General features: G+C 45.6%; 45 protein-coding genes and 2 tRNA genes (2 of these 47 running past the window's edge). 22 read left to right on the plus strand and 25 right to left on the minus strand.

Translation table 11 applies throughout. The features are described from left to right. On the minus strand, positions 1–199 hold the beginning of the coding sequence (locus NAF29_RS12525) for a putative bifunctional diguanylate cyclase/phosphodiesterase (protein ID WP_251261928.1). The gene continues 1,787 nt to the left of window position 1, outside the view; 199 of the gene's 1,986 nt are visible here — the first part of the coding sequence; its start codon is at positions 197–199; the stop codon falls past the left edge of the window. Positions 200–348: 149 nt separating this feature from the next. On the opposite strand from NAF29_RS12525, the gene NAF29_RS12530 reads away from it, so the two are divergent. From NAF29_RS12530 to NAF29_RS12540, 3 genes are read left to right on the plus strand one after another with little or no spacing between them, the layout of a single operon-like run. After that, positions 349–1,428, plus strand: coding sequence for a 3-deoxy-7-phosphoheptulonate synthase (locus tag NAF29_RS12530; protein WP_251262100.1), 1,080 nt, complete (start codon positions 349–351; stop codon positions 1,426–1,428). 20 nt (positions 1,429–1,448) lie between these two features. Then, the gene (gene tyrA, locus NAF29_RS12535; RefSeq protein ID WP_251261929.1) at positions 1,449–2,585 is read left to right on the plus strand and encodes a bifunctional chorismate mutase/prephenate dehydrogenase; all 1,137 of its coding nucleotides are present in this window, start codon (positions 1,449–1,451) and stop codon (positions 2,583–2,585) included. Continuing rightward, positions 2,575–2,880, plus strand: coding sequence for an Rdx family protein (locus tag NAF29_RS12540; RefSeq protein WP_251261931.1), 306 nt, complete (start codon positions 2,575–2,577; stop codon positions 2,878–2,880). The genes tyrA and NAF29_RS12540 overlap by 11 nt, the downstream gene beginning before the upstream one ends. A gap of 73 nt (positions 2,881–2,953) precedes the next feature. Here NAF29_RS12540 and NAF29_RS12545 read toward each other — a convergent pair whose 3' ends face one another. Further along, on the minus strand, positions 2,954–4,579 hold the full coding sequence (locus tag NAF29_RS12545) for a glycoside hydrolase family 43 protein (RefSeq protein ID WP_251261932.1): 1,626 nt from the start codon (positions 4,577–4,579) through the stop codon (positions 2,954–2,956). A 101-nt stretch (positions 4,580–4,680) separates the two neighbouring features. On the opposite strand from NAF29_RS12545, the gene NAF29_RS12550 reads away from it, so the two are divergent. After that, positions 4,681–5,553, plus strand: coding sequence for a helix-turn-helix transcriptional regulator (locus tag NAF29_RS12550; protein WP_251261933.1), 873 nt, complete (start codon positions 4,681–4,683; stop codon positions 5,551–5,553). Here the strand turns inward: NAF29_RS12550 and NAF29_RS12555 are convergent. Continuing rightward, entirely contained in the window at positions 5,550–7,268 is a 1,719-nt protein-coding gene (locus tag NAF29_RS12555) for a mechanosensitive ion channel family protein (RefSeq protein ID WP_251261934.1), read from the minus strand. The genes NAF29_RS12550 and NAF29_RS12555 overlap by 4 nt on opposite strands. A 166-nt stretch (positions 7,269–7,434) precedes the next feature. Here NAF29_RS12555 and NAF29_RS12560 point away from each other — a divergent pair, with 166 nt between their 5' ends. After that, on the plus strand, positions 7,435–7,953 hold the full coding sequence (locus NAF29_RS12560) for a pilus assembly FimT family protein (protein ID WP_251261935.1): 519 nt from the start codon (positions 7,435–7,437) through the stop codon (positions 7,951–7,953). A 566-nt stretch (positions 7,954–8,519) separates the two neighbouring features. Here NAF29_RS12560 and NAF29_RS12565 read toward each other — a convergent pair. The 4 genes from NAF29_RS12565 to NAF29_RS12580 form a co-directional block, all read right to left on the minus strand. Then, positions 8,520–8,595: transfer RNA gene (locus tag NAF29_RS12565), tRNA-Phe, on the minus strand. 7 nt (positions 8,596–8,602) lie between these two features. Beyond that, positions 8,603–8,678: transfer RNA gene (locus NAF29_RS12570), tRNA-Thr, on the minus strand. Positions 8,679–9,014: 336 nt separating this feature from the next. Further along, positions 9,015–10,718 carry a CRTAC1 family protein gene (locus NAF29_RS12575; RefSeq protein WP_251261936.1) on the minus strand — a complete coding sequence of 568 codons (1,704 nt, stop codon included), beginning with the start codon at positions 10,716–10,718 and terminating at the stop codon, positions 9,015–9,017. Between the two features lie 61 nt (positions 10,719–10,779). Continuing rightward, positions 10,780–13,332 (minus strand): TonB-dependent receptor, encoded by a 2,553-nt coding sequence (locus NAF29_RS12580; RefSeq protein WP_251261937.1) that lies wholly within the window; start codon positions 13,330–13,332, stop codon positions 10,780–10,782. Positions 13,333–13,832: 500 nt separating this feature from the next. Here NAF29_RS12580 and NAF29_RS12585 point away from each other — a divergent pair, with 500 nt between their 5' ends. Genes NAF29_RS12585 through NAF29_RS12595 form a run of 3 tightly spaced genes read left to right on the plus strand, consistent with a single transcriptional unit; the run spans position 13,833 to position 19,227 of the window. Further along, a complete protein-coding gene (locus NAF29_RS12585) occupies positions 13,833–14,936 on the plus strand; it encodes an AGE family epimerase/isomerase (RefSeq protein ID WP_251261938.1) in 1,104 nt (367 codons plus the stop codon). Further along, positions 14,927–16,780: a sodium:solute symporter family protein gene (locus NAF29_RS12590; RefSeq protein WP_251261939.1), complete on the plus strand. Its 1,854-nt coding sequence runs from the start codon at positions 14,927–14,929 to the stop codon at positions 16,778–16,780. Before NAF29_RS12585 ends, NAF29_RS12590 begins: the two co-directional genes overlap by 10 nt. 2 nt (positions 16,781–16,782) lie before the next feature. Continuing rightward, positions 16,783–19,227: a glycoside hydrolase family 94 protein gene (locus NAF29_RS12595; RefSeq protein ID WP_251261940.1), complete on the plus strand. Its 2,445-nt coding sequence runs from the start codon at positions 16,783–16,785 to the stop codon at positions 19,225–19,227. Positions 19,228–19,303: 76 nt separating this feature from the next. On the opposite strand, the gene NAF29_RS12600 is transcribed toward NAF29_RS12595, so the two are convergent. Beyond that, complete coding sequence (locus NAF29_RS12600) at positions 19,304–20,320, minus strand: LacI family DNA-binding transcriptional regulator (protein WP_251261941.1); 1,017 nt, start codon at positions 20,318–20,320, stop codon at positions 19,304–19,306. A gap of 222 nt (positions 20,321–20,542) precedes the next feature. Here NAF29_RS12600 and NAF29_RS12605 point away from each other — a divergent pair, with 222 nt between their 5' ends. Then, a complete protein-coding gene (locus tag NAF29_RS12605) occupies positions 20,543–22,036 on the plus strand; it encodes a cytochrome-c peroxidase (RefSeq protein WP_251261942.1) in 1,494 nt (497 codons plus the stop codon). A gap of 43 nt (positions 22,037–22,079) precedes the next feature. Here NAF29_RS12605 and NAF29_RS12610 read toward each other — a convergent pair whose 3' ends face one another. Then, complete coding sequence (locus NAF29_RS12610; protein ID WP_251261943.1) at positions 22,080–23,078, minus strand: LacI family DNA-binding transcriptional regulator; 999 nt, start codon at positions 23,076–23,078, stop codon at positions 22,080–22,082. Positions 23,079–23,125: 47 nt separating this feature from the next. Then, positions 23,126–24,055, minus strand: a complete 930-nt coding sequence (locus tag NAF29_RS12615) for a LysR family transcriptional regulator (protein ID WP_251261945.1) — start codon at positions 24,053–24,055, stop codon at positions 23,126–23,128. A gap of 134 nt (positions 24,056–24,189) precedes the next feature. Between NAF29_RS12615 and metE the strand changes: the two genes are divergently transcribed. Next, the gene (metE, locus tag NAF29_RS12620; RefSeq protein WP_251261947.1) at positions 24,190–26,529 is read left to right on the plus strand and encodes a 5-methyltetrahydropteroyltriglutamate--homocysteine S-methyltransferase; all 2,340 of its coding nucleotides are present in this window, start codon (positions 24,190–24,192) and stop codon (positions 26,527–26,529) included. Between the two features lie 61 nt (positions 26,530–26,590). Here the strand turns inward: metE and NAF29_RS12625 are convergent, their stop codons facing one another. The 6 genes from NAF29_RS12625 to NAF29_RS12650 all read right to left on the minus strand — a co-directional run bounded on the left by NAF29_RS12625 (position 26,591) and on the right by NAF29_RS12650 (position 31,739). Then, positions 26,591–27,682, minus strand: a complete 1,092-nt coding sequence (locus NAF29_RS12625; protein WP_251261948.1) for a ketoacyl-ACP synthase III — start codon at positions 27,680–27,682, stop codon at positions 26,591–26,593. Positions 27,683–27,769: 87 nt separating this feature from the next. Beyond that, on the minus strand, positions 27,770–28,483 hold the full coding sequence (locus NAF29_RS12630) for an LrgB family protein (protein WP_251261949.1): 714 nt from the start codon (positions 28,481–28,483) through the stop codon (positions 27,770–27,772). Continuing rightward, positions 28,473–28,838 carry a CidA/LrgA family protein gene (locus NAF29_RS12635; RefSeq protein ID WP_251261950.1) on the minus strand — a complete coding sequence of 122 codons (366 nt, stop codon included), beginning with the start codon at positions 28,836–28,838 and terminating at the stop codon, positions 28,473–28,475. Before NAF29_RS12635 ends, NAF29_RS12630 begins: the two co-directional genes overlap by 11 nt. 2 nt (positions 28,839–28,840) lie before the next feature. Then, positions 28,841–29,425: a DNA endonuclease SmrA gene (smrA, locus tag NAF29_RS12640; RefSeq protein ID WP_251261951.1), complete on the minus strand. Its 585-nt coding sequence runs from the start codon at positions 29,423–29,425 to the stop codon at positions 28,841–28,843. A gap of 9 nt (positions 29,426–29,434) precedes the next feature. Further along, a complete protein-coding gene (locus tag NAF29_RS12645; protein WP_251261952.1) occupies positions 29,435–30,346 on the minus strand; it encodes a TraB/GumN family protein in 912 nt (303 codons plus the stop codon). Positions 30,347–30,425: 79 nt separating this feature from the next. Further along, the gene (locus tag NAF29_RS12650) at positions 30,426–31,739 is read right to left on the minus strand and encodes a GGDEF domain-containing protein (protein WP_251261953.1); all 1,314 of its coding nucleotides are present in this window, start codon (positions 31,737–31,739) and stop codon (positions 30,426–30,428) included. Between the two features lie 462 nt (positions 31,740–32,201). Between NAF29_RS12650 and prfC the strand changes: the two genes are divergently transcribed. Further along, positions 32,202–33,782, plus strand: coding sequence for a peptide chain release factor 3 (prfC, locus tag NAF29_RS12655; protein WP_251261954.1), 1,581 nt, complete (start codon positions 32,202–32,204; stop codon positions 33,780–33,782). A 79-nt stretch (positions 33,783–33,861) separates the two neighbouring features. Here prfC and NAF29_RS12660 read toward each other — a convergent pair whose 3' ends face one another. Then, positions 33,862–34,311: a GNAT family N-acetyltransferase gene (locus NAF29_RS12660; protein WP_251261957.1), complete on the minus strand. Its 450-nt coding sequence runs from the start codon at positions 34,309–34,311 to the stop codon at positions 33,862–33,864. Between the two features lie 152 nt (positions 34,312–34,463). Between NAF29_RS12660 and NAF29_RS12665 the strand changes: the two genes are divergently transcribed. After that, positions 34,464–35,231: a TatD family hydrolase gene (locus NAF29_RS12665; RefSeq protein ID WP_251261959.1), complete on the plus strand. Its 768-nt coding sequence runs from the start codon at positions 34,464–34,466 to the stop codon at positions 35,229–35,231. Positions 35,232–35,310: 79 nt separating this feature from the next. Further along, on the plus strand, positions 35,311–36,231 hold the full coding sequence (locus NAF29_RS12670) for a histone deacetylase family protein (protein ID WP_251261960.1): 921 nt from the start codon (positions 35,311–35,313) through the stop codon (positions 36,229–36,231). A gap of 58 nt (positions 36,232–36,289) precedes the next feature. Here NAF29_RS12670 and NAF29_RS12675 read toward each other — a convergent pair whose 3' ends face one another. Next, positions 36,290–37,090 (minus strand): transporter substrate-binding domain-containing protein, encoded by an 801-nt coding sequence (locus NAF29_RS12675; protein WP_251261961.1) that lies wholly within the window; start codon positions 37,088–37,090, stop codon positions 36,290–36,292. 213 nt (positions 37,091–37,303) lie between these two features. Here NAF29_RS12675 and NAF29_RS12680 point away from each other — a divergent pair, with 213 nt between their 5' ends. Both NAF29_RS12680 and NAF29_RS12685 read left to right on the plus strand, forming a co-directional pair. After that, entirely contained in the window at positions 37,304–38,857 is a 1,554-nt protein-coding gene (locus NAF29_RS12680; protein ID WP_251261962.1) for a hypothetical protein, read from the plus strand. Between the two features lie 147 nt (positions 38,858–39,004). Further along, a complete protein-coding gene (locus tag NAF29_RS12685) occupies positions 39,005–41,365 on the plus strand; it encodes a DNA polymerase II (RefSeq protein ID WP_251261963.1) in 2,361 nt (786 codons plus the stop codon). 87 nt (positions 41,366–41,452) lie between these two features. Here NAF29_RS12685 and NAF29_RS12690 read toward each other — a convergent pair whose 3' ends face one another. Continuing rightward, positions 41,453–42,340, minus strand: a complete 888-nt coding sequence (locus NAF29_RS12690; RefSeq protein ID WP_251261964.1) for a LysR family transcriptional regulator — start codon at positions 42,338–42,340, stop codon at positions 41,453–41,455. Between the two features lie 195 nt (positions 42,341–42,535). Here NAF29_RS12690 and NAF29_RS12695 point away from each other — a divergent pair, with 195 nt between their 5' ends. Continuing rightward, positions 42,536–43,039 carry a lactoylglutathione lyase family protein gene (locus tag NAF29_RS12695; protein ID WP_251261965.1) on the plus strand — a complete coding sequence of 168 codons (504 nt, stop codon included), beginning with the start codon at positions 42,536–42,538 and terminating at the stop codon, positions 43,037–43,039. 140 nt (positions 43,040–43,179) lie between these two features. Continuing rightward, positions 43,180–44,811, plus strand: a complete 1,632-nt coding sequence (locus tag NAF29_RS12700; RefSeq protein ID WP_251261966.1) for a SufS family cysteine desulfurase — start codon at positions 43,180–43,182, stop codon at positions 44,809–44,811. Here the strand turns inward: NAF29_RS12700 and tcdA are convergent. Next, on the minus strand, positions 44,785–45,603 hold the full coding sequence (gene tcdA / locus NAF29_RS12705) for a tRNA cyclic N6-threonylcarbamoyladenosine(37) synthase TcdA (protein WP_251261967.1): 819 nt from the start codon (positions 45,601–45,603) through the stop codon (positions 44,785–44,787). The genes NAF29_RS12700 and tcdA overlap by 27 nt on opposite strands. Before the next feature lie 1,139 nt (positions 45,604–46,742). Here tcdA and NAF29_RS12710 point away from each other — a divergent pair. Both NAF29_RS12710 and NAF29_RS12715 read left to right on the plus strand, forming a co-directional pair. After that, complete coding sequence (locus tag NAF29_RS12710; RefSeq protein WP_251261968.1) at positions 46,743–47,519, plus strand: hypothetical protein; 777 nt, start codon at positions 46,743–46,745, stop codon at positions 47,517–47,519. Between the two features lie 172 nt (positions 47,520–47,691). Continuing rightward, a complete protein-coding gene (locus NAF29_RS12715; RefSeq protein ID WP_251261969.1) occupies positions 47,692–48,159 on the plus strand; it encodes a hypothetical protein in 468 nt (155 codons plus the stop codon). A gap of 649 nt (positions 48,160–48,808) precedes the next feature. On the opposite strand, the gene NAF29_RS12720 is transcribed toward NAF29_RS12715, so the two are convergent. Together NAF29_RS12720 and NAF29_RS12725 are read right to left on the minus strand one after the other, a co-directional pair. After that, a complete protein-coding gene (locus NAF29_RS12720) occupies positions 48,809–48,979 on the minus strand; it encodes a hypothetical protein (RefSeq protein ID WP_251261971.1) in 171 nt (56 codons plus the stop codon). A 921-nt stretch (positions 48,980–49,900) separates the two neighbouring features. Next, positions 49,901–51,118, minus strand: coding sequence for a putative glycoside hydrolase family 15 protein (locus NAF29_RS12725; protein ID WP_251261972.1), 1,218 nt, complete (start codon positions 51,116–51,118; stop codon positions 49,901–49,903). Between the two features lie 236 nt (positions 51,119–51,354). Here NAF29_RS12725 and NAF29_RS12730 point away from each other — a divergent pair, with 236 nt between their 5' ends. Further along, positions 51,355–51,849 (plus strand): GNAT family N-acetyltransferase, encoded by a 495-nt coding sequence (locus NAF29_RS12730; RefSeq protein WP_251261974.1) that lies wholly within the window; start codon positions 51,355–51,357, stop codon positions 51,847–51,849. Between the two features lies 1 nt (position 51,850). Here the strand turns inward: NAF29_RS12730 and NAF29_RS12735 are convergent, their stop codons facing one another. Next, a complete protein-coding gene (locus NAF29_RS12735) occupies positions 51,851–52,501 on the minus strand; it encodes an AhpA/YtjB family protein (RefSeq protein WP_251261975.1) in 651 nt (216 codons plus the stop codon). Between the two features lie 86 nt (positions 52,502–52,587). On the opposite strand from NAF29_RS12735, the gene serB reads away from it, so the two are divergent. Beyond that, positions 52,588–53,640 carry a phosphoserine phosphatase SerB gene (gene serB, locus NAF29_RS12740; protein ID WP_251261976.1) on the plus strand — a complete coding sequence of 351 codons (1,053 nt, stop codon included), beginning with the start codon at positions 52,588–52,590 and terminating at the stop codon, positions 53,638–53,640. Between the two features lie 5 nt (positions 53,641–53,645). Here serB and NAF29_RS12745 read toward each other — a convergent pair whose 3' ends face one another. Then, entirely contained in the window at positions 53,646–56,105 is a 2,460-nt protein-coding gene (locus tag NAF29_RS12745) for a PilZ domain-containing protein (RefSeq protein ID WP_251261977.1), read from the minus strand. Between the two features lie 97 nt (positions 56,106–56,202). On the opposite strand from NAF29_RS12745, the gene radA reads away from it, so the two are divergent. After that, positions 56,203–57,570 carry a DNA repair protein RadA gene (radA, locus tag NAF29_RS12750; RefSeq protein ID WP_251261978.1) on the plus strand — a complete coding sequence of 456 codons (1,368 nt, stop codon included), beginning with the start codon at positions 56,203–56,205 and terminating at the stop codon, positions 57,568–57,570. A 53-nt stretch (positions 57,571–57,623) separates the two neighbouring features. On the opposite strand, the gene NAF29_RS12755 is transcribed toward radA, so the two are convergent. Then, on the minus strand, positions 57,624–57,671 hold the 3' portion of the coding sequence (locus tag NAF29_RS12755; RefSeq protein WP_349665578.1) for a PilZ domain-containing protein. 315 nt of this gene lie beyond the right edge of the window; the window shows 48 of its 363 coding nt (coding positions 316–363); its start codon lies off the right edge, out of view; the stop codon is at positions 57,624–57,626.

Genomic DNA, 57,671 nt, shown 5'->3' on the forward strand with positions numbered 1-57,671 from the left:
TCTGACTGGTGGTTTTGAGACGTTGGTGGACTTGGTAGCCATCTAATATGAGTAATGTTAGCGGCACAATAAATGCAGTGGCAAATAGAACTTTGAAACGGTTTGGATGTTCTGAATTAGACACCAAAAAACGATAAACTCTTGCTTTTACAGCGAGTTTCAATCGTTTGAAGCGGTTATGCACAGGAGCTAGGGTCATATTTCTGCTTTTGTGTTAACTCTGTAAATAATTATGTACGCGTGTATTTTATTGTGTACACGCTTGATTTTTTGCATCAACTAAAAGACACTGTAGAGCATTGGTTATAGACATTTAGACTAATTTAGTCATTTAGTACAAGGGTGTAAATTTTGAAGGACACTGTAAACGACATTCATATTCAATCTGAACGAGTCATGATGACTCCTGCTCAGCTCAAAGCACTTTACCCTGCTTCAGATACCGTGTTGGATTCCGTTATCGCATCGCGCAAAGTTATTTCTGACATTATTCATCATCGTGATCCACGCTTATTGGTGATCTGCGGCCCTTGTTCGATTCATGATGAAAAAGCGGCCTTAGAATACGCAAAGCGCCTTCGTGATCTACAGGTAGCATACCAAGACTCGTTATACATAGTGATGCGTGTCTACTTTGAGAAGCCCCGCACAACAGTGGGCTGGAAAGGCTACGTAAATGACCCTCATATGGATGGCACTTTTGATGTAGAAACGGGGCTGAAACGCGGCCGTAGTTTACTCTTGAAGATTGCGGAAATGGGATTACCTATGGCATCAGAGGCGCTGGATCCAATTAGCCCTCAATACTTAGCCGAACTATTCTCATGGTCAGCGATTGGCGCTCGAACCACTGAATCTCAAACTCACCGAGAATTAGCCAGTGGCTTGTCGATGCCAGTAGGGTTTAAAAATGGTACAGATGGAAGCTTGTCTACCGCACTGAATGCTTTGCAAGCCGCCGCGAGTGGCCATAGTTTCATGGGGATCAACACCCTAGGTCAGGTTGCAGTGATCAAGACCGAAGGTAACCCTGACGGCCATGTAATTTTGCGTGGTGGCAAAGAGCCAAATTATTCGGACAAACATGTAGCAGAGTGCGAAGCTCTCTTGGACAAAGCAGGCGTAGTACCGAGCTTAATGATTGACTGTAGTCATGGGAATTCAAACAAAGACTACTCGCGTCAGCCAATTGTGGCTGATGATGTATTGGCGCAAATCAGTAACGGCAATCGTTCAATTATTGGAATTATGCTTGAAAGCCACATTAATGAAGGTAATCAGCCTAGCAACCAAAAACCTGAAGATATGGACTACGGTGTTTCGATCACCGATGCTTGTATCAATTGGAAGAAAACAGCAGAGTTGCTAGCAAAAGCTCACGCGCAAATGTTGAGTGCGATCCCTGACCGCCAAATAGCAGCAGTGTGAGCAAATAAAGGAAACAAGGAATGCCTGATTCTTTAAATTTGGATGAATTGCGTCAGCAAATTGATGACACTGACCAAGCGTTGCTATCTCTTCTGAAGCAGCGTCTCGCGCTAGTTCACGCTGTGGGCGAATACAAAAGCGAGCATGGCTTACCGGTCTATGTGCCTGAGCGTGAAGCTGAAATGCTAGCTAAGCGCCGTTCAGAAGCCGAGAAAATGGGGATTCCGCCAGACCTCATCGAAGATGTACTGCGCCGCGCAATGCGCGAGTCTTATAGCAGCGAGAACGATGCGGGCTTTAAAACTATTAAACCTACTGCCGGTGACATTGTTGTTGTTGGCGGACGCGGAAAACTCGGTGCGTTATTTGTAAAAATGTTCCGTTTGTCCGGCTATAAAGTGTTGGTGTTGGGGCGGGATGATTGGCATAGAGCTGAAGAGTTAGTCGGCAATGCCAGTTTGGTTGTGGTTTCGGTGCCTATTGATCGCACTGTAGAAACCATTGAGCGTTTACCTAAGTTACCGGCTGATTGCACATTGGCTGATTTAACCTCTGTGAAGCAACCTGCCATGAAGGCGATGTTAGCAAGCCACAACGGTCCTGTTGTGGGGTTGCACCCGATGTTCGGCCCCGATATTGCGAGCTTTGCAAAACAGGTCATTATCTTCTGTGAGGGTCGCAGCTCTGAACAATATAGCTGGGTGCTAGAGCAAATGAAGCTCTGGGGCAGTAACTTAGTCGAATCTAATGGCCAAGAACATGACGAAACCATGTCTTTGGTTCAAGCGCTTCGACATTTCACGAGCTTTGCTTATGGCATGCATTTGCAAAGCGAAAACGCTGATCTGAAACGTTTATTGGCGTTCAGTTCACCGATTTACCGTTTGGAGTTGGCAATGGTAGGGCGCTTGTTTGCGCAAGACCCAGAGCTCTATGTTGAAATCATTACCGCTGCGCCAGAAAACGTCAAAATGTTTAAGCGTTATTTGTCTAATTTTGGCGAAGCGCTGGAGTTACTAGAGCAGGGCGATAGTGACGCATTTGTGAAACGGTTCCGTGAAGTATCTGATTGGTTTGGCCATTTTGCGACTCAATTTCAGGCCGAAAGCCGTGACCTATTGTTAGCGGCTCACGACCGAGTGACGCATGACGACTGAGCAAAGTTGCATAGACTCGGGCCACATCGTTCGGGTTCGCTACTGTACAAAATGCCGATGGATGATGCGCGCAGGTTGGACAGCCCAAGAGTTGCTCACAACGTTTCAAGAAGAATTATGTGAGGTGGCGATTGGGCCGGGTCGTCAAGGTCAATTTGATGTGTGGTGCAATGACCAATTAATTTGGTGCCGCAAACGCGAAGGTGGCTTTCCAGAGCTCAAAGTATTAAAACAGCGCATTCGAGATGTGATTGCACCCACTAAAAACTTGGGTCACTCTGATCAAAGTGAATAGTGACGTGATTGTCGAGCACACTCAATATATGAAAAAGCCAGCGTTGTAGCTGGCTTTTTTATTTTGGTGTGTCTTAGTCCCAATCGGGGTCGGGGAGCTCTTGGTAGTCAAAGTAGTCAAAATCAGCATGTAACGCTTGGCCCGATATATCTGCCGCAAATAACCCAACGAGTGTGCCGGTAAAACGAAATACATCCGGCCCGCCTTCGTCAGACATTGGAGTGCTGTTCAGTTGAGGGCCGATTTTGTGCCATGAATCACCGTCTACTGAGTAGCTAAATTGATACCAGACTTTCTCTAAATCTACCTTCAGATACACACGACCCAAGTGCTCAATTTCAACTTCATCATATTCGTCATAGATATCATCTTGAAATTGCACAATTTGCAATATCGTAGCGCCATTGTCGTTTAAGGTTTGCTTTAAGAAGTAGTGGCTGCCTTTTGCGTAATACACCACCAAGCCTGCCATTTGCAGGGGGCTCATTGGGTTAAATTCCATGGCAGTTTCGGCAGAGGCATAAAAACTTTGAAGGCGGCGCGCAACTAAACTTTGCTCATATCGAGAATATAGATAGTGACGCCCCACCAAGCGTAAAAAACCGGGTCTCTCCGTCAAGCTCATCCAGCTGTTGTCAAAGGGCTCTCTGAGAGATTGGTAGTGCAAATTAATATTGGGCTCATCAAAATGATCCTGTGCTCGCTCGGTAGGCCATGGGCAGTCCGCAAGATCGGGTGCTTGCACCTCTTCAAAAGGCGTATTGCCGCCTTGAGCAAGCTCTGGCCAACCATCGACCCAAGACACCTGCTGAATGGCAGATTCTCGTCCGAGAATACTTCTGCCCGAGCCGTATTGGGGCGCAAATTGATAGCCTTCGGGGTTTTTTAGTGGGCGGCTGCATAAGTGAGTCATGTACCACTCACCGTTTTGAGTTTCAAAGAAGAAACCATGGCCCGCGCGTTGCAACCTCGCATTTTCTTTAAAGCGAGAGGTCAGCATCGGATTGTTGGGATGTACTTCGTATGGCCCCCACACAGACTTAGAACGGCATACTGTGACAGCATGATCAAACTCGGTGCCGCCCTCGGCTGTTACTAAATAATAATAGCCATCTTTTTTCAGAATTTGAGGGCCTTCAGTGCAGCCTAATTCGGTGCCTTTAAAAATGTTTTTTATGGGGCCGGTCAGCGTTCCGTTGTTGGCATCAAACTCTTGAAGCACGATTCCACCGAAGTAATTTGTATTTTTACGGCCATCCCAAATCATGTTGACCATGTATTTTTTGCCGTCATCGTCATGAAACATCGACGGATCAAAACCATAGTTGCCAATTGAAATCGGATCGCTCCACGGGCCTTCAATGGATTCTGCGGTAACGACAAAACAAGGCGTTGCCATCCAGCTGCCACCGCGACAGGCATGGGTATTGCTGAAACATAACCAGAAACGACCATCTGCGTAAGAAAGTGTAGGCGCATACACTCCTTCGGAGTTGTCCATGCCGCGCATATCAAGTAATTCAACAGTATCTAATGCGCGAGTCAGTAAACGCCAATTGACAAGATCTTTGGAGTGGTGGATTTGAATGCCTGGAAACCACTCGAATGTGGAAGTAACAATGTAGTAGTCGTCACCGACGCGACAAATGGATGGATCCGGGTTAAATCCGCGAATGACTGGGTTTTTAATGAGTGACATGTGATCCCCTTTGTTTTTATAATTATAAGGCTATTGCTTTTAAATCCATTTGAATGTAGAAAATTTACTATTCAGTATAAATAAATTGTGGTTTGTTGATTATGAGTGTGAGCCCGGTCAGTTTTGAGAATATTCATTTGCCGTCGGCCAGTAGTTTTGGTTTGCGTCATTACCAATTGCCACCATCGTTAGCGCTTAAAGCTCAACCGCATTTTCATATGATGTATGAATGTATGTGGTTTCGCGAGATAGAAGGTGAAGTTGAAATTAATGATGTGATCTACTCGCTCTCGCCGGGAACACTCATGTTTGTTCCGACGCTTCAAGCTCATTCAATGCGGTCATCAGCATCAGACCAAGATTTCTTTCTATTTCAGTATGAGGCTCGGCTATATCGTGAGCTTGATTTAACTCCATCTCATCAACCCATGATGGTGCCCCTTGTATCTAAACTAGATCAGGATAGCGCTCAACATCTGAATCATTTATTAAAATGGAGCACTGAGTTAGGTGAACAAGCGCTAGAGTGGGGTATGAAAGCAAGTTTACTCAAGGCTCTTTTGTTGTTCATTCATCAGCAGCAATTAAAACAACAGCTTGAACCGTTCGATGGTACTTCTCCGGCTGTTTCGCACAAAAGCATGGCTAGAATATTGCCGCTGTTGCAAACGATTGAACAAGGCGATGCGTTGAGAATGTCGCTGGATGATGCCGCTGAATTTTGTGGTATGTCTCGCTATCACTTCTCTCGAACATTTAAATCATTGTTTGGGCAGAATTTTAAGGACTATTTGTTGCGACGTAAAATCAGTGCAGCGGTGTCTTTGTTGATTCATAGCGAACAAAGCATTGCAGATATTGCGTATCAATGTGAATTTACCGACACGGCATATTTTTGTTCCAAATTTCGCCAGCAAATGGGGCAGACACCGGGAGAATTTAGGCGTCTGCTCATCAATATTAATGAATTCTAACGTGATGACTCCTTTGATCCTGATGGCGATTCAGGGTCCGTGAGTTCCAATGGTACCGATTCTGGCATATGGACGTGAACATCTCGTTGAGGGAACGGAATTGACACGCCTTCTTCGTCAAATTTCATTTTGACTTGGCGCGTGATGTCCCAATAGACATTCCAGTAATTCGCTGTTTTTACCCAAGGGCGAACCCAAAAATCAACAGAAGATTCGCCTAGGTTGGCAACTTTAACGATAGGTTCAGGGTGAGGGAGCACTAAATCGTGCGCCTCTAATACTTCGTGTATGGCTTTTTCTGCTTTGGCAATGTCATCGCTGTACCCAATACCAAAAATGAGGTCAACCCGGCGTATACGCTCAGCGGTAACATTGGTAATGATGTCGTCCCAGATTTTATTGTTGGGCACAATAATGCGTTGGTTATCGAACGTTTTGATGGTGGCATTCACTAAGCTTAATTTTTCCACTGTGCCGGTAATACCTCCGGCGACCACAACATCATCGACATCAAATGGGCGATAGATTAGGATCATCAAGCCAGATGCAAAGTTAGACAGAGTCCCTTGCAAGGCAAAACCAATCACAATACCGGCAACCCCGAAACCTGCCAGCAGTGGCGCTACTTCAATTCCAATTTGGCCCAAGGCCACCAGAAAGCCAAACAGCATCACTAATTTATGTGCGATAGAAGCGAAGAAGTCTTGTAGCAAGCGCGATAGGTTCAATTTAGATGCATTGGTGGCTTTGACGACTAAGCGCCGAACCAAGCCTGCAATAAAACGGAATGCGATGATAATGGCACCGAACAGAATCAGCTTAAACGTAAAATCTGGGCCATGTTCAAACAACCACTGCCCCATGTGTGTAAACCATCTTGAGACGAGTCGAGACATCACCGCAAAGTTGAAAATGTCCTCTGTGACAGAACCTGTGCTGGCAATCAGCGTTTCTTTGTAGCTACTTGTATTCGCGCCAATGGAGTCCATGGTGTTGATAAGCAGCTCTAGGCTAGTGTTGCAGCTGTCACGTTTGATTTGAAACGCCTTGATGGATGCGTCTAATGGCGAGACTTCGGATTCGAGTGCCGAACTTTTGGCCGTGATCAGTTCAGAAAGGCGCGAATGGCTATAGTTCAACAATAGGCTGACATTGTCGGCGCGTTCATATAGAGCCTGCTCAAATGCGCGCGTTGGCTTTTTAACGTCCGAACCAAGCCGCTCTAACCACTGAATCAAATCCAATCGAAAAACGGTGATGTGATCGACACGTTTTTGCACTTCGCTCATTTGTTCTTCTTGTGCCAATAACTTTTCACCTTCGAGCTGGTGATTTTCTGCCCGCAGGTCGTTCACTTGCTTGTTTAAAGTTTCATTGAACTGCGTGGCGAGATGTAACTGTCGAGAAAAGATTCCTTTCGCGGTTTCGACCTGTTTGGGACTCATATTGGTGACGGCATCGCCTTCTTCAATATATTCAGTCATCAATAATTTTTGTTCGTCGACCAGTCGAGAAACTCGAAGTTTTAGCAGCAATTTTTGTTCGCCTTTGAGCGGCTCGCTGATCTTCAAGTACTTTGTGAGCTGTTGATCAATTTCAACGATCTGATTGATCACTGGCTGATGAGAGTCTTCCGCTAATACGGCCCAAGCCATGCAAGTAAACACCATAGCGATGAGCTGTGTAACGAGGTTCGACCGTGGAATATGTTTCATGAATTCATTCCCTGAGCAAAATACTGGGCAAAGTGTAGCTGGCAATAAAGATCTTTGGAATCAAATAGCAATGTAATATGTGCAAGTGATGAGGGCCTTCCTACTTTATTTAAGCGTGAAATCTTGAGGGTTTGTACGATACTTAATCAACTAATGGGAGGCAAACATGCGCGAACGTGGATTTACTCTGATCGAGCTTACCGCTGTTTTGGTGATGGTGGCCATTGTCTCCAGCTTTGCAGTTCCAAGATTTACTGACACTCACAAAAGTGCGGTTGAAAGCAATTTAGAAGCTATGCGCGGCGCGTTGAGTTCAGCCGTTGATTTAGTGCACATGAAAGCTCAAATCGAAGGGAAAATCTCTGGCAGTGATAGCGTGGATGTAGGAGGAACCACCATTTCTATTTTTGACGGATATCCTATTGCGCATTGGAATCGCTCGGTTCGATATTTAGTCAGTTTAGACGATGAGTCTTTTTCCAGAGTGAATTCTGAATGTGACAGTGACTGGTGTGGGCGAGGCAATCAGCTCAGCCTTCCCGGACAGCTCTCTATTAGTATCATGGGGCGTGCAGCGAAAGTGTGGCTCAACGGCTACGAGTGGGCTGATTCATGCAGTGTTTACTATGTGAATAACCTTGATGGCAGCCCACCACTCATTGATGTTGTAACGGACGGCTGTTAATTAACTGCTGTTTCTGAACGAACATTGCGGGACAATGAACAGAGTTGTGTTGCTTAATTTATCTGAATACCAATATGACCATTCAATCATTACGTTTTAGCTCATCGAAAACGAAGCCTTAAACGTCCTCTGAAGCCTTGTTGAAGACTTATTCGGACATGTTAGGCTGATTGGCGATTGAGTTGCTCTGACGACCACACAGCTTCTTACTCAAGAGCTCGACTTCCAATACCCTTAGCTACATGTTTAAAATGATACTTTGACTGTAAAAGGTGCTGATGGGAGTGACAGGGTTCAGGGCCTCCAACATCGTTCAGCTTACCGGGAGGCAAATCGATTTGGAGAGTGGTATCCATGAGACTAGGCCTTGGCACGCCTTAGCGGCGTCCTAAAACGTTACAGGGTACCGTAGCTCTGCATCCTGCCGTGGGCTAAATAAAGCTGTTCAAGCTTGCTCCAGACGTTTGAGTCGAACCTCGCTGGGTGATTTTCAACCGCTTCTTTTTGAAATGGTATGGGATAGAAAACAAAAAAGCCCCGTTCTTTCGAACGGGGCTTCGTTGTGATGGTGCCCAGAGGCGGAATCGAACCACCGACACGGGGATTTTCAATCCCCTGCTCTACCGACTGAGCTATCTGGGCGAATAAATGGTGCCGGCTGCCGGAGTCGAACTGGCGACCTACTGATTACAAGTCAGTTGCTCTACCAACTGAGCTAAGCCGGCACACTAAAACCGTGTGCATTCACTGCAACTTTATTCGCTGTTAAGAAGCTACGCTTAAGTCTTTCCCGACTCGCTTTGCCCTCTCAACGGGGCGCTATTAAACGGATTTTGAGGTTCTAAGTCAATAGGTTTTTTTCAGTTTTTTTATTTGGCCCGTTTTTTGACCAAACTTGCGTCATATTTGTGCTATTTCACACGTTCTTTTCTGAAATTGAGCAAAAAAAGCCCAACGTAAACGTTGGGCAAAAATTACAGGAGAAGAGGCAATGACGTGCCTTTCACATACACTGAGTGTTTAGTGCGCAACACCAAACTCGTTTTTGAGGAATAAATTCCTCAGTAATCGATGACCAACCTTTGATTTGATTCGACATTCGATTGAATTTGTTCTCGGCCATCGGGCCAAATGATTTTTAATTCGCTGACCGTGTCATGTTCTCCCAAGCCAAAATGAACCTGTGCAGGATTCTGAGAAACATAGTTGTTTTCGTTTCGAACCTCTCTCATCTGCACTACGCCATCAGAAGTGGTGATGTACACCCGAGCACCCAATGCTTCAGTATTTCCATTCGCTTGGCGCAATTTAATACCAAGGTAATTTCCTAAAGTACTACTGCCTAAATTTTCAAATAAAGACAGGCCATTGGTAGATGTAATACTGTTTTGACTGGTAAGAATGTCCACATCGCCATCGCCATCAGAGTCAAAACAACTCACACCGCGACCGAGCCCAGTCTCTTCAAGCTGTGCTTGCTGCGCATATTCGGTATACGTACCGTCAGCATTGGCCATGAATAGTGTGGAAGGGTCATTGGCGTAGTCGATAGATGTATCGGTATTGTAGATGCCGACGAGCTCTTCCCAGCCATTGGTGACATAAATATCGAGCAATCCGTCGTTGTTGAAATCTGCAAAGCAAGTGCCCCACGCCCAACCCGATTGGTGCACTTCGTACTCCAGTTGATCTGCGTGTGGCGTTGTAGAAAAACTTCCTTCACCCTGATTGGTGTATAAGAAATTACCTGGACTACGAATGAGTCCTGTTGAAGGGTTTTTGTCGTAAATTGCGGTGACAAACCAATCCAGATCTCCGTCGTTGTCCGCATCGGCAATGGCTGCGCCCATGCCATTCGCATCAACAATAATGTCTCTATCTGTCACATTTTCGAAGGTGCCGTTCATCAGGTTCATAAATACCATGGAGGTACCAAAATCACCGGTGATGAGCAAATCTACGAAGCCATCATTGTTAATGTCGGCAAAATTTGGCGTGAAGGTGTAATCCAAGTCACCAAACATACCGTTGCCATTCCAGACGTAAATAGTGTCGGTTATCCCTGCACTTTTACTGATGTTCTCAAATTGGAATCCACCTTTGTTCAGCCATAAATGTTCAGACTGGCTTAACGTGGCGTCTGGCGTGTTGCCCCAATGAGTAAGAGCTAAATCTAAATCACCGTCGTTGTCGATATCGCCGAAAGCTGCGCCAATGGTGTTCAACGCAGTGATATTGAGGCCTGTGTTCGCAGTGATGTCGGTAAACGTACCATCACCATTGTTACTAAAGACGTAAATTGAATGTCCTTCAATTGCGCCGATCAATAAATCTAAATCACCATCTCCGTCAATATCGGCAAACATTGGACCGCTGCCTTTGTGATTGGCGATAGAAACGCCAGCCGTTGTAGCGACATCTTCAAATTGGTTATTTCCATTGTTCTGAAAGAGCTGGCTAGGAGTACTATCACCTGCTGCAATAAAGATGTCGACATCTCCATCTCCATCGTAGTCACCGACTGCGTGGCCTCCGGCAAACAGTTGCTCCATTGATTCTTCATCTCGATTTTGAATCGAGAACATGTGTGATAAACCTGAATCGGTGGGCGATAATGCAGAAAACGTTATGAGCGCTTCTGGTTCTGGGGCAGGTGGGGGCACTACGACGTTTGAGCCGTCACTACCACCGCCTCCACCACCACAGGCGGCAAGTACAAAGGACAACCCGATTATAAATCGTGTTTTTTGATGAACCCAAGACATACATCTCTCCGTTGGGTGGACGAAAAAGGGTGGCCCATAAAGAGCCACCCGTATTCACGTTTTATTCAAAACGATAATGCACATTTACTCCAAATGTGCGTGGAGGATTGTAGTAGGCAAATGAGCCATAAGGTGTATCTGAAATACCTCCGTCAGCTGTTTTGACTGCTTCATCAGTAAAGTTGTTAACGTAAGCTTCGATGGTGTACGGGTATTTGCCCGACTCATATCGAACGCTTGCGTCCCAAAGTTGAAAACTTTCTTGAGAGCGAAGGTTCTTCACTACATTTTCTGTCTTAGTCGCTGTGTAGTTGCCGGCTCCGTCAACATACGCAGTGTCAAGGTTGAACTCATCTAAGAAATATTCGTCAGAGATTTGAACCTTGATACGAGGTACAAGGTAGCCGTGGCCTAAATCAAACTCATGCTCATAAGCAAGCGTAAAGTCGTAATCAGGAGCGCGAACCAATTTGTTGCCACTTAAATCAAGTGTCCCTGCAGGGCCTGGCTTGTTATAGACCTGAGCGGCAGTGTTCCCCGCATTATAATATTCATCGTATTCAGCGCTTAAGAATGCACCAGACAAGTTGAAGCGACCATTTTCAAACACTAACCATTCAAGTTCGATTTCCAAACCCTCAATAGTCGCTTCGGCCGCATTAGTCGTTCCTAATGAACCTTTATTTGAGTCTAACTCACCGTCGCCATCTGTATCGATAAGCTGAGGTGCCGACACTTGCAAATCTTCATAGTCCATTTTGTATGCAGCGATATTAGCTTTGAGCAATCCGTCGAGCCAGAACGACTTCAAACCAATTTCGTAGTTCGTTAATTCTTCCGGTGCCGCTGTACCACCAGTATCTTGCAAAATACCCGACTTAAAGCCTGTGCTCACACTGGCGTATGTCATGATATCTTCAGTGGCTTTCCAGTCAGCACGAACTAACCAAGTGGTTTTGTCCCACTCATTGTTACGCTCGTTATTTGGATCATCCAAGTCAGGATTGTAGTTCGGGTTTGGGTTGTCATTGACTTGACGGACCCAGCAGTGAGTATCGGCTGGCATACCTGCATTACTGCCGTTGTTCACAGCTCCAGCTTGGATGTTGGCGTCTTCATAAGGTGTGCCAAAGTCGCCTTGCAGAGAACTCCATGCGAACGGACCGCGTAAGTTCATATCACAGTTGAGTGAGCGTCCCCCTTTATCGGTTTTCTCATCTTCCATGTAACGAGCCCCAGCGGTGAGCTTGAGTTCTTCGGTGAGCTCATAATCAACTTGTGCGAACACGGCTTTTGTTTCTAACTGGCGGTCGGGTTGGATGAATATGGCTCCACCAGCTTCGTCACCACCACCAATCCAGTTGCCACCACCAACGTTGTACAAATCGATATCGAACCGAATCGCATTTTCTTCTTTACTGGTGTAAGCACCTACAATCCAGTTGAATGGGCCGTCGTTGTTGCTTCGTGCTTGAATTTCGTGCGACCAAAACTCGTAGTCAGACCATTCCGTTCTGTTTTCTTGGAACGTTGTTGCAGATACACCTAAATCGGTATCCGTGACTTGAGAACGTTTTTGCTTGTTGTAACCGAGAACATATGAAACGTCGATCCCGTCGGTAATTGCATAGTCAATACGAGAGCTGATCCCTAAGTTGGTCATATCAACCGAACCAGGGCTGTCGACTACGGCTACGCGGTCATCATGCTTTTCGACAATGTATGGGTCAATCTGAATATAACCTGTGCCTTGATCTTCATACCATTCTGCTGTTGTTAACCACGTTAAACGGTCACCTCCATCATAAAGAGCACTAAGGCGGAACGATGTTTGGTCGGCTGAATCATAGCCTTTTTGGTTTCCGTCTTTAGAGACTGCAAACCCTGTAGCCGGTGCATCAAAGCGAGCACCACCGCCGATTGCAGAACCTTCTTTCAAATAGTAATCGTCATAGGAACTAATATTATCAACATAGCCTTCGTGCTGTTGATGATAACCGGCAAATCGTAATGCAAATGAGTCGCTTACTGGTAAGTTCACGGCTCCTTTAAACATTTGCGAACCGTAGTTACCAAATCCAATTGAAGAGTCTCCTTCAAACTCACCGATACGTGGCTTTTTGGTATATAAATTGATTGCACCTACGGTTGCGTTTCGGCCGAATAGTGTTCCCTGAGGGCCACGTAATACTTCGACGCGTTCCAAGTCGTACATGAGTACTGCGGCGCCTTGTGGGCGAGGCGAGTACACATCATTCACGTGGAATGCGACCGCTGGATCGCCAAGTTCAGTTCGGTTTGTACTACCCACACCCCTCATAGTCACGTCAAGAGCGTTCGAATCGCCATGTGTTGCAATGTTAAGTGTTGGTACCAAACTGACCAGATCTCGTACGGTTTTGACTTGGTTCTTTTCAAGCGTATCGGGTGTAAACGCTGAAATCGCAATAGGCGTTTCTTGTTCACTTGATACACGCTTTGTTGCCGTCACCTCAATGACTTCAATTCCGCGTTTTGTGTCTTCCGTAACTTCTTCTTGCGCCCAAGCTGAAGACGCGGCAATTGCCGCACCCACAGCGAGAGCTACTGTTGAGACTTTCATAGTCTTTTTCATTTTCCCCACCATTGTCTTGGTTTGTTATTGAAGACTTTTTCAACCACTAACTTTTTGATTAGTTGAGTGAAATCGTTTTCATATTAATCCGTTATGTTGCCCATTTGAGTTAATTTTTACTTCTTATTGGGTTCAGCTTTGCCTGAAAACGTTATCTTTTTCAGGAGTTCGCCCTGAACAACGATGTTAATATTTGGTTATGAAGTATGTAATTGTCAACTCGCCAACCTTTTAATTTGTGTGAGCTAGGTTCAACTTCACTCTAATTAATTTTAAATTTATTATTTATCAGTGCTTTAGTGTGGCTATGGGGAAGTGTGAGCTTTGTCATGAAATCGTTTTTATATTTTTCTTTCGAACTAATTCGTTATTGGCTTAATGCCTTTTTTTGTTGATGTAAATTGCATAATCGTTAAAAAACCGAATGATTTTCTTGAAAACGATTTCATTGTGATTTAATTTTACGGCATTCAAAAATAACAATGGTAAACAGGGCTTAAATGAACTCTTTTGAAGAGCAGATCAAAAGTGAAATCACGATGTGCATCATGCCATTTTGGATGTACAAAGCCAGTGACCAACAAAATGGTGGTTACTGGGGATCTGTGTTGGCAAATGGATTTATTGATAAAAATGCTGACAAAGGAGGCATTTTTCATGCTCGCTTATTGTGGAGTTTTAGTTCGGCATATGAATGCTTTAGAACGGAATCTTACAAAGAACATGCGATTCGTTGTTATGCATTCATAGCCTCTAAGCTTACTTCAGAAACGGGCTTGGAACTGGTTTGGAGTCAAACTTTAGGCGAGCGTTTTGCAACGCATGAAGATTACCTAGTGACACAATGTTATTACCTTTATGCCATTTCTAAATATGAACAGGTGATTTCTCCTCACTTAGGTAAGTCCAAAAAAATATTTGCTCACTTAGAAAATTTATTTACTGAATATTTACTGAAAAAAGGCAAAGCCGGTGAATTATGGCGAGGCTACTTACATATGCTGGAGGCTGTTGATGCCTACTTGCAAGTCGATCCGAATAATTTATCGGCCCAAAGCGTATTCAGTGGGTTGTTTGAACGCGCGTCTCAGCTGTTAAGAACCATTGATGACGAACAAATTTCTAGTTTGAACTGGGGCCGCATCAGTGCAACATCCTGGCTTCTATCAACTTATTACCAGGCGCACTCGACACTTCTCAGTAATATGAGTATCGAGCCTATTGCGCAAAGTCTAAGAACGAAAGTAGCGCAAGAAATGGAAATGCAACAGCAACCAGGAATTCCCTTGTGCCAATTGGATTCAACTCGCTACGGCTGGGTGCAAGCAGAAGCAATGGTAAGCCTGTGGTTCTATGCCAAAGACTCTCTCGGTCATGGGCGATCTAATACATTGCTTAAACAATGGCAGTTTATTCGAGAGCGCATTAGTGATCACCAATTTGGAGAATGGCGCATTGAAGCACTGAAGGAAGACACGCAGGGCTCAACACTTGAAAAAGCAGGCTTCTGGAAGTGTCCGTACCATAACTTACGCGCATGCTTAACTATTTATAAAGAATTGTTCGCGTCAAAAACGACTTTACGGGAAACACAATGCAAATAACCTCTCTCGACTTAGCCATCATTTTTGCCTATTTAGGGGCAACGATCGTTATTGGTCTGTTGTTAAAACGCCGCGCATCTAAGAACTTGGAGAGCTACTTTATGGGGGGGAAAACCCTCCCGTGGTATATGTTGGGGTTGTCGAATGCTTCTGGAATGTTCGACATATCAGGCACCATGTGGCTTGTGACTCTTTGTTTTATATACGGAATGAAGAGCATTTGGGTTCCTTGGTTGTGGCCAGTATTTAACCAAGTGTTCTTGATGGTCTATTTGAGCATTTGGCTACGACGGTCTAACGTTTTGACCGGTGCGGAATGGATTAGAACGCGGTTTGGTGATGATATGGGTGGCAAAATGTCACACATGGTTGTTGTCTTGTTCGCGGTCATTAGTGTGCTCGGATTTCTTGCCTATGGCTTTGTGGGTGTGGGCAAATTCATGGAAATATTTATTCCATGGGAAGTGGTACAGAACTATGTGCCTTTTGAGGTTGCACCTCAATATGTACCGCATTTATACGGCATATTCTTTACCGCTATCGCAACGTTTTACGTCATGCTCGGTGGCATGATGAGTATTGTTTTTGCTGATTTATTGCAGTTTGCCATTATGACAGTAGCAGCATTGAGTATCGGTATTATTGCGATGATTAATGTTAGCCCTGAAATGTTGCAAGCAATGACGCCAGAGGGCTGGGCCAACCCATTCTTTGGGTGGACACTAGAACTTGATTGGGCGGGCAAAGTAAATGAGATCAACGACAAAATCGCAAGTGATGGTTACTCCCTATTTGCCATTTTTGTCATGATGATGCTGTTCAAAGGTGTTTTGGTCAGCGCGGCTGGCCCTGCTCCAAACTACGACATGCAAAAAATATTGGCCACGCGTAGCCCGAAAGAAGCCGCGAAAATGAGTGGTTTTGTATCTATTGTATTGATGCCGATACGGTATTTTATGATTGCCGGATTTGCCATACTCGCGATCGTATTTTACGAGCGTTTAGACCTCTCTCGAAACGGTTCAATCGACTTCGAGAATATACTCCCAAGTGCGATTTTAGAATTTGCCCCGGTAGGTATTCTCGGGCTACTTCTTGCCGGTTTGCTTGCGGCCTTTATGTCGACGTTTGCTTCGACCGTTAATGCAGCGCCAGCCTACCTTGTAAATGATATCTACAAGCGCTATTTCAAACCGGATGCTTCCAATAAAGTCTTGATTCGCGCGAGCTATACCGTGTCCGTTGGTGTTGTGGTGATCAGCACATTCATTGGTTTGTATGTGCAAAGTATTAACAGCGTATTGCAGTGGATCGTATCGGGCTTGTGGGGCGGGTACGTCGTCTCAAATGTCTTAAAGTGGTACTGGTGGCGACTCAATGGCCAAGGGTACTTCTGGGGCATGATGTCAGGCATCATTGGCGCATTATTGTTCCCAGTAATTTTTGATGGTGTTTTCCCTGAGATTGCATCAGACATTCTTCCTTTGTATTTGTTTCCTTTGCTGCTTCTTATTTCGGGAGTGACATGCGTTGCGGCCAGCCTTTTGACTGAGCCAGAAGATCGAGAGCTATTGAAGAAGTTCTACAAAACTGTGAATCCATGGGGGTTCTGGGGGCCAATTCGTAAAGAAGTTGAAGCGGAAAATCCTGATTTTAAAGCCAATCCTCACTTCAAACGTGACATGGCAAACGTAGGTGTTGGGGTCATGCTTCAAACTTGCTTGGTCGCACTTCCTATCTACATCGTTATTCAAGAATGGCAGTCGATGTCTATCACACTCGTTGTGTTAATGGGCACCGCGTTGTTTTTGAAGAAAAACTGGTATAACAAGCTTGAAGATTAATTATGAAAAATGAAAGTTATGGCTTTTTCGACGATGCCAATAAAGAATATGTCGTTACCACACCGTTTACTCCGTTGCCTTGGATTAACTATTTAGGCAACAACGGTTTCTTTTCTCTAATTTCAAATACATCGGGTGGTTACAGCTTCTATCGAGACGCGAAATTTCGACGCCTAACGAGGTATCGCTACAATAATGTACCGATGGACTCAGGTGGTCGATACTTCTATGTGAAGGATGGCGACACCGTCTGGACTCCGGGTGGACGCCCAGTAAGAACTGAGCTTGATCACTACGAATGCCGTCACGGTATGGGCTACAGTAAATTTATTGGAGTTAAAAACAAGGTTAAAACCGAGCAAACAACATTTGTACCGCTTGATGAACTGTGTGAAGTGCATCGAGTGACCGTGACCAATGAAGGGAGCGAGCCTAAATCATTGAAGTTATTCTCTTCACTGGAGTGGTGTTTGTGGAATGCTGAGGATGATGGAGCAAACTTTCAACGCAACTTTTCCACCGGCGAAGTGGAAGTTGACGGTAGCGCCTTGTATCACAAAACTGAATATCGCGAGCGACGTAGTCATTACTCATTCTTTAATGTAAACGTTCCCATTGACGGCTTCGATACCGACAGGCAACACTTTGTAGGTAATTACAACGATTACTCTTGTCCTAAAGCCGTAATGGATGGTGCTTGCACTAATTCTATTGCGCATGGCTGGTCTCCTGTCGCGGCACATCAAGTCAACGTTGATCTTCAGCCGGGTGAAAGTAAGACGCTTGTATTTGTGCTGGGCTATATCGAAGTGCCATTTGAAGACAAATGGGAATCAAAAGGGGTGATTAACAAAACCCCGGCCCGAGCAATGATGGCTAAATATGACAATGCTGAAAAAGTCGCTGCGTCACTGCAACAACTTGCAGACTACTGGGATGATTTGCTATCAAGATTTACCGTCAATTCTGAAGATGAACGCCTGAACCGTTCACTCAATATTTGGAACCAATATCAAAATATGGTGACATTCAATATGTCACGTAGTGCCTCGTTCTTTGAGTCAGGTATTGGCCGAGGCATGGGCTTTCGCGACTCTAACCAAGACACCATTGGTTTCGCCCATATGGTTCCGTCTGCGGTGAAAGATCGCATTGTAGATTTAGCGGCAACCCAGCAATCCGATGGTTCTGCATATCACCAGTATCAACCGTTGACCAAAAAAGGGAATGCGGATATCGGAGGCAATTTTAACGACGATCCCATGTGGTTAGTGTTGGCTGTTGCGAACTATGTGAAAGAAACAGGCGATCAAGCATTCTTATCTCAAGTGGTTCCATTTGAGGATACGCCAGATGTTGCAAGCACTATTTACGATCATCTAAAAGCCTCTTTTTACCATGTTGTGAATAACTTAGGGCCTCACGGTTTACCATTGATTGGGCGAGCGGATTGGAACGATTGCCTCAACCTAAATTGCTTCTCGACCGAACCGAATGAGTCCTATCAAACCACGCAACGAGGCGATAGCAAAGTCGCGGAATCATTGATGATTGCCGGACAATTTGTACTCTACGGCGAAGAGTTCATCCGTATTGCCGAACTGCTTGGTGAGCAAGATGATGCCCAACAAGCTTCGCCTCATATTCAAGCTATGATTGAGTCTGTGAAAACACATGGCTGGGACGGTGAATGGTTCCTTCGAGCCTATGATTCGGAAAGTCAGCCGATTGGCAGCCAGAGCAACGAAGAGGGTAAAATTTTCATCGAATCTCAAGGCTTCTGTACGATGGCAGGTATTGGTTTCGATGATGGAAAGGCCAAGCAAGCACTTGATTCTGTAGAGAAGCATTTGTCCTGTGAATACGGAATTATGCTGCAACAACCCGCATTTACCGAATATAAGCCACTGTATGGTGAAATCACATCTTACCCGCCTGGCTATAAAGAAAATGCAGGTATCTTCTGCCATAACAACCCCTGGATAGTGGTTGCTGAAGCAATGCTTGGCCGTGCCGACAAAGCGTTGAGCTACTACACACGCATCACGCCTGCCTTTATTGAGCATTTGGCTGGGCGTCACAAAACTGAACCATATGTTTATTCTCAGATGATTTCAGGTGCCGATGCATTTATTCAAGGTGAAGCTAAAAACTCTTGGCTTACCGGTACTGCGGCTTGGAATTATTATGCTGCAACCCAATATCTAGTCGGAATTAGACCTGAATATGAGGGGCTTAGAATTGATCCATGTCTCCATGAAAGTCTTGGAAATGTTTCAATCAAACGCCAATTCAGAGGGGCTGAATACGATATCGAAATTCGTCAAAACGGTGGTTCTGGAAAGGGCTTACAAAGCTTGAGTATTGATGGCGTTGAAATCGAAGGCGACTTAATCGATTATTCTAAATTCAACGGTAAGCATCAAGTTATTGCTGTTTTGAATTAATGATGTAAACGTTATCGGTGATGTAAAAAAGGCTCCAATTGGAGCCTTTTTTATTTGTAAATACTCAATCGCTTAGTTAGCTCGGAGCAGGGCCTGTACTGTCTCGAATGACCAATTCTAACGGAAGTTTTAGATACGTAGGCTCCAGTGTTTTGTCATTCATTTGTGCAATAAGTGCTTGAATGCATTGACGTCCTATGTCTTCTACAGGTTGCGCCACAGTCGTGAGTGCGGGTTGAATAACCTTAGAATATAAAATGTCGTCAAAACCAATAACAGACATATCTTCTGGCACACGGTAGTCGTTTTTGTTTAAAACATTGACTGCACCGATAGCCATATCGTCATTAAAACAGAAGATTGCGGTAGGGCGCTGCTTGAATTGCAACAAACGCTCTGTGAGTTCAATGCCGGATTCAACTTGGTAGTTTCCCTCACAAATAAGTTTGTCATCAACAGTGATCCCTGCCTCGGTAAGAGCTTCACGATAGCCTTCCAAGCGTCGCTGTGTACTCACTGTACTAAGAGGACCTGTGATTGCGGCAATGCGGCGATGACCCAAATCAATTAGGTGATTCACAGCTTCTTTCGAAGCTCCTTCATTATCAACAATGACCTTAGAAATTCCCTCTAAATCAAGCTCTTCGTTTGAGTTGACCATGGCAGGTAATTGATCTTTGATGGGGCGATCAGGGTTGATGGTAAATGGGTTTCTGCCTGAAAAATATAACAGTCCGTCGGCTTGACCAGCTTCAACCAGATCAACATATTGACGCTCACGCTCAGGGTTGCTTTGCGTATCCCCCAATAAAACTGCATATCCGTGTTGTTGTGCTTCGTGTTCTATTGCGCGAATGATGCCGGAATTAAAGGGGTTGGTAATGTCAGGAATAATGACCATGATGTTACCGCTACGTTGGGTTCGTAAGTTCATACCCATGCGGTTGGGTTTGTAGCCTGACTCTGCCACAGCGTTCAGCACACGTAATCTTGTCTCTTCAGATACCAGATCGGGAGTGCGCAATGTTCTTGAAACTGTTGCCAAAGATACGTTCGCAATACGGGCAATATCTTTGATTCCAACTTTAGCCATTCACAAAACCTCAACATTAAAAAAACATATCCATGACCTTTGAGCGATAAAGTGCAATGGATCACAGCTGATTCGATTGCTGTACTATACACTAGATGAAATCGTTTTCATGCTTTGTCGTGGGCTAATCTGAAAAAATCTGCTGTTTATCTCAAAAAATAGCATTTTTTTTCATATGGTGAAAATTATTCATAATAAAAAAGCAAGGGCAATAGACTCCAGATGAACAAAAGACTGAATACATTTGCGTGCACCTTGATGGTGGCCGGACTTATAGGTTGTGGTGGCGGTTCAAGTTCAGACGACACAATCGTCATTGATGACCCCGTTCCGACTTTAGAACCTCAAATTCGACAGTTTGCATTTGAGAATGGTGCTGTTTTAGATCCATCAGATGGGCTCGGACTTCCGAAAATATCGGAGCCGTTACCTCAGCTGGGAATGCAATTGTTTTTCTCTAAATCACTCGGAGGAGAATTGGACTCCGCATGCGTCAGTTGTCACCACCCATTGCTAGGTGGCGGAGATGATTTGTCGTTGCCGATTGGCGTAGGCGCGGTTGATCCTAACTTTTTAGGGCCAGGCCGAATGCATGATGCAACTGCATTTGAACATGATGGTGGGCCCACTATTCCGCGTAATTCACCCACAACTTTCAACATGGGTTACTGGGATAAGAGTGTATTTCACGATGGACGAATTAATGCCGTGGTAGGTGAGTTTGGTTCAAATGGTGATGATGGATTTGGTATTCAAACACCAGACGAAGGGTTTAAAGATATTGACCCCAAGGCCATTAATTTAACCCAAGCGCAAGCCATGTTTCCTGTCATATCTCAAGATGAAATGCGTGGCTTATTCGAACCTTTTGCAAGCAATGAAGATGTTCGAGATGCGCTTGCACTGCGTTTAGCGAATCAATCCATTGCAAATAACTGGTTGGAGCAATTTCAAATTGCTTTCGAGCAGCCTGAAGGAACAGCCGACACGCTCATCACTTACGACAACATTGCTATGGCGCTGGCCGAGTACGAACGTTCGCAATCGTTCGTGAAAACGCCCTTTCAAGCGTTCTTAAATGGCGATGATGACGCGATTTCTGATTCGGCTAAACAAGGCGCTATGTTGTTTTATCAAGGTGTTGATAACGGTGGTGCTGGCTGCGCGGCGTGCCACAATGGCTCCATATTTACCGATGAAGGTTTCCATGTGATTGCTACTCCGCAACTGGGACGCGGAAAAAATAACGGTCTGACCAAAGATAACGATTTTGGTCGATTCAATTTTACGAAGGGAACAGCAGATACATTTGCTTTTAGAACACCTAGTCTAGTGAACGTAACTGAAACGGCACCTTACGGTCATGCGGGGGCATTCGCTACGCTCAAAGAAGTGATTGTTCATCATCTAGACCCTGCACAATCGGTCGCAACTTATGATTACACAGCATCGGCGCTGCAACCTGGCATTCAAACAGACAATGCACAAAGAAATACTCAAGATGCAATGGCAGAGCTTGAAGTGCAAATGACGGCTGGTACAAGTTTGCTTAAGCCCGCAGCGCTGACAGATGATGAGATTGACGATTTGATAGCCTTCATTGAAAGCCTCACCGATCCGTGTACGCAAAATGCTGAATGTTTGGCGGATTGGATTCCTAGCGACCAAACGCCTGATCCAGATGGAATGAGATTGGAGCCAAGCAATTCGTTTTAAATTGCAATATTGATGTGAAGGGGCCTGAGTATTCAGGCCTTTTTTATGCGCTTTTGTTGACCGATTGTCGCTCAACAATATTTGGCTGATAGCGGCGGGTGATAGGGGCAGTTGGATCGATGTTATAGCATCGGTTCAAAATCAAGTGTGCTGCTGATATCGCCATTTCATCAATGGGAAAGTGCATCGTAGTTAGTGCAGGGTAGGTGTAGCGTGCAAAATGGAGGTTATCAAAGCCCATAATGGAGACGTCCTCGGGCACCTTTATTTGATGATCTCGACAGTATGCAATGGCGCCAAATGCCATTTCATCGTTTCCACAAAGCACTGCACTGACTCCTTTTGAAGACAATGATTTCATGCCTTCGTAGCCACTTTGTTCGGTGTAATTTCCCTCAGTAATACGGTCTGCCGAGTAAGCGATTTCATGATCACGCAACGCTTGTAAAAAGCCGCTTTGGCGATCGCGAGCATCCGGTTTAAATTGAGGGCCCGTAATACAGCCGATGTGAGTATGGCCCGCATCGATGAGGAACTGTGTAGCGAGTTTGCCGCCTGCAATATTGTCGAGTGATACACAATTTGACTCTAAGCCATCAACCGCTCTGTTAACGATGACAACTTCAACATTCGCTTTAGCAATGTCTAAAAGGTATTCGTCGCTCACGGCTTCGGCCATCAAAATGAGCGCATCGCATCGACACTGCAACAAAAAATCGATGGCTTCTCGCTCTAATTTTGGATCGCAATGACCACTGGCTACAATAAGCTGCTTGGAGTGCTTGCGCAGTAATGCTTCTGCTTCGCCCATGAGCGGCGAATACACTGGAGAAGCAAGTTCAGGCACCATCATGCCAACAATTCCTGAACGTCCAGATGCCATCGCTCGAGCAAGGGTATTTGGGCGATATCCTAGAGCCTCTACGGCGGCCATTACTTTTTCGCAGGTCGACTCAACGACTTTATCGGATCCATTGAGAACACGCGACACCGTCGCCTGTGACACACCTGCTTTTTCTGATACATCTTTAATGGTTGCCATGATACTCACTCGTCAAATTTGCGGGTCGATTATCTCTCAGTTTTCAACTAAATGCGATGACCACCTGCAACTGCCATGATATCGCTCAAGCGAGAAAAGCAGCTCGACTTAGCAATGTCGACAAACCCTGTCAAATAGGCTTGATGAGCTTTTTGTTTGGGGACTGCTGCATATAGCGTGCTCCACAAAGGCGGGCTAAAAGGGATGGCAGATAAGCTCGCTTTTTCAATGTATTCGGCAATCACCCAATTCGGCAGCGCAGCGATGCCGCGACCACTCAGTACAAGCTGAACAATCATTAATGTGAGTTCAGCCTGTCGCACATTTTTAGGCACAACACCCGCTGGGATCATTAAATCTCGATATACAGAAAGCTTGTGAGGATCGACAGGGTAAGTAATGAGGTGTTGGTCGGCCAAGTCATTTGCATTGACCGTATCTTGCTGAGCTAGAGCGTGATCAGGGCTCATCAACATCAAATTTTGATAGCGAAACAGCGCAAAATACTCAATGTCTGCATGATTCTCGGGATCTGCGGTGATCACTAGATCCAGTTCACCTGCAATCAATGCCTCTATGGCATCAAAGTGAAAGCCACTGGAAAAATCGACCTCGACACTGGGCCAAATTTGCCGATATTGCTCCAATGCAGGAAGTAACCACTGAAAACAGCTATGGCACTCAATGGCCATATTTAAACGCCCACCATCGCCTTGTTGTAATTGTTTGAGCTGGCTTTCCGTACGAACCACAAGGGGCATGACTTGCTCTGCAAGTTTAAGCACTCGTTCACCTGCCGGCGTAAAACGCAATGGCTTGCTCTTGCGCTCAAACATGCGCTGTTCAAATCGTCCTTCGAGCTCTTTGAGCTGATGCGACAGGGCCGATTGTGTCATATGCAGCACATCGGCAGCGCTGGCAAGAGAGCCCGCTTGTTTCAATGCAAGCATGGTTTTGAGATGTTTAAGCTCGAGCATGATTAAACCTTTTGGAAAATATGAGAAAGATTATACATGAAAAAAAATCGTGTTTAATGGTAAAAACATGAGATTGATTCATGTTCGGTGTGTCGCCATAATTTAGCCATCTAAACGTCTAAAGGAATTTGGTCATGGCTTTATCACACAATCTTGGTTTTCCTCGCATCGGCGCAAGTCGAGAATTAAAATTTTCGCTGGAGTCTTTTTGGCGTGGCGATAGTTCAGTCGAGCAGCTCGAACATCAAGCTGACTCTATTAAATTACAAAACTGGGGATGGCAGCAACAAGCGGGTTTAGATCTTATTCCGGTGGGTGATTTTGCGTATTACGACCATATTTTGCAGTTGTGTCTTACATTTGACGTGATCCCAAACCGCCATCGTAAAGACGCATCAGAACTGGAACAGCTATTTAACCTTGCGCGCGGTGCAACGGATTGCTGTGGAAAAACATCTGCAGCGCTCGAAATGACGAAGTGGTTTGATACCAACTACCACTACTTGGTACCCGAGTTGGCTGTGAATCAAACATTCAATTTAAAATCTCGACAATTAATCAACGACGTTGTGAAAGCCAAGGTGCTTGGCCATGACGCAAAACCTGTTGTGGTTGGGCCATTGACCTTTTTGTGGTTGAGTAAATGCAGATCAGTCGATGAAGCCGCATCATTCGACAAGCTCTCTTTGTTGCCGAGCTTGCTAGCGGCCTATCAGCAATTATTAAACGAGCTAAGCGCAGCAGGCGCTGATTGGGTGCAGATTGATGAGCCCATCCTATCGTTAGATTTACCCGAGCAATGGGTCACTGCATTGGCTCAAAGTTATGCACAATTAAAGCGTGACTTTAATGGAAAAATATTACTCGCTAACTACTTTGGTGGTGTGGCTGAAAAGTTGGAAGCCGTCATAGCATCAGGCGTTGATGGTCTTCATATTGATGCTGTTCGCGCAGCGGATGAGGTGATTGATATCGCCACACGGTGGCCAGAAGATAAGGTTCTCTCGGTCGGTGTGATTGATGGTCGTAATGTCTGGCGTGCAGACTTGAGCTTAGAGCTGCAAAAACTAACGCCGTTACATGAGCAACGTGGAGATCGATTGTGGATTGCCCCGTCATGCTCGTTAATGCATGTGCCTGTTGATGCTGACGTGGAGCATGATTTAGACGAAGAACTCAAAGGTTGGTTGGCTTTTGCGCGCCAAAAGCTCAATGAAATTGGCGCATTGACTCGAGCTCTCAATGGTTGCCAGTCGTTTACCGATCGAGCGTTATTTACTGACAGTGACCAGGTTCAACGTCAAAAGGCATACTCCCCCCGTATTTTGAACCTGTCGGTGCGTCAGCGCGCCTTCTCTGTGTTGCCAGAGCACTGTGAGAGAAAAAGTGATTTTGTAACCCGCATAAACACGCAACAAGCACATTTAGCCTTGCCAGCATTTCCAACCACCACCATTGGATCGTTTCCTCAAACTCCAGATATTCGTAAGCAACGTGCAGCATTCAGAGCGGGCAAGATTTCGGCTCAACAGTACGATTCATTTTTAGAGAAGGAAGTGATTGATGTGGTGAAACGCCAAGACGACATGGGTCTTGATGTACTGGTTCATGGAGAGCCTGAAAGAAATGACATGGTGGAGTTTTTCGGCGAGCTGCTCGATGGTATCGCTGTCAGTCGTTTGGGTTGGGTACAAAGTTATGGTTCACGTTGCGTGAAGCCGCCTTTGATTTACGGTGATGTTTCTCGCCCTGAGCCTATGACTGTGCGCTGGAGTGAGTTTGCCCAAGCACAAACCACAAAGCCGATGAAAGGAATGTTGACCGGTCCTGTGACTATTTTGAACTGGAGCTTTGTGCGTTCTGATCTTCCGCGCTCTGATGTGGCGCAGCAAATTGCATTGACCATTCGCGATGAAGTGAAAGATCTTGAACGTATTGGCTTAAAGGTCATTCAAATAGACGAGCCTGCATTGCGTGAGGGCTTGCCGCTGCGCACAAAAGATTGGGATGAGTACCTGAGTTGGGCTGTGGATGCATTTAAACTTAGTGCCGCAGTGGTGAAGGACGAAACTCAGATTCATACTCATATGTGTTACTGCGAATTTGAGGACATTATGCAATCTATTGCCGATTTAGATGCCGATGTGATTTCAATTGAGGCCTCCCGCTCTGGCATGGAATTACTCCAAAGTTTTGATGACTTTGAGTATCCCAATGCGATTGGTTTAGGGGTATATGACATTCATTCACCGAACATTCCGAGCACCGGCTACATGGTCGAGCAACTGAACAAAGCGCTGGAATGTTTGCCCTTGAATCGAATTTGGGTCAACCCGGATTGCGGCCTTAAAACCAGAGGGTGGCCTGAAACGACGGCCGCATTGACCAATATGGTCGAAGCTGCAAAACACGTGCGGGTTCAGCACGAGAGTGATATTGCTCAGTTTGAATCGAATCTACTTGAAACAGCTTAACAACCTCAAGTTCGCATAAAAAAGGCAGCTCACGCTGCCTTTTTTAGATCTTCAATTTGCTTTAAATCATACTACCAGCGCCGTGGGTTCGACACTGTTCAATCGCTTCATCAAGCAATTCCAAGGCTGTTTTATCCGTGTGTGGTAATTCCGCATCACTTGTATTTACCGGAGTAATGCGTTGTCCCCATTTGATGTAACCCGCGCCCCAAGTTAAGCCTGCTCCAAACGCAGCGCTCATAATATTGTCTCCCGGTTGAATACGGCCCGCTTCCAGTGCTTCGGCTAGCGCGATAGGAATCGTAGCGGCTGAAGTGTTGCCGTAGTTTTGGATATTTACCAGAACCTTGCTTTCATCGGCCCCTAAACGTTTAGCCAGCGATTCGATAATGCGAAGATTCGCTTGGTGCGGCAAAACAAAGTCAACATCATCATTCGACAGCCCAGCTTTTTGCATGACTTGCCCTACGGCTTCTCCCATGCCTTTAACGGCACGTTTAAAGATTTCTGGGCCTACAAAGTTCAGCGCGTATATGCCATTGGGTTGATGAAAGCGGCTGGCTGATGTGCCGTAATCTGGAATGAATAAAATTTCGCGGGCTTCAGGGTCGCTACCAATGGAAGAGGCTAATAGCCCCACTTCTTGTTCGCTGGCTTCAACCACAACCGCGCCAGAGCCATCTCCAAATAAAACGGCACTGTCGCGCTTAGACCAATCTAAATAGTGAGTGAGGCGCTCGGCACCAATCACCAGAATTTTCTCATTCATGCCTGAACGCACAAGACCTGTGGCCATATGCAGAGCATACAGAAAGCCTGTGCAGGCAGCATTAATGTCTAAGACCGCAGGCTGTTTCATGTTGAGGTTCTGCGCAACTTTCGCTGCGGCGGAAGGGATCAAAGTATCTGGACTGGCAGTGGCCAGTATGATCATGTCTATATCGCTGGCATTCAGACCCGCAGCGGCTAATGCGCGTTGTGCGGCAACAGTGGCTAAATCGCTGGTTTCAACGTGAGCAATTCGACGCTCTTGAATACCGGTGCGACTCCGAATCCACTCATCAGACGTATCGAGAAAGGTACTTAAATCTTGATTACTTAATACCGCAGGAGGAAGGCATTTGCCCCATCCAGTAATTTCTGCAAATGGCATGAAAAACCGCCTTTCTTCGTTGAAAAGAGTGGTTCAAACACTCAATCTTAGGTTGGTGTGCATAGTAAGCTAAAACAATCAGTTGGCTCAATAGCCGAGTAAGCGAAGTGCGATAGGAAGTAGTATAGGTGTTAAAAGAGCGGTGAAAATAGCACATAGCACCAATGCCAAAGCGCTGTAGGCGCCATGAGTATGACCTTCCTCTCTAATTCGGGCGGTGCCTAGAGCATGAGCCGCACTGCCCATTGCTATCCCTTGAGCTTTCGGGGTGTGGATTTTGGTTAGGTTCATCAGTGGTATCGCCACCAAACTGCCTAACAAACCGGCATAAATAACGGTGAGCGCAGTTAGGGCTGGAATGCCGCCTTGTTCTTCACTAATCACCATGGCAATGGCGGTTGTTACAGCTTTTGGGGCGGTAGATGTGAGGGAGTCTTTTCCTAGCCCAAGCAAGGCACATATGCCGATCATACTGAGAATTCCCACGCATGAGGAAATGGCGCAGACGCTGATGAGTTTCACCGCATCCCGCTTGATTTCTTGTAACTGTTGGTAAAGCGGATAACCTAGCGCAACAACCGATGGCTCTAAAAACCAATCAATCCAATGTCCGCCTTGTTCGTATGTTTGATAGGGAATGTCGGACCCAAGTAGTCCTGCTGCGAGCACAATAATACTGACAACCACGGGGTTGAGTAATGAGATCCGAGTGGTCGTGTAGAGCCAGCGCGCAGACACAAAAAGCATGACGGTGAGGCTCGCAAAAGCAAAACTTACAATGAAAGCATCACTATTGATCATCGCGACGCTCCAACCATTGGTAAAGGTGACCAGCCGTTAAAATAATGGCCACTGTGCTGATGGATGCAGCGGCTACAAGTGCCACGCCTTCTTGCTCAAGCAAACCAAGGTGATCAATCACGCCAGCCCCTGCTGGAACAAAAAATAATCCCATCCAATGAAGCAGCGGTTCGGCAGCTGGACGAATCCATTGCTCTTTAATGACACGGGTAGACAATAAAATAAACAGTAGCAACATGGCCACGATGGCTGCGGGTAGGGGCAAACTCACCTGAGTTGCAAGCCACTTACAACCATACAGGCAGCCTAAAATGATCAAGGCTGCACGAATGAAGTGGAACAAGTGAATTGACATATTTAGTCGAATCGTCGGCGTTGCTGAAAACGCTCTCTATTTTTTTGTTTGGCTTCTTCGCTTTTCGACAGCATGACATATACCGCACCCAATCCACCATCAAGCTTGTTGCATGAGTGAAAGGCCAATACGTTTGGAAGTTGGGGTAACCAACTATTGATACAGCTCTTGAGCATGGCTTGTGGATTACTCTTGTGGCCTATACCGTGAACAATAATGGCTGTGCGCTCGCCTTGTTTAAGGCATTGACGAACAAAGCGAATAACCGCCAGTCGAGCATCAGAAACACTATGCCGGTGTAAGTCGAGCGTCATGTGAATATCGTAGTGTCCCAGCCGAAGCTTCCGAAATACGCCATGCTGCACCCCAGGGCGTTGAAAACTCAGCATATCCATGGGATCTACGAGTTCAATCTCTTGATCTTCGCTAATGGGATCATCGTCTTTCGATGTAGAGTTCGCGGCGGCTTGTTGTCGAATAAGTGCTTGTTCACGGGCAAGCTGCCGGTGCAACGTGGGTACCTTGTCAGTTGGCTCTAGCGGAGTTACATCATCGAAAAAATCGGCAAATTGATCATTGTCTTGCATCGCCATACCTCACTTGTTTGAAGTGGAAGTCGTCTTATTTATACGCGTAATTTCAAAGCCAGATTGCTTGAGTAGCTGTAAAATGTTGGTATCACCGTGAACGTGCATGTCTCCCACTACCACCATGTAGACTTTGTCATCTTTAAGCGTACTGAGCGTTTTCTGCCAATTGATGTTGCGGTCGATAAGCAGCTTTTGCATCGTTTCTGAGTCTATTTGACGCGCATCATATTCAGTATACAAAGTGTTAAGTGATTGACTATTGCCATTGCGCCATGCGGCTTCAACGTCGGTAAGCCACTGTTCTGATAATGCTAGTTCATCAAAGTAGTTTTGATATAAAGCATCGGCGCCGATGTTATCCATACTAGATAGCGCGCTGAATTGGTCATCAAGTGTTTCAAGGCCTAATACCGGAATTCCCTTGCTGTCAGCTTTTTGAGCAAAATACTGGTCAACGCCATGATCGGAATTTAATCCCATTCGTTCAATGGCAGCAACGGTCAGTTGAATCACAACACTCCAGTCGCGCATGAACATCAATTGATGCGCAGGCAAGCGGCTGACTTGCAGCTCTTTAACAAGTTTGGCATAAAGCTCTGAGTTCATGCGTTTGCTCAAGGGGATTGGAGTACTGAGTACGCCATATTGCATCATCGCCTGTTGAATCATGGGCGCTGTCATGTGCTCAGGGGCAATTTCCAAATACAGCACATCAGCTTGTTCGAAAGCGTGTTCAATGTCACTTGAGAGTGGGTAAAAAGAGTCTCGGCCAGCGTGAATTGAGCCAACGATTTGCAGCTTTAGTTCGCCTTTCTGGGCTTCATACAATGCAGGGCTAGCGCCTGTTTGCGCAAATGAAATGCACGAAAAAAAGAGCAGTACGAGAGGAAACGCGATTGCTTTAAAAGCGGTTTTCATGCTGATTTTAATGTAGAAAAAGCGATGCCTTTAGCATAGACGACCGAAGGCCGTCTATGCAATCACATCCGCACGCTATTTATGCTTTGTTGAGTTGGTCTAGGCCACTTACAGACACGGTGTTTCTGCCGTTTGCTTTCGATTGATAGAGCGCCTGATCCGCGCGTTTGACGAATTTACCAATATCTTCCCAAGCATAATATTCACTCACTCCGAAACTCGCGGTGATGTTGAGCTCAGCTGGCCATTCTGAACTTTCAATGGCCTTGCGAACCTTCTCGGCCATCATTTCAGCATGCTTCACATCTGTTTGAGGGCAGAATACAGCAAACTCCTCTCCACCCCATCGAACCAGTAAATCTTGGTGGCGTAATGATTGGCTGACTATTTTAGCCAAGTGAACCAGTACTTCATCGCCAATATCATGCCCGTGCCCGTCGTTTACAGATTTGAAGTGGTCGATATCAAACAATACCAATGACAGACGATCCTGATTCTCATTGACTCGGTTCATCCAGTCTGGAAGCCTATCGCGAAGGGCTGCACGATTAAATAACCCAGTGAGCGCATCTCGTTGAGAAGCTTGTTGAAAGCTTTTGGTTTGCAACTGAAGTGCATCGTTGACTTGTTGGAGTTGCATTGCTTTTGAATGGCTGGCGTTCAGTTGCTTTTTGGCCGACTGAAAACTGAAATAGGTGATTAGGGCTCCAGCTACGGCCCACGCCAAAATAATACATAGATATAAGTTTGCGCGAGAGATGAGTTTGCCATTGAATGCAATCGAATTAATCCGAATGACATAGTCTCCATCAACAGCCCCTTGCCCAGTGCTGACTCTGACGGCAATAATATTTGTAAGCTCGCTACCTGAATTGAGTAAATCGGTATTGGTTTGTTCCAACCACCATTGAGCTGGGCGAAATAAACTCAGTGGAACTTCGACTTTATTGTCGTAAAAATTTGGTTTGAACTCAATTTGATTATATTTATCATGTAAATACTGAGGCTTACTTGAGCGAACAGGCACTGACTGAATGAGGTAAACGCGTATGAAAGGATCTTTAGGCCCATCAATTGAAAGGTCGAGAGTTACGCTGGAAAATTGACTTAAATTAATTCCCAGAGGCGCAGCGCCAAGGCTCATGCCGATATCGCAGTATGGATAGGGGTACTGGTGGCTTCGGAGAGCACAGTGAAGCTCGATGCTGTCACCTTGATCAAGTAATTCAGCAGAAGATGAGCCGTTATTTGATTTCGCATCAGAACCGATATCAAGCGAATGTCCGCTACTGATATCGACCATGATCGTTTCGTTCATGTAACGTTCGTAACTCACAATGGTTGCCATTGTGAGTAATATCAATAAGAACACTAGCCAATGCAAAGACTTCATATGGGTGAATTGCTCCGCGTGTGCAAAGTGATTGAAATAGTCGCTTTCCTCTCATTGTAAATGTGAATTTTGGGAGAGAGCGTTTAATGCTACAGTTGCCTGTTATTTAGTCAAATTTATTAGCCGAACTCAGTCGTTTTTATCATGCAAGTTAAGGGGGTGTGACATTTTTATAATAAATTTAACGCATGGGTCACATATGCCTGGTTAACGAGCTATTAATTGGCTAGGTGCCAAAATTGAGTCACTCTAAAATTGCATCTAATGATCAATGATAGAACATAGCTTCAATACTTGAAGCCTGCGCGTAAGCGCTCTGCGTTACACTAAAAGAGATCCCCATTTTTTACTGACAATCTGCAACAGGGTTTAATTCACTGAATACGGTCGGTGAATTGATTGAGAAATAGTGCTAAATCGTAGACAATACGCGCCAATTTCGAACATCACTATTGGTTAGCCATGAGTCTGAGCACAGAAGTCTCCAAGCGGCGCACGTTTGCGATTATTTCGCATCCAGATGCCGGTAAGACAACCATTACCGAAAAAGTCCTGTTGTACGGGAACTTGTTGCAGCGCGCCGGTACCGTTAAAGGTCGCGGGTCGGGGCAGCATGCCAAGTCAGATTGGATGGAAATGGAAAAAGAACGTGGAATTTCGGTCACTACATCTGTGATGCAATTTCCGTTTGGTGACGCGCTGGTGAACCTGCTCGATACACCAGGTCACGAAGACTTCTCTGAAGACACCTATCGGACCTTGACTGCCGTTGATTCATGTTTGATGGTGATTGACGCTGCTAAAGGTGTGGAAGATCGGACGCGTAAGCTGATGGAAGTGACACGTTTGCGCGATACCCCCATTATTACGTTTATGAATAAGCTCGACCGAGATATTCGAGATCCAATGGAAGTCATGGATGAGGTTGAGCGCGAACTCAACATCATGTGTGCGCCCATTACTTGGCCGATTGGTTGCGGTAAAGAGTTTAAAGGTGTTTATCATCTGCTGCGCGATGAAGTGATTTTGTATCAGTCAGGTCACGGCCACATGATTCAAGATGTTGATGTGATCAAAGGTCTCGACAACCCAGAGCTAGATAAGCGTTTGGATGAGAGTCTAGTTGAAACGTTGCGTGAAGAACTTGAGTTGGTCGTTGGGGCTTCAAACGAATTTGACCAAGAAATGTTTGATGCCGGTGAACTGACTCCGGTGTTTTTTGGTACAGCACTAGGTAATTTCGGTGTTGACCACATGCTTGAAGGATTAACCAATTGGGCGCCGACACCGAAGCCGCGCGAAACCGATGTTCGATCGGTAACAGCTGAAGAAGAGAAGTTCACAGGCTTTGTGTTTAAAATTCAAGCCAACATGGACCCCAAACATCGAGACCGTATTGCCTTTATGCGAATTTGTTCTGGCAAATACAGCAAAGGCATGAAAATGCGCCATGTGCGGATAGGCAAAGACATTGCGATTTCCGATGCGGTGACTTTTTTAGCTGGTGATCGTAGCCATGCCGATGAAGCATTTCCTGGCGATATTATAGGATTGCATAATCACGGTACTATTCAAATTGGTGACACCTTCTCACAAGGTGAAGAGCTTAAATTTACGGGGATTCCAAACTTTGCACCGGAAATGTTCCGCCGCATTCGCTTACGTGATCCGTTAAAGCAAAAGCAATTACTCAAAGGTTTGGTGCAGCTCTCTGAAGAAGGAGCTGTGCAAGTCTTTCGACCTCTGGACAACAATGATTTGATTGTTGGCGCAGTAGGGGTTTTGCAGTTTGATGTGGTTGTTGCGCGCTTAAAGTCTGAATATAAAGTTGAGGCCATCTATGAATCAGTTAGCGTTGCAACAGCACGTTGGGTTCATTGTGACGATGCGAAAAAGCTAGATGAATTCCGTCGTAAAGTGTCAACTAACTTAGCGCTTGATGGCGGCGATAATTTAACATACATCGCACCGACCATGGTGAATTTGAATTTATCGATGGAACGTTACCCAGATATTCAATTCTTGAAAACGCGCGAGCACTAAGCCGCTTTTATTTGAAAATCGAATATGAAAAAGCACCTTTTTTAAGGTGCTTTTTTGTACTTGACAAAGAGCCTAGGGCTTAGTCGTCTAGTCGATGGGTGTAATGATCAAATTGAGTAATTCGCGTAAATCCTGCTGATTCATATAGACTTTTACCGGGATCGTTGTCTGCTGATATAGCCAATTTCAGTGCTAGCGCCTCGGTTTGTTTACCGTAATGCGACACCGCATCGAGCAGGGCTTTGGCATACCCTGACGAGCGAAAATCGGGATCAATGAACACATCGTTCACAATCCATACTTTGCGCATAGACACTGAAGAATAGGTGGGATAAAGCTGAGCAAACCCTGCCGGCTTATTACTTTCGTCCCAAACCATGAAAATCACTGACTCTTCATTCCACAAGCGATCACGAATAAAACGCTTAGCTGTCGTGAGATCGGTATGCTGTCCATAAAACTGGCGATACTTGTCAAATAGCTCACCCAAAGCATCGATATGGCTTAAGTCAGCTCGAACAATTTTCATCACAAACTCCCTTGATTAACGGGGATAGTCTGCTTGTAATCAAGTCTCTGATCAAGCACGTATTCACACATGCAAAAATATTCATGCAATGGCAAGGCTAAAATACCCGTCTATCGTAGAATGGGTCAGTAACCATGTTCGAGGGTGAACGAGTGAAACCAATTTTTGATACGCATTGCCACCTTGATTTTGACGTATTCAACAATGACAGAGCAGATGTTCTGACGCGTTGTTGCCGTCAAGGTGTGTCGCGAGTACTCGTTCCCGCGGTCCAGCGCAGCGATTGGCAACGCGTTATAGACCTTGCAGAAAACCCTATGCTTCGTTTTGCCTTGGGGCTACATCCGTGCTGGATTGAACACCACCAACCGGCTGATCTGAAACGGCTTGAAGACCTCTTAACGGTAAAGCCCAATGGGTTGGTGGCTGTAGGTGAATGTGGTTTAGACAAAGTGGCTGCTCCAGAAGATATGCCCAAGCAGCTAGAATTTTTGCGGGCTCAGTTGGAGTTGGCGCATCAATGCGACTTACCCGTGATTCTTCATGTGCGCAAAGCACACAGCGAATTGCAATCAGAGCTTAAAAAACTAAACGGTATTCGAGGCGTCATACATGCCTTTAGTGGCTCTTATGAGCTGGCGCTGAGTTACATCAATTTAGGCTTGAAATTAGGCATAGGCGGCACAATCACATATGACCGAGCGGCCAAAACTAGAGCTGCTGTCGCCCGTTTACCGTTAGCATCTTTGCTGCTTGAAACAGATGCGCCTGATATGCCATTGAGCGGTCGGCAAGGGCAACGCAATAGTCCTGAATATACGCCCAAGGTGCTCTCTGTTCTGGCTGAATTAAGAGGACAAAATCAAGACGACGTGGCCGAACAATTATGGCTCAACAGCCTTGAATTATTCGCTAACTAAGCAACCCTTTGTGGCGCTGCTATTGTTCAATCGCTGCAACTGCTAGGATACTGCGATTGATTTCATTGGTTGCGCGCTCATGCTCTGTATTCCATTTGTCAGTCACCCCAACTACAGTTTCAACTTTCCGGCTAAGCATCGCTTTCCAATGGATAAGTTTGGCTTGTTGCAACAGCGCGTGCGCGATTTAGGGTTACTCACAGACGATAACTTATACACTCCCAGTTCCTGCTCTGCGGCTGACTTAAGCGTGGCGCACTGCCCACACTACATTCGTAATTTTGATTTGGATGAGCTCGATGTCAAAGCCATGCGGCGCATGGGACTGCCGTGGAGTGAAGGGCTGCGTACCCGCACGTTTTTATCGCCCAATGGAACCTTGTTAGCCGCCGAGCTTGCGCTTGAACACGGCATCGCCTGCCATCTCGCAGGCGGAACACATCATGCTCATTATGAGTTCGGATCGGGTTTTTGTATTTTCAACGATTTGGCCTATGCCGCCCGAAAAATAATCTTAATGGGTAAAGCTCGGCGCATTTTGATTTTTGATTGCGACGTGCATCAAGGCGACGGCACCGCAGCTATTCTTCAACAGGATGACGACATCTATACCTGTTCAGTGCATTGCGAAAAGAATTTCCCCCATCGCAAATCAACCAGTAACTTTGATGTAGGCCTTAGCAAAGGCTTATCGGATTCGGCGTATTTAGACCGAGTGTCTGAAACGTTGGCACATTGCTTTACCACTTTCCAACCGGACTTCGTCTTGTACGATGCCGGTGTGGATGTTTGGCAGCACGATCCACTTGGGCTGCTCGATATTAGCTTGGACGGTATTCGGCGCCGAGAACGACGGGTTTTAAACTATTGCAAAGACAAGCGCGTGCCTGTGGCCACAGTCATTGGAGGCGGATATGACAAAAACCAAGTGGCATTGGCACAACGGCATTGTATTGTTGCTGAAGTCGCGCACGAAGTGTTTGTGCAAGGTGCAAACTAAAAAAGCATGGCCTTGTGAGCCATGCTTTTAGAGTCAGTTCAGTAGATTGGGGGGTCAATTAACGTAACGATGCAACCCATTCGCCATTATCAAACCACTTGTCTTTAAGCTCAGTTAACAAGCCCATTTTTTCAAATGTTTCGAGGTAGTTATCGGCCAATTGAACGAATTGAGGGTCTTCCAATGACATAGCGATACCAATGGGTTCAACGGTTAACGGACGCTTCATCGTCGTTAAACCTTTACCGGGGTGACGCAACAGTGCCAATTTACAAATGGGTAGATCTGCAACCATAATATCGATTTTGTCATTCAGCAATTGTTGAATGGCTTCGTCGTAGTTCTCCACAGTACCAAGCTTTGAATTTGGCAGGTATCGTTCGGCAAACGTCATGCTGGTTGATTTTTCTAATGCTGCAACGCGCACGTTTGGCGAGTTGAAGTCGGCGGTATTGGGTAAGCGATCAAGTGTTTTCGATTTAGCCAAGATAGACTTGCCAGACATCATGTATGGACCGATAAAAGCCATATCCAAGCTGCGCGACGGCGTGATCGCCATCCCTGAAATAACCATGTCTACTTTTTTCTGCTCGATGGCTTTTTGGAGTTCGCCGAAGGGCATATCAACGATCTTTAATTCCAACTGCATTGCACTTGCAAACGCTCTTGCAAGGTCAACATCGAAGCCCATGAGTTGTCCATCTCGAGTGGTGGCATTGAATGGTGGCTGGTCGCCCGTTAACCCCACACGTAATTCACCGCGAGCAATCACTTGATCCAAAATTGGAGCAGCCGCAGAGGCCACAGAACTGAAAATCATGGCGCAGGCGCACAGCGCGCTCAAAATCAATTTTTTCATTGTTATATTCCTAGTTTATGAAAGATGCCTGCCTACAAATTGACAAAGACCCAATGAGTTTAGACAACAATTTTAAATCTATCGTTAAATTTTAATGTTTATTAAGGTTTTGATATGTAAGGATTAATTTGTAATTTGTGTTAAATTTAGCCATTATGCTTTTTATTACAATAGGAGCCGTATAAAAAACACCGTGTATTGAAGGAGAAAACTGTGAATTACAAAGGATTCGTGAGTCTAAGTGTCGCTTTGTGCTTGAGTTTAAGTCATAGCGCAGCTTCGGCATCCATTGAAGATGCTAAAAAGGCTTATGCACTTAGGGATTACGACACAGCATTCCAGCATTACCAATATTTAGCTGAGGTCGGCCAAGCTAGCGCGCTCTATCAGTTAGGTTTAATGCACTATAGCGGTCAAGGTACGACGCAAAACAAAGTCGAAGCAGTGCTTTGGTTATTTTTAGCCACAGAGCAAGCATATGAAGACTCCGAGCAATTATCGCGCGCAATCCTCAAAGAGTTAACGCCTGAACAAATAACAGAACTCAAAGGCCGTCTGACTTCGATGGCGAAAAACTTTAGTCAAGCGGCCGTGCAAGAGATGTACATGCCAGAGCTGTATCCATCAAAGTTTGAAAAAAACATCCTTATTAATAGTGAAGAGGGTCTGTTATTTGGCTTGGAAGATGAAGACGGCTTGACCAACGATGTTTTCGCAGAGGCCGACAACATGATTGAAGTGAACCTGTTCCCGTTCGATGATGATGAAGACGATAGTTCCTTTGATGTGGACTACATTACCCGCTCCATTCAAAGTCGAAACGATGTGGTTAACCCGTTCAATCGGCCCTATTTTTTGATTGTTGACTACCGAGTTGCTCCGGACGGAACGGTTAGGGATGTAGAGGTTGTTCAATCGTTTGGTTACACCAAGCGAGCACTGAGAAAATTTAAGGAAGCAAAATACCCTTCTCCCGAGTTTGATGGTCAGCTCGTTAATTCACGCCAAAGACGGGCACTAGGTATTGCTCAAAGTGATATTAGCCTTAGAGATATGATGGATAAATACGATTATGTTTATCGAGGTGTTAAAGGTATTTTGGCAAAGAAAGATAGTGAAGAAGCAAAAGACGAATATAAATACGCGGTCACACTGATGAACTTCGAAGGCTTATGGCGAGAAGAAGGTGAAATTGATGCCAAGTTACAGTCGGCTTCCGAGAAAGGCTACGCCAACGCTCAATATGTGTATGCAGACAAACTTTATCGAGAACAAAATAATATTCAGAAATCCATTTACTGGATGACCGAAGCCGCGAAACAAGGCATCGTAAACGCTGAGTACAGGTTGGGTGAAATGTTCCTTGAAAGCCCCTGGGTGAAACGCGACGAAAAGAAAGCTTTATTCTGGCTCGACCGTGCTGCCAAGCAGGGGCACGTATTCGCTCTGCGTCGAAGCGCACATCTTCGCTTGCTTGCTGAAGATGAGTCATTGCATGATCCAAAGGTTGCTATGACATCTCTAGATCGTATCTCCATTGTCGAAAAAATGAACCCTGAATTGTTGTATTTGAAAGCCAGAGGTTTACTCAAAGTTGATCGAACAAATCGTCCAAAGGCTGTGATCATGATTCGACAAGCAATTATGCGTGGCGATCAACTAGGCTGGGATACCAGTGATTGGAATGAAGTGTTGATGGGATGGACCACTGGTGGAAGTGTTACGGTTCAAGATGACATTGATATCAGTAATCTCGAAACCGAATAGCGATTCAAATCGGGCCTGTAATTGGGCCCTTTTTTTCTGTGCACCCTCACCATTCTCATCCAGTACACGCAAGCAGCAGCTTTACTGTGATAAATGTCTTCGAATCGTTAGAATAAGTGTTTTAGAACAGCTGACGCCTCACTTATTTTGAATGTTCCTCACACTGGATTTTTGCTCTCTCGCCAGAGTCATGATCAACACCACGGTACAGCCATTTACTATTGGGTAAAGACCGATCAAGGCCCAGCTCGACTTGTAATTGAGGGAGAGCAGCCGGTTTTCTTCATCGCCTCATGTGACTTTGACTGCGCTCAGCCCATGCTCGAACGGGCCAGCGTTCCATATTCATATCGCGCTCTTGCATTAAAGCGCTTTGACCAATCGCCGATCACAGCCTTGTATTTTCACAAAATAAATGACCATTTCCGCGCCCAAGATGTGCTTAAAGCACAAGGCATAGAAGTGCTTGAAAGCGACTTCAGGTTGCATGATCGTTTTTTAATGGAGCGATTTGCCAAAGGCGGCATTGAATTTATTGGTCATCAAAAGCAACGCCGTGGCTATACCGAATACAGCCAGGTCAAACTTAAACCGGCGGACTATACGCCTCGTTTTAGCGCGGTTTCATTAGACATAGAATGCTCAGAACACGGAGCGCTCTATTCGGTAGGACTTCAAGGTACGGATGGTCAATTTGAAATTGTGGTGATGATTGGAGATCCGCAGCCCACAGGCGTTTTGGTCGATTGGGTAAGAGACGAACGCGCACTATTGAAGCAACTTGAAGGGCATATAACTCAACTCGACCCTGACTTCATCATCGGCTGGAATGTCATTAACTTTGACATGCGTTTGCTCATTGCCAGAGCCGAGCATTACAACATGCGCCTACGCTTAGGACGCGGGTCGAGCTACGCAAGCTATCGGCAATCTCGAAATGACAGCGGCCAAGGGTTTGTCACGATTCCGGGGCGCGTCGTGCTTGACGGAATCGATGGGCTGAAATCGGCAACCTACAGTTTTGAGAGTTTTGCCCTCGACTCTGTGGCGCATCAACTCCTAGGCAAGCAAAAGTTGACAGACGATGTTGATAATCGCATGGCCGAAATTACCCATAATTTCGAGCACGACAAACCCGCGCTGGCTGAATACAACATAGAGGATTGTCGTCTGGTCACCGAAATTTTTGAAAAGACCCAGTTGATCGACTTTCTAAGGTTGCGAAGCCAGCTCACAGGGCTTGAGCTAGACCGCGTTGGTGGCTCTGTAGCGGCTTTTACCAATGTTTATTTACCGCAACTGCATCGCGCTGGTTATGTGGCTCCTAACTTACCCGAAGGCGGGGGCTTAGCCAGCCCTGGCGGGTATGTGATGGATTCCCGTCCGGGGCTTTACCGCAATGTTTTGGTGCTCGACTTTAAATCACTTTATCCATCCATTATCCGCACCTTCAAAATTGATCCGCTAGGGCTGGTGGAAGGCTTGGCACATCCGGAGTCAGCTATTCCCGGATTTCGAGAAGCCTACTTTGATCGCGACAAGCATTTTCTTCCTCAAATCATTACCGAGTTGTGGCAGCAGCGTGACGAAGCGAAACGCATGAATGACGGCCCTCGCTCGCAAGCCATTAAGATTTTAATGAATAGCTTCTACGGTGTTCTAGGCTCTGGCGGCTGTCGCTTCTACGACCCTCGGCTTGCCAGCTCTATTACCCTCAGAGGTCATGAAATTATGCAGCAAACTGCGCGTTGGATAGAACAGGCCGGATACCAAGTGATTTATGGTGACACTGACTCTACATTTGTTTGGTTAGGAGACGAATGCACTGTGCCTGAGGCTAATGCCATTGGACGTACCTTAGCCAAGGATATCAATCATAACTGGCAGCAAAAAATCAGTGATGAATTGCAATTGGAGTCTCAATTAGAGATTGAATACGAGACTCACTTTAGGCGGTTTTTAATGCCCACGATTCGGGGTTCTGAAGCGGGTTCTAAAAAGCGTTATGCTGGAATTGTGGGAGAAGGTGAGTCTCAGCAGTTGATTTTCAAGGGGTTAGAAACGGTTCGTACAGACTGGACCGAATTGGCAAAACAATTTCAAACTGCGTTATATCAAATGGTATTTGATGGCCAAAATCCATCTAGTTTTGTTCAACAAACAGTGTCCGAAACCCTCGCTGGGCAACGAGATGAAATGCTTGTGTACAAGAAGCGACTGCGCCGAAGGCTTGAGCATTACGTTAAAAATATTCCACCACATGTACGCGCTGCACGGTTGGCTGATGAGCAAAACGAAAAACTGGGTAAATCACTTCGGTATCAGCGAAAAGGCGTTATTGCCTACGTGATTACCCTCAATGGCCCAGAGCCTATCGAGTACCAACATTCAGCCATTGATTATGAGCACTATATAGAACGCCAAATTAAACCTATTGCTGATGGCATCTTACCGTTTATTGGTCTGAGCTTTGATCAGCTCACTAACGCTCAACTCGGACTATTTTAAGCTATTGTTGAACGGGTCTTGAATCCGAGCGTTTAACAATTGTTGCCCTAGAGTTGTCTCAACCGCCATGGCCGGGATCACCCGGGCTCAGGCGGGACTAAAACTTTGTTCGATGCATTGTTGAAACCATTCAAAGCGGCTCGGGAGAGGCCTTGATTCTCGCTGAATCAAATATAACGGCTCTTCGACCGGCTGCTTGAGTGGTGCAATGAATAGCAGATGTGATTGCGCAAAGTTGGCCACCACAGATTGTGGCAGCACGGTAAACCCCAATCCCATAGCAACGGGCACCAATATTTGATTGATTTGGTTGATATAGCCGTTGATCTTGAGGTCGCTAAAGTGGCTGAAGGCATCGTTAAAATTGGCTTGAAGTACCTGCTCCGAATAGTGTTGTCCATCGGGGTGGTCTATGAACCCTAGCTGTTTCAGAGCAGCAACATCAACTGGCTGTGTTGCCCATTTGGCGGGCAACACCAGTTGCAACGATTGTCGGCCAATGGCCTTGCTCTGAATATCAGGGTGATACACATCTTGAGTGACGATGCCCATATCAATCTTGCGCTCAACCAACGTATCAATAATGGCTTTGTTCGGTGCCGCTTCCACCTGAATACTCAAACCTTTGTGTTGCTGCTGGTAAGTTAAAAACTTGGGGTACAGCATAAGCGTTAGCGAACCAGAGCATGAGAACCGGCAAACTCCTTGATGCGGATCATCCACCTCGATCTCTTCTAATAACTGCTTTTGAATTTGACGATGGGCATGTGCATATTCATAAATTTTTTCGCCCGCTGCGGTCAGTTCAAATTGCCGTCCCTGCCTTAATATCAGAGCGCAGCCGATCTGTTGTTCGAGCTTTTGAATATGTTGTGTCACACCGGGTTGCGTCATGAATAACTTTTCGGCAGTGCGGGTGAAATGGCCCGTTTGAACCAAGGTATGAAATGTTTGTAGCCAAAGGTTGTTGAGCATTTGGGTTTACTTTTGCCATTGAGAAAAGCCACAGGCTTAAAGGATGAACTAGGATTGAACCAATGCATCATCGATGCTTAAAATTACGTAATAACAAAAAATTATTTATTTAATAATAATTGATAATTTTAAATTATCCAGTGAGCGCTCTAATATCCACTCATCGAAACAAGAGATACCTCTAAGGAATACAGCATGGCTACTGCATACCCTCGCACGTTTTCACACATCGGCATCTCTGTCCCTGATTTAGAGGCAGCGGTGAAGTTCTACACAGAAGTGTTGGGCTGGTACTTAATTATGGAACCCACAGAGGTGCTAGAAGACGATAGTGCCATTGGAGAAATGTGCACTGACGTATTTGGCGCAGGTTGGGAACGTTTTCGTATTGCACACATGTCTACGGGGGATCGAATTGGTGTTGAGTTGTTCCAATTCAAGAATCAAGAAAACCCAGAAGACAACTTTGAATACTGGAAAACAGGGGTGTTCCACTTCTGTGTACAAGATCCAAATGTGGAAGAACTAGCGGAAAAAATCGTTGCCGCTGGTGGTAAGAAACGGATGAAAGCACCGCGTTATTATTATCCCGGCGAAAAGCCATATCGCATGATTTATATGGAAGACCCGTTTGGTAACATTTTAGAGATCTACAGTCACAGCTATGAGCTGCACTATTCAAGTGGCGCATATAACTAAGCGTTCAACTGAAGAATCATTGAGAGGGGGCGACAAAGCCCCCTTTGTTTTGGAGAGCACACGGCTCCATTCTAAGTTACCATTTATTGCCTAATATCTTTGCTTGCTTCAAACTATGCTCCTCAGCCTAGGAGCCCGCAGTGAACAACCGAGTTAGACAACAATTCCCAGCACTTCAACAGCGCATCAATGGTCAACCATTGTGTTATTTAGACAGTGCAGCCACGGCGCAGAAGCCGATGTCGGTGATCACCGCAGTTCAACAATTCTATCGCCGCGAAAACGCCAATGTTCATCGGGCAGGCTACCAATTAGCGGCTATCGCAACCGACAAATTTGAATCGGCCCGAGCGCAAGTGGCCGCTTTTTTTGGCATGGCAGCCAATGAATTGGTGTGGACCAAAGGTTGCACCGAATCAATTAATTTGGTGGCACATAGCTGGGCGCTTGGGCATATATGCGCGCACGACAGAATGTTAGTCAGTGGTTTGGAACATCACGCCAATCTTGTCCCTTGGCAGCAAGTCTGCAAAGCCACTGGCGCGCACTTAGATATTATTCCCGTTCAAGACTCTGGCGAATTAGATCTCAATGCCTATCAAGAGTTACTTCAACATAAACCTAAACTGGTGGCGATAAGCCATGTGTCGAATGCATTGGGCACTGTAAACCCGCTTCACACTATGATTAGTCAAGCAAAAGCGGTTGGCGCGATAGTGTTGGTGGATGGCGCGCAAGCAGCGGCCCACTTAGCCATCGATGTACCGGCACTGGGTGCTGATTTTTACGTATTCTCGGGTCACAAAATGTATGGGCCTACAGGGATTGGTGGGTTGCTGGCCAAGCCGTGCATGCTTGAGCAATTTGAACCGTGGCAAACTGGCGGGGAAATGGTTGAAACGGTCAGCTATCAGGAAGCCACATGGGCACCGCTGCCTTATCGGCTTGAAGCAGGAACGCCTAATATCGCAGGAGCCATTGGGCTGGCCAAAGCCACTGAATTTATGACTCAACTTTCCAGTGATTGGCGGCAGCAAGAATCTGACTTATTGGCTTATTTACGCTTTAAATTGAGCCAGTTACCGTATATTCAATTAATAGGAAACGCAGCACAACAAGTGGCTGTTCAGTCGTTTGTGAGTGTCACAATGCATGCGCAAGACGTTGCCCAATACCTTGACCAATCTGGCGTGGCAGTGCGCGTGGGTAAGCATTGTGCGCATCCGTTGCTCGATGCGCTCGGGGTTGACGCCACATTACGTGCGTCTCTTGCGTGCTATTCAACCGAACAAGATGTTGATCAATTAATCGCAGCATTAGAGTTTGCGCACACGGCTGAAGCACTGCCAAATACCATTGAGCAGCATTGGAACGAAAAATCAGCACTATGGGCGCTTGGTGAGGCAAAGGGGTGGCAACACACCTTAAAGCTTCTGATTGAATTAGGGCGTGCCTTACCGCCTGAGCTTCAAGCGAATAAAGAACAGCAATATTGGATTAATGGCTGCGAAAGCAGCACGTGGTTGATGTTGGAATTAGACGATCAGCACCACAAGTTATGTTGCAAAGTCGAAAGTGAAGCCAATGTGATTCGGGGCGTTTTGCACGTATTAGCGCTGCATTTTAATACATTGAATTCAAAGCAGCAGGCCTCATTTGACGGCGCACAGTGGTTAACCAACATCGGTATTGTAGGGCAGTTGTCCACCACTCGAAATCAAGGCATGCGCGCGGTGATGCAACAGTTACACGCAGCCGTTGGTGCTGTTTAACTCACGCTTTCGTTTCGCAATGATTTTGTCGATGCCGCGCGCACTCGCCATAAGCCCGAAACTCGCAGTTACCATGGTTGCGGCCCCAAACCCGCTAGAGCAGTCTAGCCTGACGTTGCCGTCTTGAACTGATTTTGCTTCACATACCGAACCGTCGGGTTGCGGGTATACTAATTGCTCGGTGGAATAAATACATTCAACGCCAAATTTACGCTTGGTGTTTTTGCTGAAGTTATATTCGCGACGCAAGATGTTTCTAATTTTGGACAGCAGTGGATCGTGGGTTGTTTTGGCTAAATCACCACTGGTGATCTGCCTTGGATCGGTTTGACCGCCTGCGCCACCGGCCACAATCAATGGAATTTTTCGGCGTTTGCAATGCGCAATGAGTGCCGCCTTGGACTGCACACTGTCAATGGCGTCAATCACCAAGTCAAAGCCATCATGAATCAGTTCGCCTAAGTTTTCTTTACTGATGAAGTCTGAAACCGGATTGACCAAACAATTGGGATTGATCGACAAAATACGATCGCACATGGCGTCAACTTTGATCATCCCTTGCGTCGAATCGATTGCGTGCAGCTGACGGTTAGTATTGGTGATGCAAATATCGTCCATATCAATCAAAGTGATTTGTCCAATTGCACTGCGCGCAAGCGCTTCGGCAGACCAACTTCCTACACCGCCAATGCCGATCACGCAAACATGGCTCTGAGTCAGCCATTCAAGGGTTTGTTGCCCATACAAGCGACCAATGCCACCAAAGCGTTGTAGAGTTTGTTCATCCAGCATGTGCATTCACCTTCATCTCAGAGGGGCGCCATTATACGCAAGCGAGACTCTGACCCCAACTTCTCTGAAAAATCGTTTGTTTTATATTCAATATATATGGACAACGGAAGTGGTTAACAATGAACCGAATTTGAGCTTTTCTCGTTTTGAGTATGTCTTTTTGTGCTGCTGACGGTGGCTTTTGAGCTATTTCAGAGGGGGTGTTGCAGGAAACTACCCATCAATGACCGCATGTTTTGTGAGATATGTCTCACAAGCGTGTACGACCTTTCGATGATTAGTTGCTGATAAAATAATCTCATTTTTATTAAGTGATTGATATTAATTGTTTTAATGTTGTGTCTGGAATGTTGCAATTAAATGTCGAGAGTTTATTTTAAAATCGGCCAATTGTTTTAGCGCCTGAGAAGCGTAGATTAGTGGGTGTCGGCAGGGAGCTGATTCAAGGAATGAGGTTCGAGAGAACTAGAAAGGAAGCATAGGACATCGATGGTATCTGGAAGATACTTTAAATGGAAGTTAGGATTGCTCCGGATGAGCTTAGGATTGTGCAAGGATGTACTCGCAAAGGAATGTGTGAGGGATCGACACTGCAAATCGGATTATTGCGAAAAAGTAATACAACCCCAGCCGCAAGGCTGGGGTTTCTTCGTTTAAGGCCCTACCACTTCAAGCATGACCAATAAGCGCCTGCGGAACTCGCGTTGCTCAAACAGTCCTCGGCTTTATCTTTCAGCCTCTGAGTTTAGGCAAAATGCCAAAAAAGAACACAAGCTTTCTATTGAACAGCTAAAGCTTCTGAGGAACAAACAAATAGCGCATTTAGAATGGACTGACGATGTAATATAAAGCATAACATTGGGAGGTGTGCGTTCTTTAATAAGCTATTGTTTGAATGTTACTTATATTTTGTATCGAGTTAATATACCAAACGCTGGCACTTAGGATACGATGAGTAAAAGAGTTTCGCTCAGCTTTGCACGTTTATTTAGTTCAGCGAACGATACACCCAACAAGTAACTTAAGCGGGACTGCTAACTGTTGGCTTTAGTTCTACTTCGCTGAAAAATATATCAAAAAATTTTTAACCTCACACTTACAGCTCTAACTCAACAACTATAAATTCAAAGGAAGAATTCATGCGTACCGAAAGCCATACAAACAAAATATCTTTACTTTGTGGGACTGTTGTATTCATACTTTATTTATTCACATTTTCTATGCTTAGCGAATCAAAGTGGAGATATGTAGGTGAGTTTGGCGATGGTCCAGCTATATTTTTGGCGCCAATAGCATATTTTATAATAGGTATAATGTTGGTTTTCTGGCTTATTTCTTTTTGTGTAAGTATCACAAAGATGATTGGCGACGATACGCCTTTTGAAAACCAGAAGGACAGCATGGAAATACTCCAAGTAAACCTAATAAGGCATCTAAGAATTATCGGTGTCGCTCTCATATCTATTGTCGCATTAGAAATCATGCCTAATGCTGAAGCGAGCTTGGATGAAGAGCTTGCATTCGCAATTATTGCCGTTATTGCTTTTTCTATACCTCTATTAATTACTCTCTTCGATTTTTTATTGCCAAAAATAAACAGTATCTTTCTTCCTAGGTGGAGCTTTTCTGGATGGTTTTCGATTGTTGGCCTTGGTGTTCTTCTTTCTATACCATTATCAGATATGCAGCAAACTTCGAAGTTCCTTGAAGAGTTTATAAAAACATTTTGGGCATTACTCTCTGGTAGTGACGGAGATCGACAGATGGAGTATTTTTTAGTATCAAGTGTATATCTATTTCTTACTACATATTATTTGTACAAGATATTCGTTCAATGGAATAAAATTAGGGCGGACCTATACTCCCTTTTCGTCAGAGCTAAATCATTGGTGGTAAAGTTTATAGTTAAGAAATAGGCTAAAAAACCCAAAGGCTAACAAAGCCAGAGGGGCCAAAAAGCGCCGATTTGCTCTGTTTTTTGGCGAAATAAATTAGATCAAATGGGAGGTGCGCGTCTACCTTTTGATCTCCAAGTATATTGTTTGGGGATTCACTAGTTTGGGGCGTTAACTGGAAAGGAAACTATCGATGAATGATGAAACGCAGATAAATATCGACCTCTTTAAAACCCATGTGGAGAAATTTTTAAAGGGTAGGGAAATCAAATGGAAGCTAGTGGTTTCCTTCTGGGCTGCCATTGGTGCAATAACGTCGTTACTTTTTGGTGAGTATTTTCCTTCCCCAAGAGAAATATGGATTATATCCATAGCTGTATCTTTGCTTTTCGCCTTATGGATATTTCCTGTTTCCTTCTCAATAAAGAAGGATCGAGCACTGTATTCTAAGTATAGAAACAACTTGGAAATTGTTGCTCGCGAGTCTAGTAAAGCAGAAGAATATGATGTTAGTTATTGGCCAGGTGTCCGTGATGTTGGTGATCTTCTAATTACATTTTTGATTGTTTTGGGTTGCTGTTATTTACTAGCATCAGCGCCCAAAGTTAGCCAGTTAACAAGTCAATGTAGTTCACAGCCTTTGGCTACTGGGACGCAATAGATCCGCGCCTCTAGTTGAGGCACTGGGGGATCCCCTCATCACTCAGGCATTTCCGTTGGTGAATTTGCTTGATGTAATGGCCTATAGCCCAGCGGATGGCTGCGTTGCTGATGGGGTCGTCCCGCCATCGTTTTCTCACTTCTCTTTCTCGTTGAATTAAACACAAAACTCGTCTGTGTTTAACGGCAATAGCGCCTAAGCTACTGCAACCCAGTTCAGTATGCCATTGAGTATGCAGTCGGAGATCGGGGGGAGAAGCGCGGGTAACTAAGGTTGTAAGGCGTGTCAGCAGGGTTGATCTGGGATTTACGTGCTTTAGGCATGATGATCGCTCTTAATTGTGTGACCTATTGAATCTAGATCATGGAACAAAAGGCAACCACATAAGTATGGGGCTCTCATTAAAAACCATTCTATACCCGTGTTACCTCAAGGGGCTATAGCAAGCCTCCTGGGGGAACACGGGTATATCCGTCACCAGTGGGTGCGCTTACTTGTTTTTAAGGGCTTTTTTCAGCTTCTTAATTTTTTTCTCTTGCTTCGCAACTTTTGCTTGGCGAGCTTTGAGTTCTTTTTTAATTGCTTTCACTTTTTTAGCCATGGTTATTTCTCTTGTTTAAAAATGGTTTTTACTTTGATTCAGGAAGAGTCATGAAGTCTCTTTAGACTCGTGCTCTTCTAGAAAACGACGAATAAAGCGACGAACTTCTCGAGCAGCGCTGGTATCCAACTCTTCACACAGATCCACAAATCGGGCTTTCTCTTCGTCATTAATACGAATTAAAAGCTGACTGTTTTTCTTTTTATGCTTCTTTTGCATTCAACCACCCCTTTTGGGCCGATACTGTCAATCGCAGTAAGAGAAGATAGCATTTGCTTTGTGTATATCAAGTGTATATACATTTGATATGCATAAATGTGATCTGAATTGGCGCAGACATTGGCAGAGGAATGCAAGAGAGGTTTACGATGTGATGATTTGATCGACCTATTCATTCTATAATCGGGGTGTTGCAGTCTTCACTATTTGCGGTGATGACCCTCCACAAACCACTAGGAATTTGAGTGTCGCGCACTGCATTGCTTCCTTTGGAAAGAGATTGTTCTGGCTTTTTGTTGGGCGTGATGCTGAAAAGTTGGCTTGGTTGGTTATCCACAACAAATGAATTGTTGAAGGGTTGCTGCATAACAAGTCGTTGTGGTCTTCGGGTGAAGGTTAGGGCCGCAATAGCTTTTGTTCAACTCCTGTCAGCCCAGAGCTCTAGCTCAAATCCATTGTTCAAACCTCTCATTGCTTTTTGCGCCAGCTTTTGTGTGCGACATTTCCTACTCTGTCGTAGGAATAATACATTCTGTTCCCTTTATAAAGCCCACATGAATAAGTTAACTAGTTGTTGAATATCGGTTAATTTTAAATTTATTCAGGTTTTTCGGTATTTCTTAAGGTTAATTTTTTATCCCCATATTGGAAAGGCCGTTGAGGGGAGTAGATTAGTGGAGGTGGCAGGAAGCTACATTAAGGAAATTGACCTAAGGATAGGTTGCAAGGAAGCACAGGGAAGAACGCTAATATCAGGATGATGTTAGAAAAGGAAGTAGGAGACTTGTCTCCAGCGTCATGGAAGGCGTACTCGCGTTTTGCTCAAGTGACTCATGTAATTTACAAAGGGAACTTGCGTAACGCACTAAAAAGACCCCGGCCTTTGTGCCGGGGTCGATCTTTGTGGCCTACTCTGTACATTTACAGCGCTAAGAAAATATCGCCATCTAGCGAACCGATTTTAAATTCAGTGCCGCGGCTCTGATCGGATACTCTCAAGTGAGGCGTGTTGAAGTTCACGGTTGATTCCGGGTTTCCTTTCGGGTTATGAATCACGGTGCCGCGGCTAAATACGCGTTGAAACAAGCCGTTTTCTAGTACCTTCCGATCGTGCGTGGGCTTTCCTAAGTCGGCATCCCAAAATGAATACCAATCATGTAAATGGTCGGGTGTTGGCAGTGGGTTTACGTCTCCGTATAGCACATACCCATTGCTGGAGGTCAGCGCCAATGTTGTGGTGGCTCTCATACGCGCTAGGTCCTTTCTTTCACCCCATACTTCCAAACCATTAATGTGTGGCGAGCGGAATTGAGACTCAAAGAAGTCGAGTGCTTTTTCAATGCCGCTCCAACTGCAAAGCTTACTCGGATTACATTCCATGAATGCGCCGTTAATGTATTCGGCAAACAACTCACCATCTTCAATGTCGTCGTGAATATTTACGTTGATCAATGCCTTATCGCCAATTGCATGGCGCACAGCTTTCACAACATTAATTTCACCGCTCCAATCAAGCATGATGCCGTCATACACGCCTGACTCAACTGCCAATCGCGACATGTCGCCAATCCGTTTTAGAAATTCTGGATGATGGTAGTTCAACATGTAGTAGGGCTCTGGGCCGTACTTCCAGCCTTGTACGCGGGTGCCATCTTCGTTTAGTAGCCAGAATGGGCTATCTTCGGGTAGGTAACTATTTGGAGCGTCGCGCCAACGGATTTCCATCAACATGACTAAGTTGGGATTCAGTGTGAGTAACTTTTTTCGGTTCTCTAATGCCTTATGCAATGACGCTGGGTTAAATGATGTGGCCAGCCCTGCGTGTTGTTGTTGCCACTCAAGACCAAGCACTAACGGGGTATCAAAGCTGAGTTGGCTAATGGGCTCTTCCCACAATAAATCGTGCTTTGCGGCGGCGGCAATTCGCTGATCTAATGTGTCTAGAGGGTATTGCTCGGCCATGTCAACTGGGTTCCACGCCATAAATGCCGATGGAAAGGTTCGTTGCGCCACTCGCTCAGAAATATCACTGAGGTGAGACTGTGCTTGCGGCTTTACGTCAACATCAGTTCCGCTACAGCCAATCATAAGGGCGGCTGCGGTCAATGTGATGCTGCGAAAATAATGTGAATTGATCATGTGTTGCTCCGAGGCAATGAATGTAGCCCACCCATTTAAGGCCGTGAGTATATTGAGTCAGGACTATGACCTATTTGTTGCAACATCGGCATGGCTTGGTGCGCTAATTAGCTACGTTGTTAAGCTCTTCCACTGCTATTTTGAGTGATGTTTTGCGGCTATTAATATATTGAGTTTGGGCTCTAGTGGGGGTAATGTGCAGCACATAAATACTCAGCAGAATGATGATCTTGACCATGACAGAACCCGTCACCATTTTTTATTTAGAAATGCTTTCAGCCGACCAAGTGTGCGGCAAGGAAAGCTCATCAAGTCAGGCGGTACTGACGGAATGTGCGGATAAGAATTTTGCGATTAATCGGTTTTTCTATCAATACGTGGGTGAATCTTGGCAATGGCACGACAAATTATCGTGGCGTGAATCACAATGGCGCGATTATGCGCACCGTGATGAGTTGAAGTTGTTCATGCTGACTTGGCATGGTACTCCGGCTGGCTACTTTGAGCTGGAAAAGCACACCGACGGCTCTGTCGAAATTGTGTATTTTGGATTGGCTAACGCATACACCGACAAAGGCTTGGGGGGCTTTTTACTCACGCAAGCGTTGCAGCAAGCTTGGGCTTGGCAAGCCACTCGGGTGTGGGTTCATACGTGTAGTTTGGATCATCCCTACGCATTAAAAAACTATCAGTCGCGTGGCATGACCCTTTATAAAACAGAGGTTGAGTGATTTAAGAAGGGGTGTCGTCTGCTTTGGTGGTAGACCCATCGTTTGGGCTAGCAAGTTGATGGCGTCGTGTTCGGCTTGCTGCTCGAATGCCTCGGCGTACGCTCCCCGACAAAAGAAATCCGGCAATGGCCGCCATCAAAAGCGATAACCGAGAGCGCTCGTCAATCACTCTACGAATTTGAGTGGAGTCGGCCATCATCTCTAAGTACAGCACCGAAAACTGCAAGTAACCAATGGCTTCGCCTTGGGAGTACACATAAGACACGCGAGGGGTGAGCCGCACCGCAGGGTCGTCATGAATGAGTTGCTTGAGGCGGTCTTTGAGTGGCATGTAGTCGTCACTGGTTGATACTAAATAGCCGTTAATGTCGTAAATGGCCACATCTTGAATGGCAGGGTGATGAGTTAAGGTGGTGGCCATGAGGTTCAATGACTCTTCATCTTGATCCTGCAACAGCAAAGACGCAGCATTGGCTGTTTGCTCCACTAAAGACCGAGTGACCGTTTGAGTTTGCGATTCAAGCAACTGCTTTTCCATCACCTTGGAGCCTTGCATGATATGCAATACAGCAAGAATTAACGCCAACGCAATCAGTAATTGAAAGAAGCGACTACGGCGTCTGGGTGATAGGCTAATCGTACTTTGTGGCACGTGCTCGAACATCCTAAGGTTTACGTCCTACCCCTAAGACTACTACTATAGCGCCATTGAATAAAACATCGATTTGGAGTTGTGCTTTGACACATCGTATCAGTATCGCTATTTCAGCGGCAGAACGTTCGAGTTCTGAATTCTTACTTGAGCTTGTGAAGTCTCAGAAAATTACGGCAATTCAATCAATTACAAACGATTCATTGAGTGCGATAACTCAACAAACGTTGGCACCAAAGCAAGTTGTTGTATTGCCTAAAGAGAGTTGCCGTGTGGTGGTTCAAGGCGACTTGAGCCTTGATGACGTGTCTGATTGCATTACGTCTTTGAATGTTGAGGTGGTTCGCACTCACATCATAGACGACTTGTTAGCGCAAAAAGCAATTGGCGCTGTGGTTTTGGGCTTAGCTGAAGCGCCACATGATTTGACTGCGCTTCAGGCTCTGGCCGCCGATCACAAGTGGGAAGTTAATTTACTTGAAGGCGATGATATATCGACTCAAGCGCCGGGCGTATTATTGATGGACATGGACTCAACCGCCATTCAAATTGAGTGCATTGACGAAATTGCCAAACTTGCAGGTGTGGGCGAGCAAGTGTCTGAAGTGACGGAATTAGCCATGCAAGGCAAGCTCGACTTTGCCGAAAGTTTGCGAGCCCGTGTTGCCACGCTCAAAGATGCTGATGAAGGCATTATTGCGTCTGTTCGCAATACGTTGCCTATGTCGCAAGGCTTACCTGAATTGGTAAAAGCCCTTCAAGCTGCACAATGGAAAGTTGCCATTGCTTCTGGCGGCTTTACTTACTTTGCTGACTATCTGAAAGACCAATTGGGCTTAGATGCCGCGTACGCCAACGAGCTCGAAATTATTGATGGCAAGCTCACGGGGCAAGTTAAAGGTGGCATTGTTGATGCTCAGAAAAAAGCAGATGTGTTGTTAGAGATTGCCGACCAACATAGTATTCCTCATGCTCGCACCGTGGCCGCAGGCGATGGCGCGAATGACCTTGTGATGATGGCGGCTTCAGGATTGGGGGTGGCTTTTCATGCCAAGGAAGTGGTTGCTGTTCAAGCCACCACGGCCATTAAATATAATGGCTTAGAAGGTGTGTATTACATTATCGCATCGGCGCCATAGTCGGCTTAAACTGGTTCAGGTGCGGCTGTATTGTTGATACAAAGTCGCACCATCATTTCCTCTGTAATATCCACAATTTCGCCAATTCCCATAATCGAAAATAGCTGCTTTTCGAGTTGCTGTGCTTTATGAGAAGCATAATCACTAATGTAATGCAGCTCTTTGTTAATGGACGTGAAATTTGGATTTCCATATCTTGAGACATTGATTCGAACGGCAAAGAAGTCTGATTTTTTCTTAGCGGCTTCAATAAATGCTTGTGCCTCAATAGGGTCAGAGGTGTCTTGCAAGTACATGCATTCCACTTCTGTAATTTTGTTATTGGCACCGCGTTGAGCCGCAATTAAGCACTCAGCAAAACAGCCTATTCCGCCTTCTTGCAGCACTCTCAGTGGTCGCAATATCATTTGATTGAATTGCGGCCCTCGCTCAATGATGGTGAGGTTTACAAAACGACCTTGAGGGTTTTTAGTTTGCTGGTGAAGTTGCTCTAAGAAACTGACAATACCGTTGTCGTCATTGCTGGTGGCCACATGAGATACTTGGACCTTGTTTTCAATTCGGCTCACAAAGAGCGCAGGGTGGGGCAATATGGGCACCAGCATGTTTCGCAATGCACTCACATAATCGGGCAGTGACGCTTGCTCCGTCGTTTTCTTGAGCTTATCGGCATTAAGCTTTAATAAGTTCTTCATGAACGGCACAACCGTTGGGTGAACGGTGTCATTGTTAACCCGTAAACTGATCAGAGTTTGAGATTGATTCATGGCCACGACTCGATAGGGCACATCAGTCAGTTTTGCACTTTTATCTAAATTTTGGAGTTTGGGTACCGAAATCATAATCAAATCGCCTTCGGCCACAGGGAGCGATTTTTTAAGCTGAATTTGTAAGCCTTTTCCTGAAAGATTAATGGTACTGCCACTTGCTGCGCGTTCCGTCATACGAGCGGTCACGTCGGTTCGATACATGTAGCGTGGTTCGCTCCGTTGATGGCGAAATTCAAATGACTCTTCTTGAATTGGGTTGCCTGTCATTTTCAATTGGAATTGAGCTAACTGGTTTGCATCGTTCAGTTCAGAACGATACAAGGTGCGATAGCAGTTCGCGCCCATTCGACTTGTGATGTCGAATAACATCACCACGCCTTTGAGGGGAGCAAGTTTGGCCCGTGATTCGCGGTCGAGCTGCTGTGTGTTGATCTTCTGCTTCATTTCTTCGGGCAATGCGAGCGGCCGAGTTGCATCTTGTTGAGAAAGAGCATGAATGGTTGCAGACATTACACGCCAACTGTCACGCTGACTGCCCGTTTGAAAGAACAGTTCTTTCAGGCCTTTTTCTTCGAGCTCTTGGTGTGACGCAACATAATAATTAAGTTGCCCATTGGCCAAATGAGAGAAGCTATAAAGCAAGGTCGTTTGGCCCTTTTTCATAGCCGCAGACAATTCTCGAATACGCGCCGTGGTGAGCATACTGCCAATATGCAAGCGCCCATTGAGTCCTCGCCAGTAGTCAAACAGTTCTTGATTGGCTTGGCTACGAAGTGTGCGAATAGGTTTCAGACCTTGCTCGGTGAGGCCAATTAGAATGGGGATTCCGGTCACTTGCCTAAAATAAGCATCTTCAAAGCCGCGAGATTGAACTGATTCAACCGCTGAATCTGTGTCTATAGTGAGTCGTGCTCGATTAGCCTCAAAATAACGTTCGATGCGTTCAGTGAGCATTTTATCATTGTCTACGCGTTGTAAACGAACCCACTTGTGCAGTGCATTTTGCTTGTGAACTCCAATCAGACGGTAGCGGCCTTGCCAGTTGTCGGGAGTTAAGTCGTCACCAAATCTCATAAAACTGAGATCGATATGAACGATGGCTTTTTCAATTAAGTGAATATGTGCGGGCAGGCGAAGCTTAATGCCTTGAATGGAAAAGTCTGAAATATATGCGTCTATGCGACGGTCGCCAGGCAATACCGCATTGACTTTAGCGGATAGTATTAAGCGTTCTGCGCGGCGCTGAACATGAGAGCCTAGTTTGAGCAGTGGCACATTGTACATCGATGCGGCCACATCGGGGTTCAAGTCTTCGGCATTAACATTGTTCGCTTTGGTTGGCGCTGCTTTATTCGCTGCACGGAGTGATTTTTCAACCGCTATGACGGTTTCATAGACACCCATGGTGTAGCGCCCGAACACTTTCATTTCGCGCTCAAACGCAACTTGAGTATGGCTGTCTAAATAATGGGTTATTCCTGCGACTGTGACCGATTTGGCGTTTTCACCGGCTCTAGGGCGGCAGTCGATGACCCTAATGCAAGGCTCTGCTAGGCGTTTTAGCTCCATTTTGATAAAGAACTGTGCTTGGTTTGGCTCGGTTCGAACGAAGCGCGCTAAAAGCTCTCCGAATTCCGGATCTTTGACCAAGGGCTTTAATTGTTCAATTAAAGGGCGGTAAGTTTCTATATCCATGATGAAGCGACCGATATACCAAAAGCGTCAATAACAAGTTGCAGACATTTTATCTAAGCACGTAGTATGCCACCAAAGTATTGGGATCTTCACAATTATGGCAAAATCTAAAACATCATTTGTCTGCACTGAATGTGGTTCAGACTTTCCACGTTGGCAGGGGCAGTGCAGTTCGTGTCAAGAGTGGAACACTATATCGGAAGTTCGCTTAAGCAGTGCTCCGACCCGCAATCCGGTGGCAAATCGCCAAGGGTATACGGGAGCAACACAGGCCAAAGTGCAAACCTTGAATGAAATCGACTTGCAACAGTTGCCTCGTTTTAGCAGTGGTTTTAGTGAGCTTGATCGAGTGCTCGGTGGCGGAATCGTGCCGGGTTCAGCCATTCTGATTGGCGGTAACCCAGGCGCAGGTAAAAGTACGTTATTACTCCAGGTGATGTGCCAATTAGCCCAAGCGCGCAAAGCGCTTTACATCACAGGCGAAGAGTCGCTTCAGCAAGTGGCGATGCGGGCTCAACGACTGAACTTGCCCGTTGATAAACTCAGAATGCTGGCAGAAACCAATGTTGAGTCCATCTGTCAGTTGGCGGAGCAAGAGAAACCCGACATCATTGTGATTGATTCAATACAAGTGATGCATTTAGACGATATTCAGTCTGCGCCTGGTAGCGTATCGCAAGTTCGAGAGTCCGCTGCATTCTTAACGCGATATGCAAAGCAAACCGGCACTGCCATTATCATGGTAGGCCATGTGACCAAAGACGGCTCGCTTGCGGGGCCGAAGGTTTTGGAACACTGCATAGACTGTGCTGTTATGGTTGATGGCTCTTCTGATAGTCGCTTTCGAACCCTCCGTGGTAACAAGAACCGTTTTGGCCCTGTGAATGAGCTCGGTGTCTTTGCCATGACTGGGCAGGGCTTGAAAGAAGTGTCGAATCCTTCCGCTATTTTCTTATCGCAAGCTGAAGAGCAAGCACCAGGCAGTATTGTGATGGTTGTTTGGGAAGGCACACGGCCCTTGTTAGTTGAAATTCAAGCGCTGGCCGATTACACCCAATTGTCCAACCCTCGACGTGTAGCTGTGGGGCTGGAGCAAAACCGATTGGCCATGCTGCTGGCAGTAATGCATCGGCATGGTGGTTTGCAAATGTCTGATCAGGATGTGTTTGTGAATGTTGTGGGTGGTGTGCGAGTTGCTGAAACAGGCGCCGATTTAGCATTGTTGCTGGCGCTCGTTTCGAGCTTTAAGAATCAAGTCTTGCCGCACGATTGGGTCGTTTTTGGTGAGGTGGGGTTGTCTGGAGAGATTCGCCCTGTGGCCAATGGTCAAGAACGCATTCAAGAGGCTGCCAAACACGGTTTTAAGCGCGCTATTGTTCCGGCTGCAAACGCACCGAAAGAGGCCATCAAAGGCATTGAGATTGTGCCTGTTAAATCTCTGAATGAAGCCTTGGACGCAATATAAAAAAGCCCGATGTTGCGCATGCAACATCGGGCTTTTTTCAATTCTGAAAAACATTACCGAACGGCAAGCAATTGCTCCATTTCTCGGTGAAGTGCGCCTTC

This window comes from Echinimonas agarilytica, assembly GCF_023703465.1.
Lineage (GTDB): Bacteria > Pseudomonadota > Gammaproteobacteria > Enterobacterales > Neiellaceae > Echinimonas > Echinimonas agarilytica.

Coding starts and splice junctions, on each gene's coding strand:
- metE (WP_251261947.1), top strand. CDS start 24,190: ATGGCTTTATCACACAATCTTGGTTTTCCTCGCATCGGCGCAAGTCGA.
- NAF29_RS12725 (WP_251261972.1), bottom strand. CDS start 51,118: ATGATCAATTCACATTATTTTCGCAGCATCACATTGACCGCAGCCGCC.
- NAF29_RS12710 (WP_251261968.1), top strand. CDS start 46,743: ATGCGTACCGAAAGCCATACAAACAAAATATCTTTACTTTGTGGGACT.
- NAF29_RS12580 (WP_251261937.1), bottom strand. CDS start 13,332: ATGAAAAAGACTATGAAAGTCTCAACAGTAGCTCTCGCTGTGGGTGCG.
- NAF29_RS12545 (WP_251261932.1), bottom strand. CDS start 4,579: ATGTCACTCATTAAAAACCCAGTCATTCGCGGATTTAACCCGGATCCA.
- NAF29_RS12625 (WP_251261948.1), bottom strand. CDS start 27,682: ATGCCATTTGCAGAAATTACTGGATGGGGCAAATGCCTTCCTCCTGCG.
- NAF29_RS12615 (WP_251261945.1), bottom strand. CDS start 24,055: ATGCTCGAGCTTAAACATCTCAAAACCATGCTTGCATTGAAACAAGCG.
- NAF29_RS12690 (WP_251261964.1), bottom strand. CDS start 42,340: ATGCTCAACAACCTTTGGCTACAAACATTTCATACCTTGGTTCAAACG.
- NAF29_RS12605 (WP_251261942.1), top strand. CDS start 20,543: ATGAACAAAAGACTGAATACATTTGCGTGCACCTTGATGGTGGCCGGA.
- NAF29_RS12555 (WP_251261934.1), bottom strand. CDS start 7,268: ATGAAACATATTCCACGGTCGAACCTCGTTACACAGCTCATCGCTATG.
- NAF29_RS12695 (WP_251261965.1), top strand. CDS start 42,536: ATGGCTACTGCATACCCTCGCACGTTTTCACACATCGGCATCTCTGTC.
- NAF29_RS12645 (WP_251261952.1), bottom strand. CDS start 30,346: ATGAAAACCGCTTTTAAAGCAATCGCGTTTCCTCTCGTACTGCTCTTT.
- NAF29_RS12590 (WP_251261939.1), top strand. CDS start 14,927: ATGCAAATAACCTCTCTCGACTTAGCCATCATTTTTGCCTATTTAGGG.
- NAF29_RS12560 (WP_251261935.1), top strand. CDS start 7,435: ATGCGCGAACGTGGATTTACTCTGATCGAGCTTACCGCTGTTTTGGTG.
- NAF29_RS12585 (WP_251261938.1), top strand. CDS start 13,833: ATGAACTCTTTTGAAGAGCAGATCAAAAGTGAAATCACGATGTGCATC.
- NAF29_RS12635 (WP_251261950.1), bottom strand. CDS start 28,838: ATGTCAATTCACTTGTTCCACTTCATTCGTGCAGCCTTGATCATTTTA.
- NAF29_RS12550 (WP_251261933.1), top strand. CDS start 4,681: ATGAGTGTGAGCCCGGTCAGTTTTGAGAATATTCATTTGCCGTCGGCC.
- NAF29_RS12670 (WP_251261960.1), top strand. CDS start 35,311: ATGCTCTGTATTCCATTTGTCAGTCACCCCAACTACAGTTTCAACTTT.
- prfC (WP_251261954.1), top strand. CDS start 32,202: ATGAGTCTGAGCACAGAAGTCTCCAAGCGGCGCACGTTTGCGATTATT.
- NAF29_RS12675 (WP_251261961.1), bottom strand. CDS start 37,090: ATGAAAAAATTGATTTTGAGCGCGCTGTGCGCCTGCGCCATGATTTTC.
- radA (WP_251261978.1), top strand. CDS start 56,203: ATGGCAAAATCTAAAACATCATTTGTCTGCACTGAATGTGGTTCAGAC.
- NAF29_RS12540 (WP_251261931.1), top strand. CDS start 2,575: ATGACGACTGAGCAAAGTTGCATAGACTCGGGCCACATCGTTCGGGTT.
- NAF29_RS12600 (WP_251261941.1), bottom strand. CDS start 20,320: ATGGCTAAAGTTGGAATCAAAGATATTGCCCGTATTGCGAACGTATCT.
- NAF29_RS12595 (WP_251261940.1), top strand. CDS start 16,783: ATGAAAAATGAAAGTTATGGCTTTTTCGACGATGCCAATAAAGAATAT.
- NAF29_RS12715 (WP_251261969.1), top strand. CDS start 47,692: ATGAATGATGAAACGCAGATAAATATCGACCTCTTTAAAACCCATGTG.
- smrA (WP_251261951.1), bottom strand. CDS start 29,425: ATGCAAGACAATGATCAATTTGCCGATTTTTTCGATGATGTAACTCCG.
- NAF29_RS12720 (WP_251261971.1), bottom strand. CDS start 48,979: ATGCAAAAGAAGCATAAAAAGAAAAACAGTCAGCTTTTAATTCGTATT.
- tcdA (WP_251261967.1), bottom strand. CDS start 45,603: ATGCTGGATGAACAAACTCTACAACGCTTTGGTGGCATTGGTCGCTTG.
- NAF29_RS12730 (WP_251261974.1), top strand. CDS start 51,355: ATGACAGAACCCGTCACCATTTTTTATTTAGAAATGCTTTCAGCCGAC.
- NAF29_RS12660 (WP_251261957.1), bottom strand. CDS start 34,311: ATGAAAATTGTTCGAGCTGACTTAAGCCATATCGATGCTTTGGGTGAG.
- tyrA (WP_251261929.1), top strand. CDS start 1,449: ATGCCTGATTCTTTAAATTTGGATGAATTGCGTCAGCAAATTGATGAC.
- NAF29_RS12650 (WP_251261953.1), bottom strand. CDS start 31,739: ATGAAGTCTTTGCATTGGCTAGTGTTCTTATTGATATTACTCACAATG.
- NAF29_RS12610 (WP_251261943.1), bottom strand. CDS start 23,078: ATGGCAACCATTAAAGATGTATCAGAAAAAGCAGGTGTGTCACAGGCG.
- NAF29_RS12745 (WP_251261977.1), bottom strand. CDS start 56,105: ATGGATATAGAAACTTACCGCCCTTTAATTGAACAATTAAAGCCCTTG.
- NAF29_RS12630 (WP_251261949.1), bottom strand. CDS start 28,483: ATGATCAATAGTGATGCTTTCATTGTAAGTTTTGCTTTTGCGAGCCTC.
- NAF29_RS12575 (WP_251261936.1), bottom strand. CDS start 10,718: ATGTCTTGGGTTCATCAAAAAACACGATTTATAATCGGGTTGTCCTTT.